A 56,514-nucleotide genomic window follows, 5' to 3' on the forward strand; every position below is an offset into this window, starting at 1 on the left:
AGCCGCACCACGCTCAGCTCGCGCGGCTCCGGACCAGGAACCGGTGCCGCGCGCCATCAGCCGCTGCTCTCGGTGAACCGCCGTTCGAAGTCCGCCCGGCCACGCTCCGTCAGCGCGCCCCACAGGCGCAACCTGGCCATACCGCCGTCCGGGTAGATGTCCAGCCGCACCACGCTCAGCTCGCGCGGCTCCGGACCAGGAACCGGTGCCGCGCGCCATCAGCCGCTGCTCTCGATGAACCGCCGCTCGAAGTCCGCCCAGCCCCGCTCCGTCAGCGCGCCCCACAGGCGCAGTCGCGCCATGCCGCCGTCCGGGTAAATGTCCAGCCGCACCACGCTCAGCTCGCGTGGCTCCGGGACAAGGAACCGGTGCCGCGCGCCATCAGCCGCTGCTCTCGGTGAACCGCCGCTCGAAGTCCGCTCGGCCACGCTCCGTCAGCGCGCCCCACAGGCGCAGTCGCGCCATGCCGCCGTCCGGGTAAATGTCCAGCCGCACCACGCTCAGCTCGCGCGGCTCCGGGACAAGGAACCGGTGCCGGGTGTCCGGCTGGAGCCGGGTCCTGGGCAGCACCTCGAACCACGAACCGTCCAAGCGTCCGCTCAACGACGCCCAGCCCGGCGCGTTGCCCTTGAAGTGCGTCGTGTCCAGCTCGGCCAGCCGCGGCACGCCCGCGCCGGCCAGCGCCACCGACACCCAGTCGTTGCCGTCGTCGCGGCGGCGGGCCGTCTCCCAGCCCTCCCCCATCACCGCGGCGAAACCGGGCGAGATCAGGTTCGACGGCGACGAGTAGAACATGTTCGAGCAGCCCGCCACCCGCGCGCCGTTCTCCAGCGCCGCCAGGTCGAGGGCCGCCGGGTCGACCAGCCGCGGGTCCGCCACCGGCGCGCCGTGCACCCGGAACCGCGCGACCCCGCCGTCCGGGTGGATCGACAGCCGCACGTGCGTCCAGCGCCGCGACGACGACACGGCGAAGAAGTTCTCCGAGTCCCCCGCGAGCGGCGACTTCGGCACCAGCGGCGTCCACTCCAGTTCGGCCAGCTCCGCCGGGCTCGGGTACCCGTCGACGGCGACCGCTTCCACCGACGCGAACGGCGGGTAGTTGCCGGTGAAGAACGCGGTGTCCACGACCACCCCGGTCACCACGCCGGGCAGCCCGAGCCGCACGATCGCCTGGTCCACGCCCGGCTCCCGGCGCCGCCGCGTCTCCCATCCGTCGTAGATCTGCCCCTTGTGCCCGAAGTTCCACGGCCGGAACTCCGCCGGCCCGGGCTTGATCAGGTTCTCCCGCTCGGCGAAGGCCTCGTCGTTGGCCCACACCACGCTGCCGCCGACCCGGCGCGACGCCAGGTCCGGCTCATAAGTCCACTCCTGACGCTCGGTCAACACTGCCCTCGATTCAGCAACTCGCCCCGCGGACTGTCCCCGGTGACTTCCTGGCCCCGCAACCACGTCTGCCGCACGACCCCGCGCAGCCGGCTGCCGTCGTAGGCGCTCACCGGGTTCCGGTGGCGCAGCTTCGCGACATCCACGACGAACTCCTCGTCCGGCGCGAACACGCAGAAATCGGCGTCGTAGCCGACGGCGATCCGGCCCTTGCGCGTCATCCCCGCCAGTTCCGCCGGCCGCGTCGCCATCCAGCGCACCACGTCCGCCAGCGTGTGCCCGCGCCGCGCCGCCCCGCTCCACACCGCGGGCAGCCCGACCTGCAGCCCGGCGATCCCGCCCCAGGCCTCGCCGAAGTCGCCGCTGTCGAACCGCTTCAGCTCCGGCGTGCACGGCGAGTGGTCGCTCACCACGCAGTCGATCACGCCGTCGGCCAGCCCCTGCCACAGCCGCTCGCGGTTGCCTGCCTCGCGGATCGGCGGGCAGCACTTGAACTGCGTCGCGCCGTCGCGGATCTCCTCCGCGGTGAAGCTCAGGTAGTGCGGGCACGTCTCGACCGTCAGCGCGACCCCTTCGGCGCGGGCCGCCGCGATCATCGGCAGGGCGTCCGAAGAGGACAGGTGCAGGATGTGCGCCCGCGCCCCGGTGCGCCGCGCGAGCTCGATGACCCGCGCGATCGCCCGGTTCTCCGCCTCGGGTGGCCGCGACGCCAGGAACCCCTGGTAGTGCGGGCCGTGCGGTCGCGGCGCCGCGTCGATGGTCGGGGCGTCCTCGGCGTGCACGATCATCAGCGCGCCGAGCCCGGCGAGGATCCGCAGGTCGGCCTCCAGTTCGGCGTCGTCGAGCGGCGGGAACTCGTCGACACCCGAGTGCAGCAGGAAGCACTTGAACCCGAACACCCCGGCCTCGTGCAAGGCGGGCAAGTGCGCGCCGTTGCCGGGGATCGCGCCGCCCCAGAACCCGACGTCGACGTGGACCCGCCCGGACGCGGTCTTCCGCTTGACCGCCAGCGCGTCCGGGTCGACCGTCGGGGGCAGGCTGTTCAGCGGCATGTCCACGATCGTGGTGACCCCGCCCGCCGCGGCCGCGCGGGTGGCCGTCTCGAAGCCCTCCCATTCGGTGCGGCCGGGGTCGTTGACGTGCACGTGGGTGTCGACGAGCCCGGGCATCAGGACGACGTCCTCCCCCAGCTCGACGACCCGGTCACCGGACAGCGCGCGGCCGGGTTCGACGGCGGTGATCCGTCCTCTGTCGACACCGACCGAGCACGGCCCGTCGCCCGCGGCCGTGATCGCGCGCCGCGCCCGGAAGACCAGTTCCACCCGGCACTCCTTTCGTCCGCTTCCAGTTCCCCCGCCCGTACGGTTACCGTGCGGACGTGGAACTGCAAGCCGAGTTCACCACCGAACCGTTCCGCGGCGAGGGCGAACCGCCCGAGCACGCCGTCCGCGCGCGCACCGCCGCCGAGGAGGCCGGGTTGTCCGTGGACTTCGGCCCGCTCGGCACCACCGCCCGCGGCGACGCGGACGCCCTGCTCGGCGCGCTCCCGGCCATCGCCAGGGCCGCGCTGGACGGCGGCGCGAACCGCCTGACCCTGCAGCTGTCCACGCCGACCGCCGCCAGCGAACCGGCCGGCGCGCCGCCCACCACGCTGGAGCGGCTGATCGCCGACGTCGAGCGGTCGCTCGGCACCCGGCTGGCCGACCTGGACCGGTCCGGCAAGCAACGCGCCGTGCGCCTGTTGGAGGAGCGCGGCGCGTTCGCCATGCGCAGGGCCGCGCCCACCGTCGCCGAAGCACTCGGCGTCACCCGGTTCACGGTCTACAACTATCTCAACCGCGAGCCATGATTTCAACAAATTGTTGACGCTCGTCGAACACGACCGTAACGTCCATTTCCCAGAATCGGCAGCACCGTGATCCGGAGGAACACTTGACTGTCACGCTCGCCGAGTTCAACACCGCGCCACCGGGCGAGGCCGGGGAACTGCTCACCGCGTGCCTGGACGTGCCACGCTGGGTGGACGCGGTGCTGGCCGGACGGCCCTACCCCGACCTCGCCGCGCTGACCGGCGCCGCCCGCCTCACCCTCACCGGGGACGAGACCCGGCGAGCCATCGCGGCGCACCCGCGGATCGGCGAAAAGCCCTCCGGCGGCTGGTCCCGTGACGAGCAGTCCGGTGTGGACGATGCCGCGGCCGCGGAGTTCCGCGCCGCCAACGCCGAGTACGAGGAGCGGTTCGGGCACGTGTTCCTGGTCTGCGCGAGCGGCCGCAGCGGGCCGGAATTGCTGGCGAACCTGCGGGAGCGCATGCACAACGACCCGGACACCGAACTGGCGGTCGCCGGACGGGAACTGGTCGAGATCGCCGTGCTGCGGCTGGGAAAGGCGGTGACAGCATGAGCCTGGTGACCACCCACGTCCTCGACACTTCCGCCGGACACCCGGCCGCGGGGGTCCCCGTGCGACTGGAAACGAGCGACGGCACGGTGATCGCGCGCGGCCGCACCGACGACGACGGCCGCGTCCGCGACCTCGGCCCCGCGGAACTCGACCCCGGCGTCTACCGGCTGGTGTTCGACACCGGCGCCCACCTCGGCCCGGACGCGTTCTTCCCCGAGGTCACCGTGGCCTTCCGGATCACCGACGGCACACAGCACCACCACGTGCCGCTGCTGCTGAGCCCGTTCTCCTACTCCACCTACCGAGGGAGCTGACGATGGCGATCAAGCTGGGGCCGAACCAGTACGGCAAGGCCGAGGTCCGCCTCGTCACGGTGACCCGGGCCGGGGACGTGCACCACCTCAAGGACCTCACGGTCTCCACCGCGCTGCGCGGCGACCTCGCGAAGACCCACCTCACCGGCGACAACTCCGACGTGGTCGCCACCGACACGCAGAAGAACACCGTCTACGCGTTCGCCAAGGAAAGCCCGGTCGGTGAGATCGAGGACTTCGGGCTGCGGCTGGCCAGGCACTTCGTCGGCCGGTTCGGCCAGATCACCGGCGCGCGCGTCACGATCGACGAGCACGCCTGGGATCGCATCGCCGTCGGCGGCCGGCCGCACGACCACGCCTTCTCCCGGTCGAGCGAGGAAAAGCGGACCACCGTGGTGACGGTCGAGAACGACCGCGCCTGGGTGGTGTCCGGCCTGCGCGACCTGGTCGTGCTGAAGTCCACCGGCTCGGAGTTCCACGGTTTCCCGCGCGACGAGTACACGACGCTGGCCGAGACCGACGACCGCATCCTGGCCACCGCCGTCACCGCGCAGTGGCGGTACCAGGGCAGCGGCATCGACTGGCGCAAGAGCTTCGCGGAGATCCGGCGGATCCTGCTGGAGACGTTCGCGACGAAACACAGCCTTTCGCTGCAGCAGACCCTGTACGCGATGGGCGAGGCGGTTCTCGAAGCACGCGGCGAGGTGGCCGAGATCCGGCTGTCGATGCCGAACAAGCACCACTTCGTGGTGGACCTCAGCCCGTTCGGGCTCACCAACGACAACGAGGTCTTCCACGCCGCGGACCGTCCGTACGGCCTCATCGAAGGAACCGTCCTGCGCGACGACGCGGAGGACCCGGGCCCCGCCTGGCGGTAGCGCCGGGCGAGTTGGGAGAACCCGCGTGACCACGACCGCCACACCGGTGACGGACATCCACCCGGTCGACCGCAAACCCCCGGCGCTGCAACTGGTCGTCGGCGGCGTGCAGCACGTCGCCGCGATGTACGCCGGGGTCGTCGCCCCGCCGTTGATCATCGGCAGCGCCGTCGGCCTGTCCGGCGGACAGCTGAGCCTGCTGATCAGCGCGAGCCTGTTCACCGCTGGGCTGGCGACCCTGCTGCAGACCCTCGGCGTGTGGCGGTTCGGCGCCCGGCTGCCGCTGGTCAACGGCGTCACGTTCGCGAACGTGGCCCCGGTGATGGCGATCGTGCAGCAGCACGGGCCGCGGAACGCGCTCGGCGTCGTCTACGGCGCCACGCTCGTCGGCGCCGCGCTGATGGTGCTCGCCGCGCCGTTCTTCTCCCGGCTGACGCGGTTCTTCCCGCCGCTGGTGACCGGCACGGTCATCACGCTCATCGGGGTCTCGCTGCTGCCGGTGGCGGTCAACTGGATCTCCGGCCAGCAGGACTCCGCCGAACCGCACGGCATCCTGCTCGCCGCGATCACGCTGCTCGCGGTGCTGGCGTTCAACCGGTTCCTGCCCGGCTTCTGGAGCCGGATCGCGTTGCTGCTGGGTCTGGTGGTGGGCACGTTGATCGCGTGGCCGCTGGGCGAGGTCGACACGTCGACCTTCCGCGAGGCGCCGGCGTTCGGCGTGGCGAGCCCGTTCCACTTCGGCAGCCCCGCGTTCGACATCGCGGCCATCATCTCCATGGCGATCGTGATGATCGTGATCATGGCCGAGAGCACCGCGGACATGCTCGCGCTCGGCGAGGTCGTCGGCCGGCCGACGGGACAACGAACGCTCGCCGACGGCCTGCGCGCGGACGGCGTCGCGACGGCGGTGTCCACGGTGTTCGGCGGGTTCGCCTGCACCGCCTTCGCGCAGAACGTCGGGCTGGTCGCGCTGACCCGCGTGTTCAGCCGGTACGTGGTGGCCGCGTGCGGCGCGATCCTCGTGCTGCTGGGCCTGTTCCCGGTCGCCGGCGGCGTGGTCGCGCTGGTGCCGCAACCGGTGCTCGGCGGCGCCGGGCTGGTGCTGTTCGGCAGCGTCGCGGTCTCCGGCATCCGCACCCTGGCCACGGCCGCGTTCGACCGCCCGGCGAACGTGACGATCGTGGCGGCCGCGCTGGGCGTCGGGATCATCCCGATCGCCGCGCCCGAGTTCTACGCGCACTTCCCGTCGGCCGTGCGGACCGTGCTGGACTCCGGGATCAGCGCAGGCTGCGTGGTCGCCGTGGTGCTCAACCTCATTTTCGGGACCCGACGGGAACGAACTCCCGCAACAGGTTCGTGAGCAGTTCCGGCTGGTCCTGCGGCACGAGCGTGTAGCTGTCCGGCACCTCGACCAGCCGCGCGTCCGGGAACAGCGCCGCCAGCCGCGGCCCGTGCTCGCGGGGCATGAGCTTGTCCTCCTTCGCCCACACCACGAGCACGGGCCCGGTGAACTCCCCCAGCCTGCCGGACCACTCCAGCAGCGTCTCCTTCGGCGGCGTGTGCAGGCCGTACTTCAGCATGTCCCGCATGATCGCCGGGTTCTCGCGGGCCGGGCCGAACCAGCTGTCCATGACCTCAGCGGGCACCGGCGTCTTGCTCATCCACCCCCAGGAACCCGGCGCGCGCTGGACGAACCGGAACTTCAGCAGGTGCAGCATGGCTTTCAGGCCGCCGGGGATCCGCGCGACGCGGACGAGCATGCGCCCGGACAGGCCGGGCGGGAAGTTGTCGAACGCCTCGCACGCCACGAGTGCCAGCCTGCCGACCCGGTCGGCCAGCCCCTCGCTGATCAGGAACTGCGCGCCGCCCCAGTCGTTGAGGACCAGCGTCACGTCTCGCAGGTCGAGCGCCTCCAGGAACTCGGCCAGCAGCCGCACGTGGCCGCGCAGCGACAGGTCGGCGTCCGGTTTCATCGGCTTCCGGTGCGAGCCCAGCGGCCAGTTCGGCAGCACGCACCGGTACTCCCCCAGGCCCGGCACGACCTCGCGCCACACGGTGTTGTCGATGGTCAGGCCGTGCAGGAAGACGATCACCGGCCCCCCACCGCCGGTGTCGTCGTACTCGATCGTCCCCGCGGACAGTTCGACCTCGGGCATCTCCGCCCCCTCGGATTTGATAGATCGCTCTAGCGGGAGGGTAGCTAGGATCGGTGACGTGGGCAACACCAAAGAACGGATCCTGGCCGCGAGCGCGGAGCTGTTCCGGCGCAACGGCTACACCGGGACGGGCCTGAAGCAGATCGTCGCCGAGGCGAGCGCGCCGTTCGGCTCGATCTACCACTTCTTCCCCGGCGGCAAGGAACAGCTGGCCGAGGAGGTGATCCGCAGCTCCGGCATGGCGTACGGGAAGCTGTTCGACCTGCTGATCGCACCGGCGCCGGACCTGGTCACCGGGCTGGAGCAGGCCTTCGCCGCCGCCGCGGTGACGTTGCGGGAGACCGACTACGCCGACGCCTGCCCGATCGCCACCGTGGCGCTGGAGGTGGCGAGCACGAACGAGACGTTGCGCCGGGCGACGGCGGAGGTGTTCGAGTCGTGGATCGCCACCGGGACGGGTGTTTTCACGCGTTTCGGCCTGAGCGAGGACGACGCCCGGCGACTGACGATCGCGGTGATCAGCGCGCTGGAAGGGGCCTTCGTGCTCAGCCGCTCCCTGCGGGACGTGGAGCCGCTGGCCATCGCCGGGGAGGCCGCCGTGGCGACCGCTCGTGAAATGCTCACCGGGCGGGCCCGCGGGTAGTGTCGGCTTCATGAGTTCTGCCATTGATCTGCACGGCCAGCCGCACGTCGACCGCTACCTGGAGACCGACGGCGAGGACGGCTACCACTGGCGCAACGGGACGACGATCCTGATCCTGTTCACGAAGGGCCGCAAGTCCGGGCAGGAGCGCCGGCACGCCCTGATCTTCCGCGAGCACGAGGGCGCGTACCTGGTGGTGGCGTCCAAGGGCGGCACCGACGCGCCGCCGGCGTGGTTCGTCAACCTGCAGGCCGACCCGAACGTCGAGGTCCAGATCAAGGGCGAGCGCTTCAAGGCGGTCGCGAGGGTCGCCACGCCCGACGAGAAGCCCGCGATGTGGGCGAAGATGGCCGAGGTGTGGCCGGACTACGACGAGTACCAGAAGAAGACCTCGCGGGAGATCCCCGTGGTGGTGCTGGAACGCGCCTGATTCCTGGCTGGGTTCCGGCGCCGCTGATGGTGTGCGCCGGAACCTGCGGTCAGCGACGCGATGTGCCCGGCGCCCACGAACGCCTCAGCTGACGATGTGCTCCGGGCGCACCGGGACCCGCGGCAGGTCCTTGCCCGTCGCGGCTCGGATGGCTGCCACGATCGCCGGCGTGGAAGAGATCGTCGGGGGTTCGCCGACTCCGCGCAGGCCGTAGGGGGCGTTCGGGTCGGCCCGTTCCAGCACGTCGATGTCCATCGGCGGCATGTCGAGCACCGTCGGGATCAGGTAGTCCGTGAACGACGGGTTGCGGATCTTCCCGTCCCGCGTCTGGATCTCCTCCATCACCGCCAGCCCGAGCCCCTGCGCCGAACCGCCCTGGATCTGGCCCAGCACGGCCTGCGGGTTGAGCGCCCGCCCGACGTCCTGCGCGCAGTCCAGCGCGACCACCTTCACCAGCCCCAGCTCGGTGTCCACGTCCACCACCGCCCGGTGCGCGGCGAACCCGTACTGCACGTGCGCGTTGCCCGCCCCGGTCTCCGGGTCGAGCACCTCGGTCGGCCGGTGCCGCCACTCCACCGTCTCGTCGTAGACGTCGTCGCCGAGCGCGTCGGCCAGGTCCGCGACCACGCCATCCCGGCCGGACACCAGCTTGCCGCCCACCAGCTCCAGGTCGGGCGAACCGATCCGCTTGGCCAGCGCCGTCCGCACCGCCACGCACGCGGCCCGCACCGCTCCCCCGGTCACGTACGTCTGCCGGGACGCCGACGTCGACCCGGCGTTGCCGATCGAGGTGTCCATCGGCAGGATCGTCACCTGCTCCACGCCCAGCTCGGTCCGCACGATCTGCTGCAGCACCGTGACCAGGCCCTGCCCGACCTCGCACGCCGCGGTCTGCACCGTCGCGGCCGCCTCGCCGCCGACCACCCGCAGCTGCACACGCGCGGTCGAGTAGTCGTCGAAGCCCTCGGAGAAGCAGATGTTCTTGATCCCGACGGCGTACCCGACGCCACGTACGACACCCTCGCCGTGGGTGGTGTTCGAGACGCCGCCGGGCAACGTCCGCAGGTCCCGCTCGCCGGACGGCGCGGGCGGCAGCGGTTTCGCGGCCACCCGCCGCAGCAGCTCGGCGACCGGGGCGGCCGAGTCCACGATCTGCCCGGTCGGCATGCGGGAGCCCTCGCTCATCGCGTTGCGGACCCGCACCTCGACCGGGTCCAGCCCGCACGCCTGCGCGAGTTTGTCCATTTGGGACTCGTAGGCGAACGCCGCCTGCACCGCGCCGAAGCCGCGCATCGCGCCGCAGGGCGGGTTGTTCGTGTACGTGCCCCAGCAGTCGACCTGCACGTTGTCCACGTTGTACGGCCCCACGCCGAGGGTCGCGGCGTTGGCGACGACCGCGCCGGTGGACGACGCGTACGCGCCGCCGTCGAGGAACAGCCGCGCCTTGACGTAGACGAGCTTCCCGTCCCGGTCGGCGCCGTGCTCGTAGTACATCTTCGCCGGGTGCCGGTGCACGTGGCCGTAGAACGATTCCTCGCGGTTGTAGACCATCTTCACCGGCTTGCCGGTGTGCAGGGCGAGCAGGCACGCGTGGATCTGGATGGACAGGTCCTCGCGCCCGCCGAACGCGCCGCCGACCCCGCCGAGCGTGAGCCGCACCTTGTCCGCGGGCAACCCGAGCGCGGCGACGATCTGGCGCTGGTCGACGTGCAGCCACTGCGTCGCGACGTACAGGTCGACGCCGCCGTCCTCGGCCGGGACCGCGAGACCGGACTCCGGGCCGAGGAACGCCTGGTCCTGCATGCCCACCTCGTACACGCCGGACACCACCACGTCGGCGGCCGCGGACGGGTCGCCGCGGCGGATCGGCACGTGCCGCACGACGTTGCCGTTCGGGTGCACCTTCGGCCCGTCGCCGCGCACCGCGCGCTCGGCGTCGGTGACCGGTTCCAGCACCTCGTAGTCGACGCGGATTCGTTTCATCGCCCGCCGCGCCGTCTCCGGGTGGTCGGCCGCGACGAGCGCGACCGGTTCGCCCTGGTAGCGCACCACGTCGACGGCCAGCACCGGCTGGTCCGGGTGCTCCAGGCCGTACCGGTTCACACCCGGCACGTCCTCGTGGGTGAGCACTGCCTCGACACCGGGCACCTTCAGCGCCTCGGTGATGTCGATGCCGGTGATGCGCGCGGACGGGTGCGGGCTGCGCAGGGTCACGCCCCACACCATGTCCTCGTGCCACAGGTCCGAGGAGTACGCGAACTCGCCGCGCACCTTCACGATCCCGTCCGGGCGGCGCGGGCTGGCCCCGATCCCACCTGCCGTGCCGGTGCGCTCGACTGACGTGGTCATCGCAACCTCCTGCTCGCGGCCGCCAGCTCGCCCGCGATCGCGGTCTCGTCGTCCGTGCGCAGTTCGCCGTCGGCGACCACCGTCCGGCCGCCGACGAGCAGCAGCTTCAGCGGCGGGGTCGCGCCGAGCACGAGCGCCGCCAGCGGGTCCTCGATCCCGGCGTAGCGCAGGCCGTTCAGGTTCCACACCGCGAGGTCGGCAAGCTTGCCGGGCTCGATCGAGCCGAGCTCGCCGTCACGGCCGAGGCAGCGCGCGCCGCCCATGGTGCCCATCCACAGCGCCTCGCGGACGGTCAGCGCGGTCGGGCCGCCACGTTGCCGCGCTTGCAGCAGCGCCTGGTGCAACTCCTCGCCGAGCCCGCCGGACTCGTTGGACGCGGCGCCGTCGACCCCGAGGCCGACCGGGACGCCGGCGTCGAGCAGGTCCCGCACGGGCGCGATCCCGGTGCCGAGACGGCCGTTCGACGTCGGGCAGTGCGCCGAACCGGTGCGGGTGGCGCCCATGCGGCGGATCGCCGGGCCCTCGAGGTGCACGGTGTGCGCGAGCCACACGTCGTCGCCGAGCCAGCCCAGCTTGTCGGCGTACTCGGCGGGCGTGCAGCCGTTCTCGGCGACGCACTGCTCTTCCTCGTCCAGCGTCTCGGCGAGGTGGGTGTGCAGCCGGACTCCCTTGCGCCGAGCCAGATCCGCCGCCTGGCGCATCAGCTCCTCGCTGACCGAGAACGGCGAGCACGGGCCCGCGGCGATGCGGATGCGGGCGTTGCGCGCCGGGTCGTGGTGGGCGTCGATCGCGGCTTCGGTGCCGAGCAAGGCGGCTTCGGTGGTCTCCACCAGGTTGTCCGGCGGCAGGCCGCCGTCGGACTCGCCGCGGTCCATCGACCCGCGCACGAGGTGCGCCCGCACGCCGATCCGGTTCGCCGCCGCGACGAGTGCCTCGACCTGGTCTCCGCTGTCATGCGGGAAGACGTAGTGGTGATCGGCGACCGTGGTGCAGCCGGTCATCGCCAGGTGCGCCAACCCGGCGGTCGCGGCGGCGTGCGTGATGCCGGCGTCCAGCCGCTTCCAGACCGGGTACAGGTGGACCAGCCACTCGAACAGCGTCGCGTCGGCCGCCAGCCCGCGGGTGGCCCACTGGTACAGGTGGTGGTGGGTGTTGACCAGGCCGGGCGTGACCAGGCAGCCGGCAGCGTCGATCCGCTCCCCCGGCACGGTCGCCGGGCCGGGGCCGACGGCGGTGATGGTGTCGCCGTCGATGACGACGTGCCCGCTGCGGTGCTCGGCGCCGTCGGCGTCGACCGTCGCGATGGCCGCGTTCTCCAGGATCAGGGTCATTTCGCCGCCGCCCGCACCGCGTCGAGGATCTTCTCGTAGCCCGTGCAGCGGCAGAGGTTCCCGGCGAGCGCCTCGCGGATCTCCTCGTCGCTCGGGTTCGGCACGCGGTTCAAAAGGTCGTGCGCGGCGACCACCAGACCGGGCGTGCAGAAGCCGCACTGCACGGCGCCCGCGTCCACAAAGGACTGCTGCACCGGATCGAGCCGGTCGCCGTCGGCCAGCCCTTCGACCGTGCGCACCTCACGTCCCTCGGCCTGCCCGGCGGCGACCAGGCACGCGCACACCGGCGTGCCGTCCAGGTAGACCGTGCAGGAACCGCATTCGCCCTGCTCACAGGCGTTCTTGGAGCCGGGCAGGCCGAGCCGCTCGCGCAGCAGGTAGAGCAGGCTCTCGCCCTCCCACACGTCGTCGGCCTGCCGGGCTTCGCCGTTGACCGTCACGTTCATGCGCATGTCCGCTCACTTCCCAGGTAGTCCTGCCAGGCCCAGCCGAGTGTCCGGCGGGCGAGCACCGCGAGCGCGTGCTTGCGGTACTCCGCGGTGCCACGCACGTCGTCGATCGGCGCGGCGGCCGACGCGACCAGCTCGCCGAAGCGCCGCTTGACCGAGTCGCGCAGCGGCGCGGGCGCGTCCCACGGCAACTCGGCGGCCAGGAACTCCTCGGCCGCGGCAGCACGGCGGGGAGTCGGCGCCGCGGAGCCGATCGCCGCACCCGCGCGCCGGTGCTCCGGGTCGAGCGCGACGGCGAACGAGCACACCGCGATGACCATGGCGTTGCGCGTGCCGACCTTCGCGAACTGCTGGGGGGCGGTCGCGACCGGCAGGTGCACCGCCACGATCAGCTCGTCGGGGGCGAGGCTGTGCTTCTTGACGCCGACGTAGAAGTCGTCCGCCTCGATCATCCGAGTGCCGCGGACGGACGCGACCTCGACCCGCGCGCCGGTCGCCAGCAGCACCGGGTGCGTGTCCCCCGCTGGCGAGGCAGCGCCGAGGTTGCCGCCGACCGTGCCGCGGTTGCGGATCTGCGGCGAGCCGACCGTGCGCGAAGCCATCGCCAGCGCGGGCAGCTTTTCACCCAGGTCAGTGATGAGCCGCGTGTAGGAAACGCCCGCGCCGAGCCGGACCACACCGTTCTCGACGGTCCACTCGGCCAGTTCCGCGACGCGGGTCAGGTCGAGCAGCGCGTCCGGACGGCGGTGGTCGAAGTTGAGCTCGACCATGACATCCGTGCCGCCCGCCAGTGGCACGGAGGCCGGGCGCTCGGCCTTCGCGGCGAGCGCCTCGGCCAGGTTCGCCGGTCGCAGGAAATCCATGGCAAGAAGTAGACGCCCGTGGCAGGGGGACCGGCAACGGCGGCTCAGTACGAACCGACAGCAGCGTGCGGGCCCCCGTTTGTGCTTTCCTACAACCCTGATGACGACCGTGAAAACTCTGCTGGAGATCCCGGAACTGCGCCTGCGGTTGCGCACCGGCGCCGGGCAGCTCGGCCGCGCGGTCAGCCGGATCTACGTCACCGAGCTGCCCGACCCGAGCCGGTACGTCTCGGCGGGCGAGGTCGTCCTCAGCGGGCTGCTGTGGTGGCGCGAGCCGGGCGACGCCGCGCCGTTCGTCGAAGCGCTGGCCCGGGCCGGGGTCGCCGCGCTGGCCGCGTCCGGCGCGGACACCGGCGGAATCCCGCCGGACGTCGTGCAGGCGTGCGCGCGGCACCGCATCCCGCTGCTGGAGGTGCCCGCGGACCTGTCGTTCGCGGTGATCACCGAGCGCGTGGTGCTGGAGCTGGCCGCGGCGCGGGGACGGGAGCCGAGCGGCGCCCGCAAGCGCTTGCTGGCCGCGGCGACGGAGGACATCTCGCTGCCCGCGTTGCTGCGCCAGGGCGCGATCGAGCTGGGCGCGCCGTGCTGGGTGCTGTCCGGAACCGGGCGGGTCGTCGCTGGCACGGCCGAGCCGCCCGAGGACCTCGTGGAGCATTTCGTGCCCGGCCGGGAGGTGACCCTCCACGACGGGTACGCGCTGATGCCGGTCGGCGGGAGCTTCGCGGTGCCGTGGCTGCTGGCGGTCGCGCAGCCGGAGCCGGGCGACCTGGCCGCGGAGCTGGCCGAGCTCGTGCGGCTGGCACGGGCGCGGGCCGACCAGGTGCGGCGGATGTCGGGCCAGGCGGCCGAGCCGTTGCTCCAAGCCCTGGCCGACGGCGGGCCGGTCGGGGACGCCTTCGCCGCGTCCGGACTGCCGGCGGAGACGGAGATCCGCGTGCTGCTCGCGCGGGCGCCGGACGACAGCCCGGCCCTGGCGGCGGAGGTGCTGGCCGAGCTGCTCGCCGACGCGCGGCCGCTGGTCGGAGTCGTCGGCGAGGACGCCTACGCGCTGGTCGCAGGTCCGGGGAACTGGATGCGCGCGGCGGCCGAGGCGCTGACGCGGCTGGACCGGCTGATGTCGTTGTCGCGGTTCCACCTGGGTTCGGGCGGCCCGGTGTCGGTGGACGGCTTGCACGGCGCGACGCAGGAGGCGCGGCACGCGGTCGAACTCGCCGCCCGCCGCGGCGGCCGGATCGAGCTGGTCGCGGGCGAGGACATCGCCGTGCACCAGCTGCTGGCCGCCGGCGCGCCGGACGAGCTGCGCCGGTCGGTGCGGGCGCGGGTGCTCGGGCCGTTGCTCGCCTACGACGCGGCGCAGGGCACGGATCTGGTGCACACCGTGCGGGTGTACCTGGAGTGCTCCAGCTCCCCGACCGCGGCGGCGCGGGCGCTGCACGTCCACGTCAACACGCTGCGGTACCGCATCGCGCGGGCGTCCGAGCTGCTCGGCGTGGACCTCAACGACTTCGTCACCCAGGTGGACGTCTACCTCGCACTTCTGGTTACCGTCTAAGCCGCTTAACTGGTAACGTCCGGCGCATGGAGAAATTCGAGACACCGGGCGGGACCGTGCGCTGGGCTTCGTCGGGTTCGGGCCCGCCGGTCGTGTTGCTGCACGGCACACCGTTTTCGTCGTACGTGTGGCGGGACATCGCACCGGCGCTGAGCGAGCGGCACGAGGTGTTCGTCTGGGACATGCTGGGTTACGGGCGGTCCGAGAAGCGGGACGGCCAGGACGTGTCGCTGGGGACGCAGGCGGAGATCTTCGCGTCGCTGCTGGAGCATTGGGGGCTGGAGTCGCCGTCGGTCGTGGCGCACGACTTCGGGGGCGTCGTCTCGCTGCGGGCGCACCTGCTGCACGGCGCGCGGTTCGACCGGCTCGCCCTGGTGGACGTCGTGGCGATCGCGCCGTGGGGGACGTCGTTCTTCCACCTGGTGCGGGACAACCCGCGGGTCTTCGAGCAGCTGCCGTCGCACCTGCACGAAGCGATCGTGCGCACGCAGACCGCGACCGCGTCCGCGGCAGGCCTGCGTGGCGGCGTGCTGGACGAGCTTGTCGCGCCGTGGCTCGGCGCCGAGGGGCAGGCCGCGTACTACCGGCAGATCGCGCAGGCGGACCAGCGGTTCACCGACGAGATCGAGCCGCTGCTGGGCTCGCTGGACCTGCCGGTGCTGGTCGGCTGGGGCGAGGCCGACGAGTGGATCCCGGTCGAGCAGGGCAAGGAACTGGCGTCCCGCATCCCGGGCGCGGGGCTGCGCCTGTTCCCCGGCGCCGGGCACCTGGTGCAGGAGGACGCGCCGGCCGCGCTCACCGCCACGCTGCTGGAGTTCCTCGGTCAGCCGCGGAAGGTCGCGTAGCTCTCCAACCGCGCGCGGGTGAGGCCGGTCAGGTTCTCGGCCTCCGCGGCATCGGTGGCGCCGCAATCCAAGCCGCGCAACAGAAAACCCGACAACGCACGTGCCGTGGCCGGTTCGTCGAGCACGCCGCTGTCCACCTGCGTGGCGTAGTCCCGCAACCTCGCCGCCGCCGCGGGCAGGCCCTCGCGGAAGAAGGCGTACGTCGCGGCGAAGCGGGTGGGCAACTGGTGCGGGTGCAGGTCCCAGCCCTGGTAGAAGCCGCGCTCCAGCGAGCGTCGCACGAGCCGCAGGTGCTCGCGCCAGGCCGGCAGCAGCGCGTCGCCCACCGGGAGCTTGTTCGTCGATCCGTCGGACAGGCGCACGCCCGTTCCCGCCGCGCTGACCTGCATGAACGCCTTCGCGAAGTCCGCCGCCGGGTGGTCCATGCTCTGGTGCTCCGCGGCGATGCCGAGCCCGGCGCTGTAGTCGTAGGTGCCGTAGTGCAGCCCGCTGCACCGGCCCTCGGCGGCCTGGACGATCCGGGCCACCGCGACGCGGCCTTCACCGTCCACGATGGACTGCGCGGTTTCGACCTGCACCTCGAACCGCAGCGCGCCGTCCGGCAGACCGTAGGCCGCCTCCAGGTGCCCGAGCACCTCGGCGGCGGCGCCGACCTGCTCGACCGCCGTCACCTTCGGCAGCGTCACCACGAACCCGGCGGGCAGCTCGCCGTTCTCCAGCAGCCCGGACAGGAACGCATCGAGCGTCCGGATGCCGCGACGACGGGTCGCCCGTTCGAAGCTCTTGAACCGGATGCCGCAGAACGGCGTGGCCGGGTTCGCCGCCAGCACGCGGCCCGCCGTGACCGCGGCCTCGTCCTCGGCGTCGTCGCCGGGGCGGCCGTAGCCGTCCTCGAAGTCGATGCGCAGGTCCTCGATCGGCTCGGTGACCAGCTTGCGCCGCACCCGCTCGGCCACGGCCGGGTCGAGCCCGAGCGCGTCGCCGCACGCGTCGAACACCGCGCGGGCCTGCTCGCCCCAGCTCGCGACCAGGTCGGCGGAGTACCGGTGCGCGGGCACGTAGACCGTGTGCACCGGTTGCCGCCCGGACGGCTCACCGGGGTACCGAGCCTCGACCCGCGCGTCCACTTCGGACAGCCGGGCGTCGATGCCCGCGTACACGTCCCCGGTGAGCCGTCCGGTCACGGTTACTTGATCCGCTCGTAGGCGGGCAGGGTCAGGAAGTCGACGAACTCGTCGGCGAGCGCGACCTCCTCGAAGATCTCGACCGCCGGGGCGAGCAGGTCCGCCGGGACCTGGCCGTCGAGCTCCTTGCGCACGTCGTCCAGCACCGACTTGACCAGGTCGCGGGTGACCTTCTGGCCGTTGTCGAGCTGGGTGCCGTTCTGCACCCACTGCCAGATCTGCGAGCGCGAGATCTCCGCGGTCGCGGCGTCCTCCATCAGGTTGTGGATGCCCGCCGCGCCGTTGCCGCCCAGCCAGGACGCGATGTAGCGGACGCCGACGTCGACCGCGCCCCGCAGGCCGGCCTCGGTGGCGCCGCCCTCGGTGCTCGCGACGTCGAGCAGCTGGTCGGCGGTCACCGACACGTCCTCACGCAGCCGGTCGAGCTGGTTCGGCTTGTCGCCGAGGACCTTGTCGAACTCCTCCTTGCACAGCCCGACCATGCCCGGGTGCGCGACCCACGACCCGTCGAAGCCGTCGCCCGCCTCGCGCGCCTTGTCGGCGTGGACCTTCTTCGAGGCGTTCTCGTTGACCTCGGGGTCCTTGCTCGGAATGAACGCCGCCATGCCGCCGATCGCGAACGCGCCGCGCTTGTGGCAGGTGCGCACCAGCAGCTCGGTGTAGGCGCGCATGAACGGCGCGGTCATGGTGACGCTGTTGCGGTCCGGCAGCACGAACTTCTCGCCCGCGTCGCGGAAGTACTTGATGACGCTGAACAGGTAGTCCCAGCGGCCGGCGTTGAGGCCGGAGGCGTGCTCGCGCAGCTCGTAGAGGATCTCCTCCATCTCGAACGCGGCCGGGATGGTCTCGATCAGGACGGTGGCGCGGACGGTGCCGTGCTCGATGCCCAGCGTCTTCTCGGCGTGGGTGAACACGTCGTTCCACAGCCGGGCCTCGAGGTGGCTCTCCATCTTCGGCAGGTAGAAGTACGGGCCCTTGCCGCGCTCGAGCAGCTCCTTCGCGTTGTGGAAGAAGTACAGCCCGAAGTCGACCAGCGCGCCGACGCCCTTGCGGCCGCCGAAGGTCAGGTTGTGCTCGTCGAGGTGCCAGCCGCGCGGGCGGACCACGATCGTCGCCAGCTCGATGTCCTTGCGCAGCTCGTAGTGCTTGCCGTTGGAGTCGAGCTCGATGGTGCCGCGGATCGCGTCGTACAGGTTGACCTGGCCGCCGACGACGTTGTGCCAGTGCGGGGTGTTGGCGTCCTCGAAGTCGGCCAGCCACACCTTCGCGCCCGAGTTCAGGGCGTTGATCGTCATCTTGCGGTCGGTCGGGCCGGTGATCTCCACGCGGCGGTCGCGCAGGGCGGGCGGCGCCTCGGCCACGCGCCAGTCGCCCTCGCGGATCTCCTTGGTCTCGGGGAGGAAGTCCAGGCGCCCGGTGCGCTTGGCCTCCTCGCGCCGCTTCGCGCGGGCGGCGAGCAGCTCGTCACGGCGAGCCGCGAAGTTTTCGTGCAGCCCGGCCAGGAAGTCCAGCGCTTCCCGGGTCAGGATCTCGTCGCCTCGCTCGACGGAGCCACCGAGCACCTGGACGTCAGCCATGCGGAACACTCCCAAGAAGACTTGCGGTTCGGTTTTTTACATCCCGGACTATAGTTTCTACATAGCGGAAGCTCAATGTGAGGAGTCGCGGTGGCCGAGGAGAAGGCAGGACGAGACGGCGGGGTCCAGTCGCTGCGTCGCGCGTTCGAGCTGCTCGAGCGGCTGGCGGACACCGGCGGCGAGGCCAGCCTGTCCGAGCTGGCGGCCACGTCCGGCCTGCCGATGCCGACGATCCACCGCCTGATCCGCACGCTCGTGCAGCTCGGCTACGTGAGGCAGAACACCAACCGGAAGTACGCGCTGGGGGCGCGGCTGATCCGGCTCGGCGAGAACGCGAGCATGCAGTTCGGCACGTGGGCGCGGCCGTTGCTGGCGGAGCTGGTGGAGGCGACCGGGGAGACGGCGAACCTGGCGGTGCTGGAGCGCGACGAGGTGGTGTACGTGTCGCAGGTGCCGTCGAAGCACTCGATGCGGATGTTCACCGAGGTCGGCCGTCGGGTGCTGCCCCACGGGACGGGCGTCGGGAAGGCGATCCTGTCGCAGCTGCCCGCCGAGGACGTCCGGGCGCTGCTGGACCGCACGGGCATGCCCGCGTACACCGACCACACGTTCACGGACCCCGACGAGCTGCTGGCGCACCTCGCCCAGGTGGCGGCGCAGGGTTACGCCGTCGACGAGAGCGAGCAGGAGCTGGGGGTGCGGTGCATCGCGGTCCCGCTCACCGGAACACCGGCCCCCGCGGCGGTCTCGGTGTCCGGCCCGTCCGGACGCCTGACCCGCGAGGCGGTCTCGCGGATCGCGCCACTGGTCCAAGCGACGGCGGCGACGTTGTCGACGCACCTCGCGGAGAGCGCCTGATCAGCCGAACCGATCGCGCGTGAGCGCGGGCCATTCAACGGGGACGGCGAGGAGCGCTGCCGGTTTCGCAACGCAGAGCTGCAAGCCGGACAGCCGCTGAGGCTGTCAGCGCGGCCGCGCGCCACGCCGCGAGCCCCACTGCGGCAGACCGAGTCTCGACGGCGACGCGCGCACCGTGCAACACCTTGGAAGCCCCCGGGTAGTGAAAGAGCGCGCCGCCTCCCCAGCGGCGCGCCCTCACATCCTGGACTGCTCTGACCTCGCTTGTACAGCGTTCCCGATCTTCTCACCCGACCGGATGAAGCAAGATCATCCGAGCAGGGCGTCCACGAAGGCGGCCGGCTCGAAGGGCGCCAGGTCGTCCGGCCCTTCGCCCAGTCCGACGAGCTTCACGGGCACCCCGAGCTCCCGCTGGACCTGGAACACGATGCCGCCCTTGGCGGTGCCATCGAGCTTGGTCAGCACGATCCCGGTGACGTTCACGACCTCCCGGAACACCCGGGCCTGCATCAGCCCGTTCTGCCCGGTCGTGGCGTCCAGGACCAGCAGCACCTCGTCGACCTTGGCCTGCTTCTCGACGACCCGCTTGACCTTGCCCAGCTCGTCCATCAGGCCGGTCTTGGTGTGCAGGCGGCCCGCCGTGTCGATCAGCACCGCGTCGACGCCGGCGTCCACGCCCCGCTTGACCGCGTCGAACGCCACGGACGCCGGGTCGGCGCCCTCCTTGCCGCGCACGACCTCGGCCCCGACGCGCTCCGACCAGGTCTGCAGCTGCTCGGCCGCCGCCGCGCGGAAGGTGTCCGCGGCGCCCAGCAGTACCTCGCTGCCCTGCGCGACCAGCACCCGCGCGAGTTTGCCCGTCGTCGTGGTCTTGCCGGTGCCGTTGACGCCCGCGACCAGCACGACGGCCGGCTGCTTCGCCCCGTCCACGGTGTGCGCGAGTGCCCGCACCGAGCGGTCCCAGTCCGGGTGCAGCGCATTGGTCAGCACGGTCTTGAGCACCGTGCGCGCCTCCGCCGACGTCCGCACCGCCCGCGCCGTCAGCTCGGTCCGCAGCGTCTCCACGATCTCCGTCGTGGTGGCCGCGCCGAGGTCCGCCATCAGCAGGGTGTCCTCGACGTCCTGCCACGAGTCCTCGTCCAGGTCACCGGCACCGAGCAGGCCGAGCAGGCTCTGCCCGAACATCGACCGGGACTTCGACAGCCGCCCGCGCAGCCGCTCGATCCGCCCGGAGACCGGCTCCGGCTCCTCGACCGCGACCGCCGCCTTCTCCGGCTCACGCGCGGCAGGCACCTCGGGGGTCGCCGGGACCTCGAGCGTCGCCGGGACCTGCGTCGGCGGCGCGGGCGCCTCGGCCTCCGGGAGGCCCACGTCGACGATGCCCCGGCGCGGCGAGTCGCGGGGCACGGAGGCGTCGTCGCCGACGCCCGGCTGCCCGTCCACCTCGGTGCGCTCACCGGCGGGGTGCTCGGGCGGTTCGGCCGTCTCCGTCTTCTGACCACCAGGCGCCAGGGCGATGCCGCCGCCGGCCTGGTAGTTCCCGCCTCTCGGGGGCTTGGTCTCCCGCTCCGGCTCCGCCTCGGTCAGGCTGATCCGCCGCCTGCGGGCGAAGACCAGACCGGTGATGAGGAGGATCGCCAGCAGGACGACGACCACCAGGATGATCCAGAACCAGAGGTTTTCCGCCACGTGGCCATCCTCGCATCTGCCGGTTGACCGGGCAGGACACCCCTCGCGGACAAAAACTCACCGGATGCCTTGCGCTCCGGTCAAAAAAGGACTAGACCACTCGGTCATGCGCGTCGTCGGGATCATCTCCGGCACGTCGGTCGACGGGATCGACGTGGCACTGGCCGAGTTGACCGCGTCCGGCGACGAGGTCGTGCTCGTCCCGCTCGGGCACTCCTCGGTCCCCTACCCCGGCGACCTGCGGCGGGAGCTGCTCGCGGCGCTCCCGCCGTCCGACACCACCGTCGAGCAGGTCACGCGCCTGGACACCAGGGTCGGGCAGGCCTTCGCCGAAGCAGCGAGCACCCTGTCCGGCACAGCGGACCTGGTCGCCTCCCTCGGCCAGACCGTCTTCCACTGGGTCGACGGCGGCCGCGCCCGCGGCTCCCTGCAGCTGGGGCAGCCGGCCTGGATCGCGGAACGGACCGGGCTGCCGGTGGTCGCCGACCTGCGCGTCCGGGACATCGCCGCCGGCGGGCACGGCGCTCCGCTGGCCAGCACGCTCGACGCGTTGTGGCTGCGGGACCTGGCCCCGGCCGTCGCGCTGAACATCGGTGGCATCGCGAACGTCACCGTCGTGCGAGCGGACGGCGTGCAAGCCTTCGACACCGGCCCGGGCAACGCCCTGCTCGACCTCGCCGCGCACCAGGTGACCGGCGGCGCCCAGAGCAGCGACCTGGACGGCGCCATCGCCGCCCGCGGGCGGGTTCACGAGGAACTGCTCGGCCGTCTCCTCGCCGAGCCCTTCTACGCGGCCCCGCCACCGAAGTCGACCGGCAAGGAGCTGTTCCACGCCGGCTACCTGCGGGCCGCGACCGACGGGCTCGACGTCCGCGACGAGGATCTGCTCGCCACCCTCACCGAGCTGACCGCCGTCACGATCGCCCGCGCCTGCGCGGACGCGACCACCGTGATCGTCTCCGGTGGCGGCGCCGACAACCCGTCGCTGATGCGGGCGCTCGCGCGGCACCTGCCCCGCGCCCGGCTGGCGACGAGCGACGAGTTCGGCCTGCCTCGCGAGGCGAAGGAGGCGTACCTGACCGCGTTGCTCGGCTGGCTCACCTGGCACGGCGTCCCGGCGAACCTGCCGGACGCGACGGGCGCGCGCGGACCCCGGCTGCTCGGCAGCATCACCCCGGGCGCGCACCCGCTGTCGATGCCCGCTCCACATCCGGTGACCGTCACCCGTCTGCGGGTAGCGGCTCACCCGGACCAACCGATAGGAGTGCCTGATGCACCCAGTTGACCTGGCGATCATCGTGGTCTACCTGGCCGCGATGCCCGCGATCGGCGTGCTCGTGGGGCGGCGCCAGCGCTCGGCGGCGGACTACTTCATCGGCGAACGCAGCCTGCCGTGGTGGGCGGTGTGCTTCTCGATCGTCGCCACCGAGACTTCCACGCTCACCGTGATCAGCACGCCGGGCCTGATCTGGGCGGCGTCCGGCAACTACAACGGGCTGACCTACCTGCAGCTCCCGTTCGGTTACATCATCGGGCGCACCCTGGTGTCGTTCGTGCTGCTGCCGCGCTACTTCAAGGGACAGCAGACCACCGCGTACGCGTTCCTCGGCGAGCGGTTCGGCTCGGCCATGCAGGGAGTGTCGTCGGTGGCGTTCATCGTGACGCGGCTGCTGGCCGAGGGCGTGCGGTTGTTCGCGGGCGCGATCCCGATCCAGGTCATCCTCAAGCACTTCGGGCTGCACACGTCGTACTGGCAGATCGTGGTGGTGCTGACCGCGCTCACCGTGATCTACGCGCTGGTCGGCGGCATCAAGGCCGTCGTGTGGGTGGACGTGATCCAGCTGTCGGTCTACATCGGCGGCGCGATCATCGCGATGATCGTGCTGGCCGGGAAGCTGCCCGACGGGTGGACCTCGCGCGCCGCGGACGCCGGGATCTTCCGGCTGTTCGACTTCAACTTCGACTTCCTGCACCTGCTGACCAGCCAGTACGCGTTCGTCACGGCCGTGGTCGGCGGCGCGATCTTCACCATGGCCTCGCACGGCACCGACCAGCTGATCGTGCAGCGGTTCCTGGCCTGCCGCAGCGTCGCCGACGGCCGCAAGGCGCTGATCGGCAGCGGTGTCGCGGTGACGATCCAGTTCGCGTTGTTCCTGTTCGTCGGCGCGATGCTGTGGGCGCACAACGGGTTCCGCACCCTGCCCGAGCTGGGCGTGAAGGGCGACGACGTGTTCACGAACTTCATCACCAGCGAGCTGCCGGTCGGCGTCGCCGGACTGCTGATCGCCGCGATCCTCGCGTCCACGATGGGCGCGCTGGCCTCGGCGCTCAACGCGTTGTCCAACTCCACGGTCGCCGACCTCTACCAGCGGTTCACCAAGCGCCAGCCGGAGGATTCGAAGCTGCTGCGGCACGGCCGGATCTGGACGCTGGTGTGGGCGGTGGTGTTCGCGGTGTTCGGTTCGCTGTTCAGCAACCGGAACAACCCGGTGATCGAGCAGGGCCTGTCGATCACCGGCTACACCTACGGCGCGATGCTGGGCGCGTTCTTCCTCGGCATGTGGGTCAAGCGGGCGCGGCAGCTGGACGCGATCATCGCGTTCGTGGTGACGGTCGCGGTGATGGCGGTCGTGGTGCTCGCGGTGAAGATCCCGCCCGCGCCCGGAGCGAAGCCGGTCGTGCTGGCGTTCCCGTGGTATACGCTGCTCGGCGTACTGATCACGCTCGTCGTGGGCGGCGCGCTGTCCCTGCGGCACCGCACTCCGGACACCACGGCCGCGAAGGAACCGGAGCCGGTCTAGATGGATGCGAACGCCCTGCTGTCCACCGCGCAGGAGTGCGCGGAGTTCCTGTCGGGGCAACTGCACCGCGACTGGTCTGCGGCGGTCCCGGAGATGGACATGACGGTCGCGCAGGTCGTCGCCCACATCGCCGACTGCGTGCACTGGTACTCCTACGACCTCGCGGCCGGGCCGGTCGAGTTGTCGACCATGGAATCGAAGGTGCGGCCGGAGTCCGAGCCGGCCGAGCTGGTGGTCACGCTGGGCACGACGGCGAAGGTGCTGGCCGCGGTGGTCGCGACCAGCTCGCCCGACGCCCGCGGCTGGCACCCGTGGGGCATCGCCGACGCGTCCGGTTTCGCGGCCATGGCGTGCGACGAGCTGCTGGTGCACACCGCCGACGCGGCGCGGGGACTGGGCGTGGAGTTCTCGCCGACGCCCCGCCTGGCGGCCGCCGCGCTGTACCGGTTGTTCCCGTGGACGCCGATGGACACCGACCCGTGGCCCACCTTGTTGTGGGCCAACGGGCGGGCGTCCCTGCCGGGCCACCCGAGGCTGACGAAGTGGCGCTGGCACTGCGCACCACTGTCCGAATGGGACGGTTCAGCGCCGATCAGCTAGCGCCGATCCAGCGGTCGGTGCGGCTGATCCAGCTGTTGACGCGGTACCCGCGCACGATCGCGTGCACCCAGACCAGCGCGGCGAGCACCACGCCGGCGAGGAGGAAGACCCTGCCCGCGCCCGCGGACGCCGGGTAGCGCTGCACCACGAAGACGACGCACAGCAGCGGCGGCGGCAGGAGGAAGGCGAGCAAGGCGGCGAAGAAGCCGATCCGCGAGTCGGTCGAGGGCAAGCGCGGCAGGTGGTCCCGCTTGCCCGCGCGCTCCGCCCGCAGGAAGGCCTCCCAGCCGAGAACCCCGTCGCCGAGCCGCGCGACCAGCCGCGGCCGCAACTCCCGGTCCACGTACGCGGCGATGCGGAACACCGCCATGAGGTGGTCGCAATAGCGCGACCACAGCACGCACGAGAACACGGCCAGGACGGCGAGCGCCCCGTCGATGCGGGTGGAGGCGGTGATCCCGATCCCCATCCCGACGAGGTTGAGCCCGAAGATCGCGCTGGCGTTGGTCTGATGGAAGAGGCTCTCGGCACGCAGGCTGTCGTACTCGGCCTTGTCGATGTCGGTGGCGTCGCTCATCCGCCCACCCCCTCGCCGGGGAGCCTACGGCGGTTGAACGGCGATCAGGTCACACGTGATCACCCAGCACGGTCACGGGTTCAGTCCTGCGCGGGCTGGGTCGGCGCGCCCTGCGAGAAGACCGTGTAGCGCGACGCCGACCAGGCCGGCGCGCCGGCGACCGGTTCCAGCCGCACCTGCACCGACGTCTGGCCCGCCGTGGCCGAGGCCGGGATGTCGAAACTGTCCTCCAGCCACCGCGAATGCGTGTTGCCCAGCGGCTGGTACCACTCGCCGACGAGCCGGTCGTTCACGAACACCCGCGCGTGCTGGAACGCCTGGGCCTGGTCGGAAACCCGGTGCAACCGCAAGCCGCCATTGGCCTGGTCCACCCGGGCGGTGAACGTCACCGGTTGCGTGGTGGCCGTCGTCGTCCCAGTGACCGGCGTGCGGTCCCGCTTGCCCTCGAACGTCGACGTCAGCGACTCGCGCGTCTCGCCCGGCGCGGAATACCCGTGCTGCGACCGGCTCGCGTCGTCGCCGACCTCGACCACGTCGCTCTGGCTCATCGACGGCGTGCTCTGCCCGTACCAGTACGCGGTCGAGCTGTAATCAGCAGGCATCGACGACCGGTCGCCGTGCTCGATGTCGAACTCGATGCCGTTGCCGAAGGGCACCCCGTCGCCGATCATCAGCCGGTAGGCGTTGAGGCACACGTACTGGCAGCCGTCGCTCGCGTCCTCCCGGCTGACCAGCCCCGCCTGCGGCATCGCGTACGGCACGCCCTCGACCCCGCCGTCGCGACCGTCCTGGAAGTACCAGCCGGACTCGTAGAAGTCCTCGGACCCGGTGCCGTGGATCGCCGGGCTGGCCGAGCCGTTCGGGTACATCCGCTCGTCGCCTTCGAGGTAGTTCAGCTGGTTCTGCCCCGGCGGGATGCCGCCGCGCATGCTGGAGGTGACCCCGTAGAACACGCCCCGCCCCTGCGCGGTGAGGAAGTTCCAGTCCTTACCGGACACCGTTTCGGCCCGGTGGTGCGTCGCGTGGAAGTAGCCGAGGGTGCCGTCCCGCAGGCCCGCGGTCACGCCCGAGTCCGGCGCGGAAGTCACCTCCAGGCTGCCCCCGGTGACCGGCACGCCCGAGCTGTTCACCAGCTCCGCCACCGCGCTGCGGGCGTAGGGCATCGGCCACCACGCCGTGAACGCGCCGTTCTCCGTGGTGTCGATGGCGTGCAGCAGCGTCCGCGACGCGTACTTGCCGAGCCCGGAGCCGAAGAACTCGCCGACCGGGGCGTCGACCGTGGTCTGCCCGTCGAAGGTCAGCCGCAGCCGCAGGCCCTCCAGCACCGCCTCGGACGCCGTCGCCTGCCCGGGGTCGGCCGGGTAGCGGAAGCGCCGCAGGCCGGCCCACCGCTCACCGTCCACCCGGTACCCGTGCACGGCCTCCTCGTTGGGGTGGTTGTGGCCGAGGTCGAGCACGTCGGTGCGCACCCACTGCCCGCCGACCTTGCTGTGCACCTCGTAGCGGAACTCGTTGACGTCCTCGGCGGAGGAGACGAACCTGGTCGCGACCTGCACCTGCGACCGGCCGCGGGTCAGGTCCGCCGGCACCTCGACGACCTGGTCCAGCCAGCCGCCGCCGGCGCGGGCCGGACCACTGTAGAACTGGCCGGCCGGACGCCCGCCTACCAGCAGGTCCGCACGCTGCTCGCCGATGCCCGCGTCGACGCGGCGGGTGATCCGCACGCCGTCGTTGTCCGGCGCCACGGTCGCGGTGAACGAGCTGCCGCCCTGGCCGTACGCGCGGCCGTCGTCGGACATCCCGGGGGCCGCGATGACCTGCGGCAACCGGAGGTTGAGCTGCGTGATGCGCCGCGCGCCGGACGGGAGCGGGATCGAGAGGGCGGACCCGGCCGGGACGTCGACCGCGGCCGACTGCACCCGCGCACCGGGCGCCGCCGGTTTCGGGTCGCGCACGCCGAACCCGCGCAGCCGCTGGATGACGTCCGTGGCCTTGTCCGCCGGGTTGAACGTGCGCACCCCCGCCGCGTCGGCGAACTGGCGGTAGGTGACGTGGTAGAAGTGCGGGTTGTTCTCGGTGGTGATCCGCATGGAGGTCGTGTACGGCATGGGCACCTTGATCGCCGCGCCGCCCATGGTGTCGGCCGAGTTCCCCACCAGCGGCCACACGAACGGCGCGCCCTTCGCGCCGTTCACGATGTCCTGCAACGAACCCTGCAGCACGACCTTGCCGTCCAGCTCGATCTTGATCCGCCCGATCGCGGCGACCGACGTCGACTCGTAGGTGAACCAGATCGAGGACACCTCGCCGGGCCCGCGCGCGTCGGCGAGCAGGCAGTCCCCGTTGGCCTCCTCGCGCAGGCACGAGTAGGTGCCCACGAAGCCGTCGTCGTTGTTGCCCGCGCGGTCGAAACTGGAGAACTGCTTGACCTGCTCGCCGGGCCGCATCCGGGCGAGCCCGTCGATCGATCGGTAGACGTCCCAGCCCACGGGTCCCTTGTCGCTCACTCCGGGAGCCGGCGCCGCACCGGCGGGAACACCGACCACGAGCGCGAGAACCAGCCCGAGCACGACGATCACGGAGCGGTTTTTGGGCGCGACAAAGGAACTTTCGGGCACAGTGGGGACCCCCAGCCTGGACGACCGCCGCGCCGCAGCGCGAGTAAACGATTTCTGAACTTAGCGCCTGGTGGCGTCAGTGTGTCTAGCGCCACATGGGTGGTTACGGATCAGACACTGAGGGTTATTGCCGGGCAGGAGTGATCGAAACGGACACTTTCGAGGGATCCGGTGGTCAGAGCCGATCGTTGATCAATTCTCTTGTGGATTCGCTCATAGATCTGCACGGGCACCGCTTCCGCCGCCGTCGACCCGCCGGCCAACGGCTGGGAGCCGGCGGGAACGGCACCTGCGTGGCGCACCGGGCGTCCGAGGGCGGCAAGTACAACCTTCCCGAAGGAACGAAGATCACGGTCTTCTTCCTGGGTGGCCCGCAGGAGATCTTCACGTCCCGCAACTTCGTGAACGACCACTGAGCGGCGCCCGTCTCCCGCCCGCCGGGCGGGAGACACTTCACGCAGCCGGGAGGTCTTACGCCTCCTGGCGCAGGCGCTGGCTGATCACCTTCGTGATGCCGTCGCCCTGCATGCTGACGCCGTAGAGGGCGTCGGCGATCTCCATGGTCGGCTTCTGGTGCGTGATGATGATCAGCTGCGAGGACTCGCGCAGCTGCTCGAGCAGGCCGATCAGGCGCCGCATGTTCGTGTCGTCCAGCGCGGCCTCGACCTCGTCCATCACGTAGAACGGCGAGGGGCGCGCGCGGAAGATCGCGACCAGCATCGCGACCGCGACCAGCGACTTCTCGCCACCGGACAGCAGCGACAGGCGCTTGACCTTCTTACCCGGCGGCCGGGCCTCGACGTCCACACCGGTGGCGAGCATGTCGTCCGGCTCGGTCAGCACCATCCGGCCGTCGCCGCCGGGGAAGAGCACCGAGAACACCGTCTCGAACTCGCGGGCGACGTCGTGGTAGGCGGACGTGAAGACCTCGAGGATCTTGTCGTCCACCTCCTTGATGACCGTGAGCAGGTCCTTGCGCGTCGCCTTCAGGTCTTCCAGCTGGGTGGACAGGAACTTGTACCGCTCCTCCAGCGCGGCGAACTCCTCCAGCGCCAGTGGGTTGACCTTGCCCAGCGTCGCGAGGTCCCGTTCGGCCCGCTTCGCGCGCCGCTCCTGGGTGCTGCGGTCGTACGGGATCGACGGCGGGGCGCTGACCTGCTCGCCGTTCGCCTTGGCCTCCTCGTACTCGGCCATCTCCTGCGCGCTCGGGGGCACCGGCACGTCCGGGCCGTACTCGGCGACAAGGTCCTCCAGGCCGATGCCGAAGTCCTCGGCGATCTTCGTTTCCAGCTGCTCCAGGCGCAGGCGCTGCTCGGCGCGCAGCACCTCGTCCCGGTGCACCGCGTCGGTCAGCTTCTCCAGCTCGTGGGTCAGCTCGCGAACCTTGTTGCGCACCTGGGTGAGCGCGGCCTCGCGCTGCTGGCGCACGGCCTGCGCCTCGTCGCGCTCGGCGGCGGCCCGCTGCACCGACAGCTCGATCCGCTCCAGTGCCAGCTCACCCGCGTCGACCACGGCCGCGGCGATCTCCGCGCCACGCGCCCGCGCCGCCCGCGCCTTCTCGGCCCGTTCCCGCGCCGCGCGCTCCGCGTGCGCCGCCCGGCGCAGCGAGTCCGCCCGGCCGGCGATGCTGCGGGCCCGCTCCTCGGAGGTCCGCAGCGCCAGCCGCGACTCGACCTCCTCCTGGCGCACCGCCGCCAGCCGCTCCGCGGCCTCGTCGCGGGCACTGGTGTCCGGGTCCTCGTCCACCGGCTGCTCGGCCACCGCGGCGAGCCGCTCCTCCAGCTCCGCCAGGCTGGCCAGCGCCTGCTCGCGGCTGGCCTCGACCTTCGCGCGCTGGTCCCGCAGCCGCGTCACCTCGGCTTCGGCGGACCGCGCGGCCTGCTGCAGCCGGTTCAGCCGCTCCGACGACCGGGCCTTGCGGACCTTCGCCTCGGACAGCGCTTCCTTCGCCTGGGCCACCTCTTCGCGCCGGGCCTGCTGCTCGGCGCGGGCGCCCTCCAGCTCGGCGGCCGTCTGCTCCAGGCGGCGTTCCGCGGCCATCAGCCGGTCGCGCGCCTCGTCGACCGCCGCCTGCACCTCGATGACGCTCTCGCTGCGGCCGGAGCCGCCGACGGCCCAGTGCGAACCGAACACGTCGCCCTCGGCGGTCACGGCGCTGACCTCCGGGTGCGCCGCGACCAGCTGCCGCGCCGCCTCCAGCGTGTCCACCACGGCGATCCGGTCCAGCGCGCGCTCCACCGCGGGACGCAGCGGCTCCGGCGCGGTGACCACCTCACGGGCCCACCGCGCGCCGGCCGGCAGCGACGGCCAAGCCGAGGTGTCCACTGTGTACGGAGCACCGCCGAGCAGAACCCCGGCGCGGCCGGATTCGTTGTCCTTCAAGAACTTCAGCGCCGCGATCGCCTCGTCGCCACCCTGCACCGCGACCGCGTCCGCGACCGGGCCGAGCGCCGCGGCGAGCGCGACCTCGAAACCGGTCTCGACCGACAGCAGCGCGGCGACCGACCCGAGCAGCCCGGGCAGCTGGTCGCTCGCGCCGAGCAGCTCACCCGCGCCGTCCTTGCGCCGGAGCCCCATCGACAGCGCGTCCACCCGCGCCTTCTCCGACGCGATCTCGCGCTCGGCCTGCCGCTCGGCCTTGACCAGCTCCTCGACGCGAGCCTTCGCGGCCTGGTTGGCCTGGACCGCGCGGTCGTGCCGGTCCTGCAGGTCGGCGTCGTCGGACTCCTCGACCCCGCCCTCGGCGCGGGCCTCCTCCAGCTCCTCGACCGCCAGCTCGGCACGCGCCGCGGCCTCGTCGATCGCCGCGGTGAGGCGGTCGATCTCGTCGGAGGTCGCGCTGTTCTTGCTGCGCAGCGCCTCGACCTGGCCGGTGAGCTTCGCCAGGCCCTCGCGGCGGTCGGCGATCGCGCGCACCGCGGCCATGTGGGCCTTCTCCGCGGCCTGGACCTCGTGCTCCAGCTCCTCGCGGCGCAGCACGGCCTCGGCGAGCGTCTCGCGCGCGATCATGACCGCTTCGTTCAGCTCGGCCTCGCGCTCGGCGACCTGCTCGGCCTCGGCCAGCAGCTCCTCCGGGTCGCGGCCGCCCGTCGAGGTCTCGACGTCGGCGGACAGGTGCCGCTGCCGCTCCACCGCCAGCCGCACGGTGCCGCGCAGCCGCTCGCCGAGGGCGGACAGCTTGAACCAGGTGTCCTGCGCGGCGTTGAGGCGCGGCGCGTCCTCCGCGACCATCGCTTCCAGCTGGGCCTCTTCGGCTCCGGCGAGTTCGAGCGCCTGCTCCACCTCGGCGCGGCGGGCGCGGGCGGCGTTCTCATCCGCCTCCTCGCGCGCGATCGCCTCGCGCTGCGTGACCAGGTCGTCGGCCAGCAGGCGCAGCCGCGAGTCGCGCAGCTCGGCCTGCACGGCCTGCGCCTTGCGGGCGATCTCGGCCTGCTTGCCCAGCGGCTTGAGCTGGCGGCGCAGCTCGGCGGTCAGGTCGTTGAGGCGGTCCAGGTTCGCCTGCATCGCGGTGAGCTTGCGCAGCGCCTTTTCCTTGCGCTTGCGGTGCTTGAGCACACCCGCGGCCTCCTCGATGAAGGCGCGGCGCTCCTCCGGCTTCGACTCCAGGATCTGCGCCAGCTGCCCCTGGCCGACGATGACGTGCATCTCGCGGCCGATGCCGGAGTCCGAAAGCAGCTCCTGGATGTCCAGCAGGCGGCACGAGCTGCCGTTGATCTCGTACTCGCTGGCGCCGTCGCGGAACATCCGGCGCGTGATCGAGACCTCGCTGTACTCGATCGGCAGTGCGCCGTCGGCGTTGTCGATGGTCAGCGTGACCTCGGCGCGGCCGAGCGGGGCGCGGCCCGAGGTGCCGGCGAAGATGACGTCCTCCATCTTGCCGCCGCGCAGGTCCTTCGCGCCCTGCGTGCCCATCACCCAGCGCAGCGCGTCGAGCACGTTCGACTTCCCCGACCCGTTCGGGCCGACGACGCAGGTGATGCCCGGTTCGAACCGCAAGGTGGTAGCCGAGGCGAAGGACTTGAAGCCCTTCAGCGTCAAGCTCTTGAGATGCACGTGGCGGGACCCTTCAACGCCTGGGTGATCCACGGAGTCTATCGGGGGCCGGTGAACGTCCCGGTCATGCCCGTGGGCGTGTTGTCCCCGCGAGCCCCACTGTGCTCAGGCGCCCCAGGCGTCACTCCTCGACGAAACCGTCCAGCCCGCCCTGCACAGGCGACCAGTGCTCGACGACTTGATCCACACGACCGGGTGATGATGTTGAGCGAAGGGTGTCAAGTAGCTGCTGACAGTTGTCCCGACTACCCTCCGCCAATACCCGAACACGCCCGTCGTCGAGGTTGCGCGCACTGCCGACCAGGCCGAGCTCCAGCGCCCTGCACCTGGTCCACCAGCGGAAACCCACTCCCTGAACCCGTCCGCCGACCCACGCCGTGAGCCGGACGGCGTCCTTTTCACCCGTCACGTCCCCTATCCTGCCGGAAGCTTTCCGACTGCGGAGGGTGATCATGCCGGTGCTCCTGGACAGATCGGTACTCACTCCCAGTGCTAATCTCCCCGGCAGGCGCCACCATTCGGGCTCACCCGTCCGGATGTGCTCAAGCCGGTTTCCCCGCCAGTCAAGGAGCGTCACATGGCCCACGTGGGTCGTCGGACCGAGGTGTCCCCGCCACGCGACTCCGCCTCGCGCAGCCAGCGCAGCGGCTACGTGCTGCTCGCGGTCAGCGGCGTCGTGCTCGCCACCGCGTTCGGCGGACTGGCCACGATCATCGCGCCGGGCGACTCGCCCAAGGTCGCGGTGCCCGGCGGCACCAACTCGACCTCGGGGGCGCAGCTCATCCCCGGCGACGCGGCGCCCGGCCAGACGCCGGTGACCGTCGACGGCGTGGCGATCCCCGCGGGCACCCGCACGGCCGTGGTGACCACCAACCCGGACGGGACGCAGGTCGTGACGCTGGTGCCGGCCGAGGGCTCCGGCGAGGCGCCGATCGTGCTGCCGCCCGGCACGCCGCTGCCGCCCGGCACGGTCATCCCGCCCGGCACCACGCTCCCGCCGGGCACCACGACCACTCCCCCGCGCAGCGACACCACCGCGACGCGCACCACGCCGAAGCCGCCGTCGAGCACCCCGTCGACCAGCAGCAGCACCCCGACCACCGAGCCGACCACCTCGACCGGCGAGAGCACCACGCCGCCGAGCAGCACGACCGACGAGAGCTCGACGTCAAGCGGCAGTGGTAGCCCGAGCCCGAGCGGGCAGGACTGATCGCCGCCGGCTGACCAGCCGCGTCACCAGCGCGATCACCGACAGCAGCGGCATCGGAAAGCCCAGCACCAGACCGATCGCGGCGTCGGCGAGCGGCGCGCACACCGCGGCGACGAACACCCACACCGGCCCGGTCTGCGGTTTCGCGGCGCCGGCCCAGGGCGTGCGCTTCCACGGTTTCGCCACGGACAGCCAGGCCTGGAAGGCGATCGCGCTCACCATGAGCACCGTGCCCGCGATGAGCCCCCACGGCGCGGGCGACGGATCCCCCGCCAGTGCCGCCTGTTCGGCGTCGGCCAGTGCCGGGGACAGCACGATGATGGCGACGTTGAACTGCACCACGGTGATCGTGAACTTGCCGAACACCCACCAGTGCCGGAAGAAGCCCCACGGCGTCGCGGCCGCGAGCAGGAACCCGGTGAACGCGGACGCGTTGGCCAGCGGGGCGAGCAGGTGCAGGTCGATGGCGTGAGCCATGGACATCGCGCTCGCCCGGCGGCCGGGATCCCCGCCCGAGCCGATCAGCATGAGCGTGAACAACGTGAGGGCCTCGGCCATCCAGGCGACGGACGTGATGATGTGCAACCAGACGGCCGCGTGCCGCCAACTCTTGAGCATGCCTCCGAGGCTGCCGCCCGGGGAGGCCGCGCACATCGGGCGCCGCCCGGATCTCTGCCCTGGTACGGAAGTCGCCGGATGTTGACAGGGCGGATCACCCGGAGGCGACCGCTCCCCGCGGCGGGGTAGCCGCTCCCGCCGGAGCCGGGGGCTCAGGCTTCGAAGCGGTACCCCATTCCGGGCTCCGTGATCAGGTGCCTCGGCCGCGACGGCTCCCGCTCCAGCTTTCGCCGCAGCTGCGCCAGGTAGACCCGCAGGTAGTGCGACTCGTTCTCATAGCCGGGGCCCCAAACCTCCCGCAGCAGCTGCTTCTGCGCCACCAACCGGCCCCGGTTGCGCACCAGCAGCTCCAGCACCCCCCACTCGGTCTTGGTCAGGTGCACCTCGACCCCGTCGCGGTGCACCTTCTTCGCCAGCAGGTCCAGCGTGAACGACTCGGTCTCGATCAGCGCCTCGCCCTCGGCCGACGGCACCGCCGAGCGCCGCATGGCCGCGCGCAGCCGGGCGAGCAGTTCGTCCATTCCGAACGGCTTCGTCACGTAATCATCCGCGCCCAGGTCCAGCGCCTTGACCTTGTCGGGCGACTCACCCCGCGCGGACAACACGATGATCGGCACCGTGGTCCACCCGCGCAGCCCGGTGATCACATCCGTGCCGTCGATGTCCGGCAACCCCAGGTCCAGCACCACGACGTCCGGCTTCGTCTCGGCCACCGCCCGCAGCGCCGCCGCCCCGTCGTGCGCGGTCACCACCTTGTACCCGCGCGCGGTCAGGTTGATCCGCAGCGCGCGCACGATCTGCGGCTCGTCGTCGACCACCAGTACCGTGCCGGTCTGCTCGGTCACGGAGCCACCTCCTTCAGCACCACCGGCACCACGTCGGGAGCCTGGCACGCCTTGAGCGCCACCACCACCGTGAGCCCGCCACCAGGCGTGTCCTCCGCCCGGATCACGCCACCCATCGCCTCGGTGAATCCTTTCGCGACGGACAACCCGAGCCCGACCCCGGGCGTCGCGTCCCGGTCCCCGAGCCTTTGGAACGGGGCGAACGCGGCCTCCGCCGTCCCCTTCTTCAACCCGCGCCCGTGGTCCACGATCCGCAGCTCGACCCACTCCGCGTATGCCGAACCCCGCACCGCCACCGGACCGCCGCCGTGCCGCAACGCGTTGTCCAGCACGTTCGCGATCACCCGCTCCAGCAGCCCCGGATCGGCCATCACCGCGGGCAGCCGCTCATCCACCTCGACCGCGACCGACTCCGAACCGTCCACATTCGACAACGCGTGCGCCACCACCTCGTCGTAGCCCACCGGCCGCAGGTGCGTCCGCACCGCCCCGGCCGCCAGCCGCGACGAGTCGAGCAGGTTGTTCACCAGCCGGGCGAGCCGGTCGGTCGACTCCTCCGCCGCCTCCAGCAGCTCCTCGGTGTCCTCCGGCGACAGGTCGATGTCCTGCGCCCGCAGGCTGCCGATCGCGGCCTTGATCGAGGTCAACGGCGTGCGCAGGTCGTGGCCGAGCGCGGACAGCAACGCCGTGCGCAGCTGGGTCGCCTCGGCCTGGCGCTCGGCTTCCGCCTGCGCCGCCGCCATCCGCTGCTGCCGCAACGCGAGCAGCGCCTGCCCGGCCGCCGCCTCCAGCGCCCGCCGGTCCGCCGCGGGCAACGCCCGGCCCCGCAACGTCAGGTGCACGTCCGCGGTGACCGGGATGTCCACATCGGCCTCGTCCGGCTTGCCGCACGGGTTGACGCCGGCGTGCTCGACCGCCTGCCACTTCCCGCCGCGCTTTTCCAGCAGCACCACGCATTCCATGCCGAAGTTCTCGCGCACCTTCTCCAGCAGCCGCGGCAACGGCTCGGCGTTCGTCAGCACGGTGCGCGCGTAGGACGCCAGCAAGGCCGCCTCCGTGCGCGCCTGCGCGGCCTGGGTCGCCCGCCGCGCCGCCCGGTCCACGACCAGCGCGACCAGCACCCCGACCAGGACCATCGCGACCAGGGTGATCACGTTGCTCTGCGCGTGCACGGTCAGCGTGTAGAGCGGTTCGGTGAAGAAGAAGTTCAGCAGCCCGGCCGACAGCAGCGCCGCCACCAGCGCCGGACCCAGCCCGCCGACCAGCGCGACCACCACCGTGGCGAGGAAGTAGTCGACCACGTCGGTGGAGAAGTCCAGCTCCCGGCGCAGCAGCACCCCGGTCAGCGTGGCCAGGGCGGGCGCGAGGAACGCCAGCACCCAGCCGGCCAGCAGCCGCGACGGCGCCAGCGGGCTGCGCCTGCCCAGCCACGACCGCAGCCGCCCGCCCGCCTCGTCGTGGGTGACCATGTGCACGTCGATCTGCCCGGACCGCTGCACCACCGTCGCACCGATGCCCTCGTCGAACAGCCGCGCGATGCGCGACCGCCGGGAGGTGCCCAGCACGAGCTGCGTCGCGTTGACGCCACGCGCGAAGTCCAGCAACGCGGTCGGCACGTCGTCGCCGACGACGGTGTGGAACGTCCCGCCCAGCTGGTCGGTGAGCTTGCGGTACCGGCCGGTCTCGACGTGCCCGAGCGCGGACAGCCCGTCGCCGCGCAGGACGTGCAGCACCAGCAGCTCTGCCCCGGCCCTGGTGGCGATGCGGCTGCCGCGCCGGATCAGCGTCTCGCTCTCCCGGCCGCCGGTGATCGCGACGACCACCCGCTCCCGCGTCTCCCACGTGTCGGTGATCCGCTGCTCGGCGCGGTAGCGCTGCAACGCCACGTCCACCTGGTCGGCCACCCACAGCAGCGCCAGCTCGCGCAGTGCGGTGAGGTTGCCGGTGCGGAAGTAGTTGCCCAGCGCGGCGTCGATCCGCTCCGCCGGGTAGACGTTGCCGTGCGCGAGCCGCCGCCGCAGCGCCTCTGGCGTGATGTCGACCAGCTCCACCTGCTCGGCCCGGCGCACGACGTCGTCGGGCACGGTCTCCTGCTGCGCGACGCCGGTGATGCGCTCGACGACGTCGCTCAGGCTCTCCAGGTGCTGCACGTTCACCGTCGACAGCACGTCGATCCCGGCGGCGAGCAGCTCCTCGATGTCCTGCCAGCGCTTCTCGTTGCGCGAGCCGGGCACGTTGGTGTGCGCGAGCTCGTCCACAATGGCCACCTCGGGGGCGCGGGCGAGCACCGCGTCCACGTCCAGCTCCTCGAAGTCGCGGCCGCGGTAGGTCATCCGCCGCCGCGGCACCGTCTCGATGCCTTCCAGCAGCGCCGCGGTCTTCGCCCGGCCGTGGGTCTCCACCAGCCCGGCGACGACGTCCGTGCCGCGGTCGAGGCGGCGCCGCGCCTCGCCCAGCATGGCGTAGGTCTTGCCGACGCCGGGCGCCGCGCCGAGGTAGATGCGCAGCTCTCCCCGGCGCGGCGGTTCCTTCTCCACGTCCACGCTTTCAGTGTGCTCCTGCCAGCTGGACGGCGAGGTTGAGTTCGAGCACGTTCACCCCGGGGATGCCGATGCCGTGACCGGTCGTGTTCGCCTCGACCAGCTGCCGGACCCGGTCCTCGGTCAGCCCCGTGTTGCGCGCCACCCGCGGCACCTGCAGGTCGGCGTAGGCGACGCTGATGGCCGGGTCGAGGCCCGACGCCGAGGCCGTGACCGCGTCGGCGGGCACCGCGTCCGGCGAGACGCCCTCGCGCTGCGCGATGGCCGCCTTGCGCTCCTCGACGGCCGCGACCAGGTCGGAGTTGAACCCGCCCTTGTTCGAGCCGCCGGACACCGACGGGTCGCCGGTCGCCGAGGGCCGGGTGTGGAAGTACGGGTCGTGCGCCGGGTCGGCCGGGACCGGGTCGATCCCGATCAGCGACGAGCCCACGACCTGCCCGTTCGCCGTCACCAGCGACCCCTCGGCGTTGTCGTGCAGCCCCGGGATCCGGGACACCGCCCACACGCCGAGCGGGTAGACCACCCCGAGCAGCACCGTGAACACCAGCAGCACCCGCAGGCCGGCGCCGGTCTGCTTCACCAGATTCTTGATCATGACTACCCGATTCCAGGGATGAAGCGGACGACGAGGTCGATGAGCCAGATGCCGAGGAACGGCGTCGCGATGCCGCCGGCCCCGTAGACCAGCAGGTTGCGCCGCAGCAGTGCGGACGCGCTGGACGGCTTGTACCGCACGCCCCGCAGCGCGAGCGGGATCAGCACCACGATGATCAGCGCGTTGAAGATCACCGCGGACAGGATCGCCGACCGCGGGGTCGCCAGGTGCAGGATGTTCAGCGCGGCCAGCTGCGGGAAGATCGCCACGAACATGGCGGGCAGGATCGCGAAGTACTTCGCGAGGTCGTTGGCGATGCTGAACGTCGTGAGAGCGCCGCGCGTGATCAGCAGCTGCTTGCCGATCTCCACGATCTCGATCAGCTTCGTCGGGTCGGAGTCGAGGTCGACCATGTTGCCGGCCTCCTTCGCGGCCGACGTGCCGGTGTTCATCGCGACCCCGACGTCCGAGGCGGCCAGCGCGGGCGCGTCGTTGGTGCCGTCGCCGGTCATCGCGACCAGCCGGCCGCCCTCCTGTTCGCGCTGGATGAGCGCCATCTTGTCCTCGGGCTTGGCCTCGGCGAGGTAGTCGTCGACGCCGGCGTCCTCGGCGATGGCCTTCGCGGTGCGCGGGTTGTCCCCGGTGATCATCACCGTCCGGATGCCCATCCGGCGCAGCTCGGTGAACCGTTCCCGCATGCCCGGCTTGACCACGTCGGACAGCCGGATCACGCCACGCACGAACGCGTGCCCGCCGGTCAGCTCGGCGACCACCAGCGGGGTGCCGCCCTGCTCGCTGATCTCGTCGACGATCCGCTCGGTCTCGTCCGGGAAGTCGCCGCCGTGCTCCCGCACCCACTCGCGGACCGCGCTCGCCGCGCCCTTGCGAACCTGGCGGCCGGGCAGGTCGACGCCGCTCATCCGGGTCTGCGCGGTGAACGGGACGAACTCGCCGCCGCCGGGAACCGTGGTGCCCTCGGTCAGCTCGACGACGCTGCGGCCCTCCGGGGTGCCGTCGGCGAGGCTGGACAGCCGGGCGGCCTCGGCCAGCTGGTGCGGGTCCGTCGAGCCGACCGGGATCAGCTCGGTCGCCCGCCGGTTGCCGAAGGTGATCGTGCCGGTCTTGTCCAGCAGCAGCGTCGACACGTCACCGGCGGCCTCGACCGCGCGGCCGGACGTGGCGAGCACGTTGCGCTGCACCAGCCGGTCCATCCCGGCGATGCCGATCGCGGACAGCAGCGCCCCGATCGTCGTCGGGATCAGGCACACCAGCAGCGCGGTCAGCACGATCACCGACTGCTCGCTGCCGGAGTAGGCGGCCATCGGCTGCAGCGCCACGACGGCGAGCAGGAAGATGATCGTCAGCGTGGACAGCAGGATCGTCAGCGCGACCTCGTTCGGCGTCTTCTGCCGTGAGGCGCCCTCCACCAGCGCGATCATCCGGTCCACGAAGGACTCGCCGGGCTTGGTGGTGATCCGGACGACGATCCGGTCGCTCAGCACCGTCGTGCCGCCCGTGACGGCGCTGCGGTCACCGCCGGACTCGCGGATCACCGGCGCGGACTCACCGGTGATGGCCGATTCGTCGACCGTCGCGATGCCCTCGACCACGTCACCGTCGCCGGGGATGATCTCCCCCGCCTCGACGACAACCAGGTCGCCCACCCGCAGTTCGACACCCGGCACGCGTTCCTCGCCGTCCGGGGTGATCCGCCGCGCGACGGTCTCCTTCTTGGTGCGGCGCAACGACTCCGCCTGCGCCTTGCCACGCCCCTCGGCGACGGCCTCGGCCAGGTTCGCGAACACGACCGTGAACCACAGCCACACCGCGATCAGGATCGTGAACACGCTCGGGTCGGTGACCGCGAAGACCGTGGTGAGCACCGAGCCTGCCCACACCACGAACATGACCGGGTTGCGGACCTGGTGTCGCGGGTGGAGCTTGCGCAGCGCGTCGGGCAGCGAGGTCAGCAGCTGCCGTCCGTTGAACACGCCCGCGCCGACGCGAGCCGGTGTTTCGACGGGCCGGTCCTGAGTGATGGTCATGCCATGGCCTCCGCGATGGGACCGAGCGCGAGCGCCGGGACGAACGTCAGCGCCGCGACGAGCAGGATGGTTCCGGCGAGCACGGAGCCGAACAGCGGCCCGGTCGTCGGCAGGGTGCCCGCGGTCTCCGGCACCTTCTTCTGCGCGGCCAGCGAACCGGCCAGGCACAGGACCGCGATGATCGGCACGAACCGGCCGATCAGCATCGCCACCGACAGCGAGGACTGGAACCAGCCGTCCGTCACCGTGATGCCGGCGAAGGCGCTGCCGTTGTTGTTGCCGGTGGAGGCGTACGCGTAGAGCACTTCGGACAGTCCGTGCGCCCCGCTGTTGCCCAGCGCGCCCGCGGTGCCCGGCATGAGCAGGGCCGCGCCGGCGCCGAGCAGGACGACCGCGGGCATCGCCAGCATCGCGATCGCGGCGGCCGTGACCTCGCGCTTGCCGAGCTTCTTGCCCAGGTACTCCGGCGTGCGGCCGACCATCAGGCCGGCCAGGAACATCGCGATGATCGCCATCACCAGGACGCCGTACAGGCCGGTGCCGACACCGCCCGGCGAGACCTCGCCGAACAGCATGTGCAGCAGGGTCATGCCGCCACCGAGACCGCTGTAGCTGTCGTGCAGCGAGTTCACCGCGCCCGTCGAGGTGCCGGTGGTGCTGGTGGCGAACAGCGACGACGCGCCGATGCCGAACCGCTGCTCCTTGCCCTCCAGGTTCGCGCCTGCCAGCAGGGCGGCGGGGCCGTTCGGGTGCGACTCGGCCCACCAGGTCACCGCGAGCACGAACGTCCACAGCAGACCCATCACGGACAGCAGGACGTTCCCCTGCTTCGGGTTGCCGACGAGCCTGCCGAATGTCCGGGTCAGCGACACCGGGATCACCAGGATCAGGAAGATCTCGATCAGGTCGGTCCAGACGTTCGGGTTCTCGAACGGGTGCGCGGAGTTGGCGTTGAAGATGCCGCCGCCGTTGGTGCCGAGCTCCTTGATGACCTCCTGGCTCGCCGTCGGCGCCATCGAGATGGTGCTCTGCGTGCCGTCCAGGCCGGTGACCGTGACGCCGGCGCGGAGGCTCTGCGTGACGCCGAGCGCGATCAGCACGATCGCGAACACGACCGACAGCGGCAGCAGGATCCGCACGGTGCCGCGGGTCAGGTCGACCCAGAAGTTGCCGAGCCGGTCGGTCCTGGACCGGGTGAACCCGCGGACCAGCGCCATCGCGACGGACAGGCCGACCGCGGCGGACAGGAAGTTCTGCACCGTCAGCCCGGCCATCTGGACGAGGTGGCCCATGGTCGTCTCGGGCACATAGGACTGCCAGTTCGTGTTGGTCACGAAGCTGACCGCCGTGTTGAACGCGACGCCGGGGTCGACCGGACCGCGGCCGAGGCTCAGCGGCAGGACGGACTGCAGGCGCTGCAGCAGGTACAGGAAGACGATGGACACCACCGAGAACCCGAGCACGCCCAGCGCGTAGGTGGGCCAGCGCTGCTCGGAGGACGGGTCCACCCGGAACGCGCGGTACAGGCCGCGCTCCAGCTTGAGGTGCTTCTCGCTGGTGAACACGCGCGCCATGTAGTCCCCGAGCGGCTTGTGGACCAGGGCGAGCGCGGCGACGAGGATGCCGACCGTGACCAGGCCGGACGCGAGGTCCGACATCAGAACCTCTCCGGCTTGGTGAGTGCGATGAACAGGTAGACGATCAGGCCCAGCGCCAGCACCCCGCCGACGACGTTGGCCACCACCCCCGCGCCGCTCACAGCTTCTCCAGCCCGCGCAACGTCAGCGCCAGCACCGCGAACACCGCGATCAGCAGCACGGCGTACAGCAGATCCGCCACTTCACACCTTCCAGCACGGGTCACCCGATCGGTGACCGCTCCGGTGACAGCGTGCGCTCGGATGTCCCGTGTCCTCGTCCGGATGACGGCGCCTTGACGCCGCTTCGGCGCGGATTTACGCGTTCTTGAGGCGCGTGTGCGACCGGCCACACTGCGTGAAATCCATCCCGTCAGAGCGGACGAATCGAGCAGACAGTTACCGGTGAGTTGTGTTACCACGGTGTTACGCATAGTTGTACTTGCTAAGCATCGGGAGGGTAGTACGCATGTGCGGCATCACCGGCTGGGTCTCCTTCGAGACCGACCTCACCCAACGGCGCGAAGTGCTCGACGCCATGACCGGGACCATGGCCTGCCGTGGTCCGGACGACTCCGGGACGTGGATCGCCCCGCACGCCGCACTCGGCCACCGTCGCCTCGCGATCATCGACCTGCCCGGCGGACGGCAGCCGATGTCCGTGACCACGCCGGCCGGCGAGGTGGCCATGGTCTACAGCGGTGAGGCCTACAACTTCACCGAGCTACGCCGCGAACTGGAGGGCAAGGGCCACACCTTCCGCACCGACAGCGACACCGAAGTCGTGCTGCACGGGTACCTGGAGTGGGGCGAGTCCGTCGCCGACCACCTCAACGGCATGTACGCCTTCGCCATCTGGGACGCCCGCGACGAGAAGCTCGTCATGATCCGCGACCGGATGGGCATCAAGCCGTTCTACTACTACCCGACGCGCGACGGCGTGCTGTTCGGGTCCGAGCCGAAGGCGATCCTGGCCAACCCCGCGGCGAAGCGGATCGTGGACGCGGACGGGTTGCGGGAGCTGTTCTCCTTCACCAAGCAGCCCGGCTGGTCGCTGTGGCACGGGATGTCCGAAGTGGAGCCCGGCACGATCGTCCGGGTGGATCGGGACGGCGTGCACACCCGCACGTACTGGAAGCTGGAGGCGCGCGAGCACACCGACGACCAGGAGACCACGGTCGCGCGGGTGCGCGAGCTGATGACCGACATCGTGCACCGGCAGCTGGTCGCCGACGTGCCGCGCTGCGTGCTGCTGTCCGGTGGCCTGGACTCCAGCGCGATCACCGGCCTGGCGGCCGCGCGGCTACGTGAGGAGGGCGAGCAGCTGCGCACCTTCTCGGTCGACTTCGTGGGGCAGGAGGAGAACTTCAAGCCCGACGAGATGCGCGACACCCCGGACTCGCCGTTCATCCGGGACGTGGCGAAGCTGGTCGACTCGGCGCACCAGGACGTCGTGCTGGACCCGGCCGCGCTGACCGACCCGGCGGTGCGGCGGGCGGTGCTGACCGCGCGGGACATCCCGGCCGGCATGGGCGACATGGACACCTCGCTGTACCTGCTGTTCAAGGCCATCCGGGCGGAATCGACGGTGGCGCTGTCCGGCGAGTCGGCCGACGAGGTGTTCGGCGGGTACCGGTGGTTCCACGACGAGACCGCCCGCAACGCCGACACGTTCCCGTGGCTGGCGTTCAACACGGGCGCTCTCGAACGCGGCGGGCTGCTGCGGGCGGAGGTGCGGTCCACGCTGGATCTCGAGGGCTACATCGCGGACCAGTACCGCACGGCGCTGGCGCGGGTCGAGCACCTGGACGGGGTTTCCGCGGAGGAGCGCCGGATGCGCGAGGTGTGCCACCTGCACCTGACGCGGATGGTGCGGGCGCTGCTGGATCGCAAGGACCGCGCGTCGATGGCGGTGGGCCTGGAGGTGCGGGTGCCGTTCTGCGACCACCGGCTCGTCGAGTACGTCTACAACACGCCGTGGTCGCTGAAGACGTTCGACGGCAGGGAGAAGAGCCTGCTGCGGCACGCGACCAAGCACGTGCTGCCGCAGTCCGTTGTGGACCGGGTGAAGAGCCCGTACCCGTCCACGCAGGACCCCGGGTACGCGGCGGCGTTGCAGCAGCAGGCGAAGGAGGTGCTGGCGACGCCCGGCGACCCGGTGTTCGAACTGGCCTCCCGCGAGTGGGTGACGGACGCGGTGGGCCAGGACCCGGCCACGATGACGTCCCTCACGCGCCACGGCCTGGACCGGCTGCTCGACCTGCACCACTGGTTCGACATCTACCGGCCGGAGCTGCGAGTCTGAGGATTCCCTGTGAGGTTCGGACATGGGGCACAAGTGGGTATGCGGGAGCGTTGAACAGGTCAGGAGAGGTGAGGAAGATGACCCAAGCATTCACGCAGACCGCTTTCACCAACGCCCGGACGAGCCCGCAGCTCCCGACCCTGCCCACCGGCTGGCCGATCGGGTCCTACGACTCCTACGAAGAGGCCCAGCGGGCGGTCGACCACCTCGCCGACAACGACTTCCCCGTGGCGGACGTCACGATCGTCGGGGTCGAGCCGATGCTGGTCGAGCGGGTCGCCGGCAAGCTCAGCTGGGGCCGCGTGCTCGGCGGCGCCGCGATGTCGGGCGCCTGGTTCGGTGTGTTCGTCGGCCTGTTGCTGACGCTGTTCACGCCGGGCGCCGGGCTGCTGCCGATCCTGTTCGGCCTGGTCGCCGGTATCGCGTTCAGCATGGTGTTCGCGGCCATCAGCTACGGCGCCACCCGCGGCAAGCGTGACTTCGTCTCGCAGACGCAGCTGGTCGCGCGCCGCTACGACGTGCTGAGCCAGCCGCGCAACGCCGAGAAGGGCCGCGAGCTGCTGGCGAACCTCGCCGCGCGGACGCACGTGTTCAACTGACGTAGCCGAGGAGAGCTCCGGGCCGGTCGCCGGCCCGGGGCTCTTTCAGTTGCGGGGGCGCGACAGGATGTCGCCGCACACGCTTTCCCGGCGCAGCTGCGTCCAGTCCGGGCCGGACCAGACCGTGGCCGGCTGCGCCGCGGCGGGACAGGCGAACAAGTCGAGCAGGCACCAGCCGTCGTCCCTGCCGAGTTCACCGATGACGAAGCTGGCGGTCCCGTCGGCCACGAACACGGCGACGGCGACGTCGTCCGCGCTCTGGCGCACGTCGAAGACGGAGATGTCGCCGATGGTGAACGCCGAGACGGTGCCCTGGCCGGGCAGGCTGACCTCGTCCACCGGTGGCAGGTCCGTGCAGTGGAGGTCCCGGTAGGCCGCGTGGTCCTCGCCGGTGAGCGCCGTGGCGATGTCGTCCGCGGTGTCCGCGGGATCGTCGTCGAACACGTGCACCACGAGCAGCACGACAGCCGCGACCAACACGACGGCCACGCCGCCCAGCTTCCACCACCGCGCCCGTTTCACCGCACCTCCCGAGATCATCCTGGAGGTAACCGCATGCAGGCGGTGGTCGTCGAGGCCGGTGTCCTGATGCGGTCAGCTCCCGCTGGAGATGCCCAGCGACGTGGAGCCGCCGGAACGCGCGTTGCGGCCCGAGCGCAGCAGCTCCCGCCACCGGCGCACATCGTGCTGGGCCGGCCTCGTCGTGGCGAGGAAATCACGCAGAGACCGCTGTGGCGCGGTGTGGTGCGGGAAGTGCCCGGCGCCCTCGAAGAATGTCCGATCGAGCATGTTCACCGCTGTCCTGATGCGGTCAGCTCCCGCTCGAGATGCCCAGCGGCGTGGAGCCGCCGGAGCGCGGGCTGCGGCCCGTGCGCAGCAGCTCCCGCCACCGGCGCACATCATGCTGGGCCAGCCTCGTCGTGGCGAGGAAATCCTCAGCTCCCGGTCGTGGTGAGGAAATCCCGCAGGACAGCCAGAAACCGCTGCGGCGCGGTGTGATGCGGGAAGTGCCCGGCACACTCGACGAAGCTGCGATCGAGCATGTTCACCGCTGTCCTGATGCGGTCAGCTCCCACTGGAGATGCCCAACGGCGTGGAGCCGCCGGAACGCGCGTTGCGACCCGAGCGCAGCAGCTCCCGCCACCGGCGCACATCATGCTGGGCCAGCCTCGTCGTAGCGAGAAAATCCTCAACTCCCACTGGAGATGCCCAACGGCGTGGCGCCACCGGAACGCGGGCTGTGACCCGAGCGCAGCAGCTCCCGCCACCGGCGCACATCATGCTGGGCCAGCCTCGTCGTAGCGAGAAAATCCTCAACTCCCACTCGAGATGCCCAACGGCGTGGCGCCACCGGAACGCGCGTTGTGACCCGAGCGCAGCAGCTCCCGCCACCGGCGCACATCATGCTGGGCGGGTCTCGTCGTGGCGAGGAAATCGCGCAGGACAGCCAGAAACCGCTGCGGCGCGGTGTGGTGCGGGAAGTGCCCGGCGCCCTCGAAGATCTCCAGCCTGCTGCCCGGCATCGCGGCGTGGGCGACCAGCGCGTGCTCGCTCGGCACGACGTGGTCCCGCGTCCCCCACACCAGCATCGTCGGGATGCCCTCCGTCAGGTAGCTGCGGTCGAGCATGTTCACCACCTGCCCGCGCCAGTCCACCACCGCGCGCAGCGTGCGCAGGAACGCCTGCCTGCTGGTCGACTCCGCGAGCCGCACGTACTTGCCGATCACGTAGTCCAGGTCCGCCCCCAGCCCGAACCCGCCGCCCGCCCGCAGCAGGCTCCGGAAGCGCCGCAAGCCTTCCCGCACCGGCGGGGTGCCGAGCAGCGGCAGCACCAGGTCGGCGCCCGGCGCGGCCGCGAGCCGCAGCAGCGGGTGCACGCCCGCGCCGATGCCGCCGGAACTGACCAGCACCAGCCGCTCGCAGCGTTCCGGGAACTGGTAGGCGAACTGCATCGCCACGCCACCGCCGAGCGAGTGCCCGATCACGCTGACCCGGTCGATGTCGAGCGTCGCCAGCAGGTCCCGCATCCCGCACGCGTAGGCGGCCACCGAGTAGTCGGCGCGCGGCTTGTCCGAACCGCCGTGGCCGAGCAGGTCCGGCGCGATCACCGTGTAGTCCCTGGTCAGCGACGCGAGCACGTCCAGCCAGGTGGACGAGTCGTCGCCGATGCCGTGGACGAACAGCAACGCGGGACCGCTGCCCGCCATGCGGTAGGCGCGCCGGTAGCCGTGGATCCTGCGGTGGCGCAGGTCGAAGGTGTCCGGGCCGATCCCGGTGAGCGCGGTGTCCGGGGAACGCACCCGGCAAGCCCACCAGCCGGCTGTTACCGCTGTGTTGCCCCCGCCGAAAGAGTTTCCGCGAGCCGCGGGACCTGCAACTGCGACCACGGGCTGAACACGAACGGCGTGCGGCTCATGCTCTCCACCAGGTCGGTCCAGGCCGACCAGCGCCACTCGCACACCTCGTCCGGCTCGGGCAGCGGGTCCGCGTCGGCCTCGGCCACCCACACGGGGCAGAACTCGTTCTCCACCACGCCACCCGCGTCCGTCGCCGTGTAGCGGAAGTCCGGCAGCACCTTCCGCAGCCCGGTGACCTCCAGGCCCAGCTCCTGCTTCGCGCGCCGCGCGATGGCCTCGGCCATGTCCTCGCCAGGGCCGGGGTGGCCGCAGAACGAGTTGGTCCACACGCCCGGCCACGTCTTCTTGCCGATCGCGCGCCGGGTCAGCAGGACGCGGCCGGCGCGGTCGAAGACGTAGCAGGAGAACGCCAGGTGCAGCGGGGTGTGCGCGTCGTGCACCGTGCGCTTCGGCGCTGTGCCGACGGGGTCGAAGCGCTCGTCGAGCAGCACCACGAGTTCTTCCTGGGCCACGTGACCTGCCTTCCGGTGTCAGGAGGAGCGGCGCGGCCGGGGCTGGCAGCGCGGGCAGAAGTAGGACGACCGGTTCATGAACGGCTCGCGGCGGATGGGCGTGCCGCAGCGGCGGCAGGGGCGGTCGCCCTGGCCGTAGACGTTCAGCGAGCGGTCGAAGTAGCCGGACTGGCCGTTGACGTTGACGTACAGCGCGTCGAACGACGTGCCGCCGGCCTGGAGCGCCTCGTTCATCACCTCGGTAGCCGCTTCGAGGACGGCCGCGCCCTGGGCGCGGGTGAGCTTCTCGGTGGGGCGGGCCCAGTGCAGCCGGGCGCGCCAGAGGGACTCGTCGGCGTAGATGTTGCCGACCCCGGACACGAGCGTCTGGTCGAGCAGGGCGCGCTTGATCTCGGTGCGGCGGGAGCGCAGGGCCTTGACCGCCTGGGCCGGGTCGAACGCCGGGTCCATCGGGTCGCGGGCGATGTGCGCGATCGGCGCGGGCAGGAGCGTGCCGTCGGAGGTGACGAGATCGGCCAGCGCGAGCCCGCCGAACGTCCGCTGGTCGACGAACCGCAGCTCGGGGCCGCCGTCGTCGAACCGGATGCGGACGCGCAGGTGCTTCTCGTCGGGGGCGCCCTCGGGCTGCACGAGCATCTGGCCGCTCATGCCCAGGTGCGCGAGGATCGCTTCCTTGTCCGACAGCTCCAGCCACAGGTACTTGCCACGCCGCCGCGCCGCCTCGACGCGCGCCCCGGCGAGCCTTCCGGTGAAATCCTCGGGGCCCAGCTCGTGGCGGCGGATCGCGCGGGGGTGCAGCACCTCGACACGAGCGATCCCGCGGCCCGCCACGTGGGCCTGCAGCCCGCGGCGCACCACTTCTACTTCGGGAAGCTCCGGCACCACACCACCCTATCCACGACCCCCGACAATTCCCGACGTCCGACCGGGTCGCATGACGACGACACACTGTGACGACAGGCCTTCCCATGGAACGCCGAACCCGCACGAGATATGCCGGGAACGACGAAGCCGGGCCGCTGCACCAACGGCAGCGACCCGGCTTCGCACGAGATCTACTCCGAGCCCTCCGGCTTCAGCTCCTCGGAAAGAGCCCGCCAAGCGGTCTCGGCGGCCTTCTGCTCGGCTTCCTTCTTCGTGGTGCCGTTGCCGTTGCCGAAGTCGCGGCCGGCGACCAGCACCGTGGCGCTGAACTCCTTGCGGTGGTCCGGCCCGGTGTCCTCCACCTTGTACTCCGGCACACCCAGCCCAGCCGACGCGGTCAGCTCCTGCAGGCTCGTCTTCCAGTCCAGCCCGGCACCGCGCAGCGGCGCCTCCGCCAGCAGCGCGTCGAACAGCCGGTGCACCAGCTCGCGAGCCGCGTCGATGCCGTGCGCGAGGTACGCCGCACCGATCACGGCCTCCAGACCGTCGGCGAGGATGCTCGCCTTGTCACGGCCACCGGTGAGCTCCTCGCCCTTGCCGAGGAGCAGGTGCGCGCCGAGCCCACCGGGACCCAGCCCCCGCGCGACCCCGGCCAGGGCGTGCATGTTTACCACACTGGCCCGCAGCTTCGCGAGCTGCCCCTCCGGCAGCTCGGGGTGCGTGCGGTACAGGTGGTCGGTGACGACCAGACCGAGCACGGCGTCACCGAGGAACTCGAGCCGCTCGTTCGGCGGCAACCCACCGTTCTCGTAGGCATACGAGCGGTGGGTGAGCGCCAGCGTGAGCAGCTCGGCGTCGAGTTCGACGCCGAGCGCTTCGAGCAACGGTTTCGGGTCGGCGGCCGGCCCTCCCGATCTCGACCTGCCCCCCATACTGGTCAGCGACCTCAGGCGGGCTCGACGACCTGACGACCGTCGTACTGGCCGCAGGTCGGGCAGGCCACGTGCTGCGGCTTCGGCTGCCGGCAGGCCCGGTTCTGGCAGGGCACCAGCTGCACGGGCGTCGCCTTCCACTGCGCACGACGGTGGCGCGTGTTGGAGCGCGACATCTTCCGCTTCGGGACGGCCACGACTGAATCTCCTCATCCACGGTTCGCTCACGCGGGCGCGAGCGTGCTTACTCAGGTGCTTACGAGCTGATGCTCGTCAGGCTTGCCGGCCGGGCCCGCCGGAGGACGAGTCGTCGAAACGCTCGACCAGCGCGGCCCACCGAGGGTCTATCGTCTCATGCCCGTGTCCGGGCTCGAGATCGGCCCACTTCCCGCCGCAATCGGGGCACAGCCCCGGGCAGTCCTCGCGGCACAGCGGGACCTGCGGCAGCGCCAGCACGACGGCGTCGCGGACCAGCGGTTCGAGGTCGATCCGGTCGTCGACGAGGCGCATGACCTCGTCCTCGTCGGTCGTCTCGTCCGTGGTCGAGTCGGGGTAGGCGAACAGCTCGGTGAGCTCGACCTCGACCTCGTCGTCGATCGGGTCGAGGCAGCGGGAGCAGGCGCCGGTGGTCCGCACCGCGGCGGAGCCGGTGACCAGCACGCCCTCGACCACCGACTCGAGCAGCAGGTCCAGCTCGACCTCGGCGCCCTTCGGCACCACGATCACATCGGGCACGCCCCACTCGACGGCGGTGGGCGCCGTGCGCTGGATGGTCCGGCTCAGGCCGGCGCGCCGGCCCAGCTCACGGGTGTCGACGACCCACGGGTTGCGGGCGTCGGAAGAGTCATTGTGCTGAGACATGGGTCCGTTGAGTAGGGGGCGGAAGGCAACCCCACCACTCTACGCCGCGATCAGGGCTGGAAGTCGTACAGGGGCGTGGGGCGCTGGCCGAGGCTCGACGGGCCGCGCAGGTGGTTGCGGCCGGAGTCGACCGTCCGGAGCGTGGTGGACAGCAGCTCGGAGAACTCGGCGAGCTTGCCGTCGACGTAGGCGTCGCAGTCGGCGCGCTGCCGGTCGGCCTCGGCGTGGGCCTCGTCCACGATGCGCGCGGACTCGGCGTGCGCGGCCTGCACGACCTCGGTCTGGGACACCAGCCGGGACTGCTCGTGGCGGCCGTCCTCGACGGCGCGCTCGTAGGCGTCGCGACCGGCCTGCATCATGCGCTCGGCTTCGGCGCGGGCCCGCTCGGTCAGGTTGTGGTACTCGGCCTGGCCCGCGGCGATCATCCGCTCGGCCTCCGCGCGCGCGTCGGCCATGACCTGCTCGGCGCGCGCCTGCGCGTCGGCGATCATGCGCTCGGCCTCGGCGGCGGCCTCGGAGGTGACCCGCTCGGCCTCGGCGTTGGCGTCGCCCACGGTCGTCTCGGCCTGGTGGCGCGCCTTGTTGATCAGCTCGTCGCGCTGGTCGAGCACGTCCTGCGCGTCGTCGACCTCGCGGGGCAGCGCGTCGCGCACGTCGTCGAGCAGTTCGAGGACGTCCCCGCGGGGAACCACGCAGCTGGACGTCATCGGCACCCCGCGTGCCTCTTCCACGATCGTGACGAGCTCGTCCAGCGCCTCGAACACCCGGTACACAGCGACTCCCTAGGTGGCCTTTCCCCATCCGGCTTGACCACAAGTCTGCCCGTTTCTCCGGGGAAAGGGGGGAACGCTGCGTCACCGGGCGTGTCAAGGGGAACCGTCAGGAATTCACGTCCACCAGGTCGAAGCTCGCGTAGTGGTCGCCGGTGTAGAAGTACTCCCCCGCCGAGCCGGTGACGATGCGGCGCGCGCCGCGGTCGTCGCTGCCGGGCGTCTCCACGGTGTACTCGTGGTAGTAGCCGCTCGCGCAGGCGGGCAGCAGCCCCTCGCGGTTCTGGAAGACCGTCCCGTCCTGCTCGTACGGGTACGGGCCGCCCTGCTGGATCAGCTCGTAGGTGTCGGTGGCCTCGGCGGGCAGCGAGGACAGCGCGACCACCGTGAAGCCGGAGGTGTCGCCACACTCGGCCTGAGCGGTGGACAGCGGCGCGGCCGAGGCGGGAGCGGTCGGCCCGAACCCGGTGAACAACGTGAGGACGACCGCGAGCAGCGCACCGGCCACCCGGGACTTCGTGATGTTGGTCATTTTCGGACCGTAGCCCGAACGCGTTACCCGTAGGGGGCCGTCAGGTGAACGAGCCCGAAGTCCCGACGAAAGTCGTCGCCCGATCAGGCGCGTTCGGCGAGTTTCGCGGTGAGCCGCTCGAAGACCACGTCCGGCACCAGGTTCTTCACGTCGCCGCCGTAGGTGGCGACCTCCTTGACCAGCGAGCTGGACACGAAGCCGTAGGCCGGGTTGTTCGACATCAGCAGGGTCTCGACGCCGGAGAGCTCCCGGTTCATCTGCGCCATCTGCAGCTCGTAGTCGAAGTCGCTGACCGAGCGCAGACCCTTGGCGATCGCCGCGATGTCGTGCTGCCTGCAGTAGTCCACGAGCAGCCCGTGCCACGAATCGACGCGGACGTTGGGCAGGTGCGCGGTGATCTCGCGCAGCATGTCCAGCCGCTCCTCGATGGTGAACATGCCCTTCTTGGACTTGTTGATCATGACCGCGACCACGACCTCGTCGAACAGCTTCGCCGCCCGCTCGATGATGTCGAGGTGGCCGTTGGTCACCGGGTCGTAGGAGCCTGGACACACCGCACGCCGCATGTGGCGGACGCTATCAAGCTCTACCCGCCGTGGCGCGGTGAAGTGACGTACTCCGCCCAGTACAAGGCCGTGTCGCCGTAGCGCGAGGTGCGCAGCGGCGCGAACCCGGCGGGCCAGTCCGGTTCGCCGTCGCGCAGCGCCCGCTCGACGATCACCAGCCCGTCCTCGGCGATCCACCCGCCAGCGCCCAGCGCGGCCAGCACCGCGCCGATCTTCTCCGCGCCCACCGAGTAGGGCGGATCGGCCAGCACGAGGTGGAACGGCTCGTCGGCGGGCTGCGCCAGCACCGTCTCGACCGGGCCGGAGCGCACCGAACCGCCCAGCCCGAGCGCGCTCACGTTGGCTTTGAGGACCTGCACCGCACGCCGGTCGGACTCGACGAACACCGCGTCCGCCGCGCCCCGCGAGAGCGCCTCCAGCCCCAGCGCGCCGGAACCGGCGTAGAGGTCGAGCACCCGCGCGTCGGTCAGCTCGCCCGCCGCCTCCAGCGCGTTGAACAACGCCTCCCGCACGCGCTCGGACGTCGGCCGCGTGCCCTGCGCCGGCACCTTGAGCCGCCGCCCGCTCGCCGCCCCGGCCACGATCCTCGTCACAGCCCCATCATCGCGCTGTGTTCTGCGCGGTGTTTTGCCCAGGACCCGGTGAACGGCCCGCGGGGCACGCGTAGAGTCAATCTTCCTGTTGCCGGCGAGTGAGCTGTAGGAGCGCTGCGTGTCGGAACCTCGGGTCAGACGGGCCGAGATCGCCATCGAACAACACCACGTGGACCGCGTCTACACCCGGCTCGCCGAACTCCGGGCGCAGGCGGAGGCGATGCGTGCCAAGGGCTACGAGATCGGCCACGGCGCCCAGCGCGAAGCCGTTTTCGAGCAGGCCTCGATGCTGTTCGAGCGCGACATGATGGTCCACCACGCGACCCAGACGCTGCAGACCCTGGACGCCGAGTACGAGGGCCTGGTCTTCGGACGGCTCGACCACACCACCGGCGAGAAGATCTACGTCGGCCGCCTCGGCATCCGCGACGCCGAGTTCGACAACCTCGTGACCGACTGGCGCGCCCCGGCCGCCGCCGCGTTCTACCAGGCCACCGCCGAGGAGCCGATGGACGTGGTGCGCCGCCGCGTCATCCGCTGCTCCGGGCAGACCGTGCTCGACGTGGACGACGACGTGCTGATCCCGGACGCGGTCGGCGACGACATGCAGGTGGTCGGCGAGGGCGCGCTGATGGCGGCGCTGGGCCGGTCGCGCGGCGACAAGATGCGCGACATCGTCGCGACCATCCAGAAGGAACAGGACGAGGTCATCCGGGCGCCGTGGCGCGGTGTCACGGAAATCACCGGCGGCCCCGGCACCGGCAAGACCGCCGTGGCGCTGCACCGCGCGGCCTACCTGCTGTACCGGTACCGCCGCCAGCTCGGCGGGGCCGGGGTGCTGGTGGTCGGGCCGTCCGGGGTCTTCACGAACTACATCTCGCGCGTGCTGCCGTCGATGGGCGAGACGAACGTCGAGCTGCGCGCGCTGGGCGCGGTGCTCGACGGCATCAGCACCGACCGGCAGGACCCGGCGCCGCTCGCCGCGATCAAGGGCTCGCTGCGGATGCGCAAGGTGCTGGCGAAGGCGCTGCGGGACACGCCGCCGGACGTGCCCGACGAGATGCGGATCGTCTACAAGGGCGACGTCCTCAAGCTCAACCGCAAGGAGCTGGAGAAGGTCCGCCGCAAGGTGCACGGCCACGGCGGGCCGCCGAACCGCTCGCGCGTGCGGGCGGCCGAGGCGCTGCTGGAGGCGCTGGCCGACCGGGCCGAGGAGAACGCGCGCGCCGACGGCCGCTCGATCGAGCGCGCCGAGGTGATCCACGACCTCGGCGAGCGGATCGACTTCCACCGCTTCCTGGTCGTGTGGTGGCCGGTGCTGTACCCGGGCGAGATCCTGCGGTGGCTGGGCGATCCGCGGCGCCTGACCAAGGCGGCGCGCGGTGTGCTGACCCCGGCCGAGGTCGACCTGCTGGCCGCCTCGTTCGCCGACCCCGAGCGGGAGTGGACGGTCGCCGACGTGGCGTTGCTGGACGAGCTGCGCGTGCTGGTCGGCCCGCCGCCCAAGCGCCGTCGCCGGGCGCAGCAGATCGAGCTGGACGCGGCGCCGCCGGAGCGCGGGTCGCAGGGCAAGCCGCACCGGCCGGAGCACTACGACGAGTACTCGCACATCGTGGTCGACGAGTCGCAGGACCTCTCGCCGATGCAGTGGCGGATGGTCGGCAGGCGCGGCAAGTACGCCAGCTGGACGGTGGTCGGCGACCCGGTGCAGAGCTCGTGGCCGGATCCGGAGGAGGCCGCGCAGGCCCGGACGCAGGTGTTCGGCGCGCGCACCCCGGTCCGCCGCTACACGCTGCGCACCAACTACCGGAACTCGGCGGAGATCTTCGACCTGGCCGCCCGCGTGGTCGCCGGGCACGCGGCCGAGGGCGAGCTGCCACGCGCGGTCCGGACCACCGGGATCGAGCCGGACGTGCGGCTGGTCGAGCGCGGCAGCGTGGAGAGCGCGGTGCCGGCGGCGGCGAAGGAGCTGCTGGACGCGGTCGAGGGCACGGTCGGCGTGGTGTGCGCCATGGACCGCGTCGCCGAGGTCGGCGCGTGGGTGCGGGGGCAGGCGGACGAACGGCTCAAGGTCGTCGGCAGCCTGGACGCCAAGGGCCTGGAGTACGACGCCGTCGTGCTGGTCGAGCCGACCGAGCTGATCACCGAGTCGCTCACCGGGCGGCGCGTGCTCTACGTCGCGCTGACCCGCGCGACGCAGCAGCTGACGGTCGTGGCCTCCGACGACGAGTGGCTGCCTGCGGAATAAATCACGAAAAACGCAACGCCTTCGTTAGCCCCCGCCATTTCCCGGGCAATTACCATGCACGGCGAGACCGATCGTCTCTTCGTGGTGTCACGGGACTGTGGATGGAGCACCTCATGGCAGGTTGGGTGCGTGCTGCGCGCCGTACGGCGGCCTCGATCGGCCTCGCCGCGGCGTTGCTCACGACGGGCGTCGCCTGTACGGGCGGCGACGACGCGAGCACGGGCGGCGAGATTTCGGCTGGTCAGGGCGTCATCGGCGAAGCGCCGGTAGCGAGCGACGCGGATCTGGCGGCCAGTCCGACGGCGCAGGCCATCAAGGCCCGCGGCACGCTGGTCATCGGCGGCGACGAGAACCTGCCCCTGCTGTCGCAGCGGAATCCGATCACCGGAAGCACCGACGGATTCGACGCGACACTTGGAAAAATGCTCGCGAAATACATCATCGGCAGGCCGAACGTCAACATCGTGACGACCACACCGGAAACCCGGGAAGCGATGCTGAAAACGGGCACGGTGGACGCGGTGATCAGGATCTACACGATCACCGCGGAGCGGGCGCAACGGGTCGCGTTCGCCGGGCCGTACCTGCTGTCCGGGCAGGCGATCGCCACCCTCAAGGGCACCACCGGCATCGACGACCCCGGCGACCTCAACGGCAAGACCGTCCTCGCGGTCGCCGGGACCACCAGCGTCGCGGCGATCCAGCAGCGCGCGCCGGGCGCGAAGATCACCACGTTCGGCACCGCCGAGGAGTGCGTGCAGGCGCTGGAGCAGGGCAAGGGCGACGCGTACGTGCACGACCTGACCGTGCTGGCCGGCGAGGCGCAACTGGACTCGAAGCTGCAGATCAGCGGGCAGCCGTTCACCAGCGAGCCGTACGGCATCGGCCTCAAGCTCGACGACGACTCCTTCAAGCGGTTCGTCAACGAGTGGCTGCGCAAGATCGAAGCCGCCGGGCTGTGGCAGCGGGCCTGGCAGGAGACGCTGGGCACGGTCGTGACCGGCGGCGTACCGTCCCCGCCCGCGATCGGCTCGGTCCCCGGCTCGTAGCACGCACCCACGCATCGGGACGACCCCGACGGTGTTCAACCGCGCCGCCGTCCGGCGGGGCGATTGAACACCATCGGGCGCAGCCCCTCCTGGTGCTCGATCCGCACCGTCCGCCCCGCGAACGGCCGCAGCGCGTCGAGCAGGTAGCGCGCCTGGTGGATGGCGCTCAGCCGGCCGCCGGAGACGCTCGCCTTGCCCACCTGCTCCGATCCCCCCGCTGTGCGGGTCACTTGTCGGCTCCACATGCGCGCGCCGGTGAAGATCGGCAACGCGTCCTCCCGCGACGCCGCGCTCGCCACCGCCCTGCGCAGAGTGAGGCCCGCCATTGAACCCGCGGCAGGCGTGGGGAAGCGACCCCGGGGTGCCCAGGACAGCGCGTGCGAGCCGGAGCGTGCGATCCGATGTCACCGCGGGGATGCGAAGCCCGGCCGTGGTAAGCGCGCGGCCCTGGGATCTTCTGTTCCCTGCCACGCCCGGCGGTGTCTGCTGACCATCGCCGAGGGGTGGGACAAAACCGGGAAGAGCCGCGGCCAGGGCCGCGTTGGACGTTGCCGTGAAGCCTCTGTCCGATGTCGCGTTGTCCGTGCTGGACCTGTCCCCCATCCCGAGCGGCGCAGACGCGCGCACCGCGCTCCGCGGGTCCGTCGAGCTGGCCCGGCACGCCGAGCGGCTCGGCTACCGCCGGTTCTGGGTGGCCGAGCACCACAACATGCCCGGCGTGGCGAGCTCGGCGACGACCGTCCTGATGAGCCACGTCGCGGCGGCCACCGAGACCATCCGCGTCGGTTCCGGCGGCATCATGCTGCCCAACCACGCGCCGCTCGTGGTGGCCGAGCAGTTCGGGATGCTGGAGGCCTTCCACCCCGGCCGCATCGACCTCGGCATCGGCCGCGCCCCCGGCACCGACCAGCGCACGGCGCTCGCGCTGCGCCGGTCCCCGCAGGCGCTCGGCGCGGACGACTTCCCGGAGCAGCTGACCGAGCTGATGGGCTACTTCGACGGCGCGGGCGCGGTGCGCGCGGTGCCGAGGTACAAGCCGCCGGTGTGGCTGCTCGGGTCGAGCGGGTTCAGCGCGCGGCTGGCCGGCTCGCTCGGGTTGCCGTTCGCGTTCGCCCACCACTTCAGCGCGCGCAACACGATCCCGGCGGTCGAGCTGTACCGCGAGTCGTTCCGGCCGTCGGAGGCGCTGTCCGAGCCCTACGTGATGCTCGGCGCGGCGGTGATCTGCGCGGACACCGACGAGCAGGCGCGGTGGCTGGCCGGGCCGAGCGGCCTGCAGTTCCT

55 protein-coding genes and 1 pseudogene (1 of these 56 only partly in view) are annotated in these 56,514 nt (G+C 71.6%); 20 read left to right on the plus strand and 36 right to left on the minus strand.

Annotated features, from left to right (window positions below; translation table 11 throughout):
- Positions 1-56: 56 nt before the first annotated feature.
- The 4 genes and pseudogenes from ABZ215_RS16555 to allB form a co-directional block, all read right to left on the minus strand.
- Positions 57-170 (minus strand): annotated as a pseudogene (locus ABZ215_RS16555) (allantoicase); the annotation flags it as partial.
- A gap of 48 nt (positions 171-218) precedes the next feature.
- On the minus strand, positions 219-428 hold the full coding sequence (locus tag ABZ215_RS16560; protein WP_354950175.1) for a hypothetical protein: 210 nt from the start codon (positions 426-428) through the stop codon (positions 219-221).
- A complete protein-coding gene (gene alc / locus ABZ215_RS16565; protein WP_354950176.1) occupies positions 382-1,386 on the minus strand; it encodes an allantoicase in 1,005 nt (334 codons plus the stop codon). Before alc ends, ABZ215_RS16560 begins: the two co-directional genes overlap by 47 nt.
- Positions 1,380-2,705 (minus strand): allantoinase AllB, encoded by a 1,326-nt coding sequence (gene allB / locus ABZ215_RS16570; protein WP_354950177.1) that lies wholly within the window; start codon positions 2,703-2,705, stop codon positions 1,380-1,382. The genes alc and allB overlap by 7 nt, the downstream gene beginning before the upstream one ends.
- A 56-nt stretch (positions 2,706-2,761) precedes the next feature.
- Between allB and ABZ215_RS16575 the strand changes: the two genes are divergently transcribed.
- The 5 genes from ABZ215_RS16575 to ABZ215_RS16595 all read left to right on the plus strand — a co-directional run bounded on the left by ABZ215_RS16575 (position 2,762) and on the right by ABZ215_RS16595 (position 6,338).
- Positions 2,762-3,232: a helix-turn-helix domain-containing protein gene (locus ABZ215_RS16575; RefSeq protein WP_354950178.1), complete on the plus strand. Its 471-nt coding sequence runs from the start codon at positions 2,762-2,764 to the stop codon at positions 3,230-3,232.
- 83 nt (positions 3,233-3,315) lie between these two features.
- Positions 3,316-3,786: a 2-oxo-4-hydroxy-4-carboxy-5-ureidoimidazoline decarboxylase gene (uraD, locus tag ABZ215_RS16580; RefSeq protein WP_354950179.1), complete on the plus strand. Its 471-nt coding sequence runs from the start codon at positions 3,316-3,318 to the stop codon at positions 3,784-3,786.
- Complete coding sequence (gene uraH, locus ABZ215_RS16585; RefSeq protein ID WP_354950180.1) at positions 3,783-4,100, plus strand: hydroxyisourate hydrolase; 318 nt, start codon at positions 3,783-3,785, stop codon at positions 4,098-4,100. Before uraD ends, uraH begins: the two co-directional genes overlap by 4 nt.
- 2 nt (positions 4,101-4,102) lie before the next feature.
- The gene (pucL, locus tag ABZ215_RS16590) at positions 4,103-4,978 is read left to right on the plus strand and encodes a factor-independent urate hydroxylase (RefSeq protein WP_020418130.1); all 876 of its coding nucleotides are present in this window, start codon (positions 4,103-4,105) and stop codon (positions 4,976-4,978) included.
- A 25-nt stretch (positions 4,979-5,003) separates the two neighbouring features.
- Positions 5,004-6,338, plus strand: a complete 1,335-nt coding sequence (locus ABZ215_RS16595) for a nucleobase:cation symporter-2 family protein (protein WP_020418129.1) — start codon at positions 5,004-5,006, stop codon at positions 6,336-6,338.
- Here ABZ215_RS16595 and ABZ215_RS16600 read toward each other — a convergent pair.
- Entirely contained in the window at positions 6,292-7,134 is an 843-nt protein-coding gene (locus tag ABZ215_RS16600; RefSeq protein WP_354950181.1) for an alpha/beta hydrolase, read from the minus strand. The genes ABZ215_RS16595 and ABZ215_RS16600 overlap by 47 nt on opposite strands.
- Positions 7,135-7,192: 58 nt before the next feature.
- Here ABZ215_RS16600 and ABZ215_RS16605 point away from each other — a divergent pair, with 58 nt between their 5' ends.
- A complete protein-coding gene (locus ABZ215_RS16605) occupies positions 7,193-7,777 on the plus strand; it encodes a TetR/AcrR family transcriptional regulator (protein WP_354950182.1) in 585 nt (194 codons plus the stop codon).
- Positions 7,778-7,787: 10 nt separating this feature from the next.
- Positions 7,788-8,207: a nitroreductase family deazaflavin-dependent oxidoreductase gene (locus tag ABZ215_RS16610; protein ID WP_027931826.1), complete on the plus strand. Its 420-nt coding sequence runs from the start codon at positions 7,788-7,790 to the stop codon at positions 8,205-8,207.
- Between the two features lie 84 nt (positions 8,208-8,291).
- Here the strand turns inward: ABZ215_RS16610 and pucD are convergent, their stop codons facing one another.
- The 4 genes from pucD to ABZ215_RS16630 are packed head-to-tail and all read right to left on the minus strand — an operon-like array spanning position 8,292 to position 13,199.
- Positions 8,292-10,556, minus strand: a complete 2,265-nt coding sequence (pucD, locus tag ABZ215_RS16615) for a xanthine dehydrogenase subunit D (protein ID WP_354950183.1) — start codon at positions 10,554-10,556, stop codon at positions 8,292-8,294.
- A complete protein-coding gene (locus ABZ215_RS16620; protein WP_354950184.1) occupies positions 10,553-11,887 on the minus strand; it encodes an 8-oxoguanine deaminase in 1,335 nt (444 codons plus the stop codon). Before ABZ215_RS16620 ends, pucD begins: the two co-directional genes overlap by 4 nt.
- A complete protein-coding gene (locus ABZ215_RS16625) occupies positions 11,884-12,339 on the minus strand; it encodes a (2Fe-2S)-binding protein (protein WP_354950185.1) in 456 nt (151 codons plus the stop codon). Before ABZ215_RS16625 ends, ABZ215_RS16620 begins: the two co-directional genes overlap by 4 nt.
- Positions 12,330-13,199 (minus strand): FAD binding domain-containing protein, encoded by an 870-nt coding sequence (locus tag ABZ215_RS16630; RefSeq protein WP_354950186.1) that lies wholly within the window; start codon positions 13,197-13,199, stop codon positions 12,330-12,332. Before ABZ215_RS16630 ends, ABZ215_RS16625 begins: the two co-directional genes overlap by 10 nt.
- 100 nt (positions 13,200-13,299) lie before the next feature.
- Between ABZ215_RS16630 and ABZ215_RS16635 the strand changes: the two genes are divergently transcribed.
- On the plus strand, positions 13,300-14,751 hold the full coding sequence (locus ABZ215_RS16635; protein WP_354950187.1) for a PucR family transcriptional regulator ligand-binding domain-containing protein: 1,452 nt from the start codon (positions 13,300-13,302) through the stop codon (positions 14,749-14,751).
- Positions 14,752-14,777: 26 nt separating this feature from the next.
- Positions 14,778-15,596, plus strand: coding sequence for an alpha/beta hydrolase (locus tag ABZ215_RS16640; protein WP_237336347.1), 819 nt, complete (start codon positions 14,778-14,780; stop codon positions 15,594-15,596).
- On the opposite strand, the gene ABZ215_RS16645 is transcribed toward ABZ215_RS16640, so the two are convergent.
- Both ABZ215_RS16645 and aceB read right to left on the minus strand, forming a co-directional pair.
- Positions 15,575-16,780 carry an aldolase gene (locus tag ABZ215_RS16645; protein ID WP_354950188.1) on the minus strand — a complete coding sequence of 402 codons (1,206 nt, stop codon included), beginning with the start codon at positions 16,778-16,780 and terminating at the stop codon, positions 15,575-15,577. The two genes, ABZ215_RS16640 and ABZ215_RS16645, sit on opposite strands and share 22 nt — an antisense overlap.
- Before the next feature lie 2 nt (positions 16,781-16,782).
- Positions 16,783-18,357 (minus strand): malate synthase A, encoded by a 1,575-nt coding sequence (aceB, locus tag ABZ215_RS16650; protein WP_354950189.1) that lies wholly within the window; start codon positions 18,355-18,357, stop codon positions 16,783-16,785.
- Between the two features lie 90 nt (positions 18,358-18,447).
- On the opposite strand from aceB, the gene ABZ215_RS16655 reads away from it, so the two are divergent.
- Positions 18,448-19,215, plus strand: a complete 768-nt coding sequence (locus tag ABZ215_RS16655; RefSeq protein WP_017987544.1) for an IclR family transcriptional regulator — start codon at positions 18,448-18,450, stop codon at positions 19,213-19,215.
- Positions 19,216-19,524: 309 nt separating this feature from the next.
- On the opposite strand, the gene ftsY is transcribed toward ABZ215_RS16655, so the two are convergent.
- Complete coding sequence (gene ftsY, locus ABZ215_RS16660) at positions 19,525-20,904, minus strand: signal recognition particle-docking protein FtsY (RefSeq protein ID WP_354950190.1); 1,380 nt, start codon at positions 20,902-20,904, stop codon at positions 19,525-19,527.
- 106 nt (positions 20,905-21,010) lie between these two features.
- On the opposite strand from ftsY, the gene ABZ215_RS16665 reads away from it, so the two are divergent.
- Genes ABZ215_RS16665 through ABZ215_RS16675 form a run of 3 tightly spaced genes read left to right on the plus strand, consistent with a single transcriptional unit; the run spans position 21,011 to position 24,305 of the window.
- The gene (locus tag ABZ215_RS16665; protein ID WP_354950191.1) at positions 21,011-22,189 is read left to right on the plus strand and encodes an anhydro-N-acetylmuramic acid kinase; all 1,179 of its coding nucleotides are present in this window, start codon (positions 21,011-21,013) and stop codon (positions 22,187-22,189) included.
- Positions 22,176-23,705: a sodium:solute symporter gene (locus tag ABZ215_RS16670; protein ID WP_020418114.1), complete on the plus strand. Its 1,530-nt coding sequence runs from the start codon at positions 22,176-22,178 to the stop codon at positions 23,703-23,705. Before ABZ215_RS16665 ends, ABZ215_RS16670 begins: the two co-directional genes overlap by 14 nt.
- Complete coding sequence (locus ABZ215_RS16675; RefSeq protein ID WP_237336353.1) at positions 23,706-24,305, plus strand: maleylpyruvate isomerase N-terminal domain-containing protein; 600 nt, start codon at positions 23,706-23,708, stop codon at positions 24,303-24,305.
- Here ABZ215_RS16675 and ABZ215_RS16680 read toward each other — a convergent pair.
- Positions 24,298-24,882, minus strand: a complete 585-nt coding sequence (locus ABZ215_RS16680; protein ID WP_237336354.1) for a hypothetical protein — start codon at positions 24,880-24,882, stop codon at positions 24,298-24,300. The genes ABZ215_RS16675 and ABZ215_RS16680 overlap by 8 nt on opposite strands.
- A gap of 80 nt (positions 24,883-24,962) precedes the next feature.
- The gene (locus tag ABZ215_RS16685) at positions 24,963-27,461 is read right to left on the minus strand and encodes a glycoside hydrolase family 172 protein (protein WP_237336355.1); all 2,499 of its coding nucleotides are present in this window, start codon (positions 27,459-27,461) and stop codon (positions 24,963-24,965) included.
- Between the two features lie 179 nt (positions 27,462-27,640).
- Here ABZ215_RS16685 and ABZ215_RS16690 point away from each other — a divergent pair, with 179 nt between their 5' ends.
- Positions 27,641-27,916: a hypothetical protein gene (locus tag ABZ215_RS16690; RefSeq protein WP_354950192.1), complete on the plus strand. Its 276-nt coding sequence runs from the start codon at positions 27,641-27,643 to the stop codon at positions 27,914-27,916.
- A 55-nt stretch (positions 27,917-27,971) separates the two neighbouring features.
- On the opposite strand, the gene smc is transcribed toward ABZ215_RS16690, so the two are convergent.
- Positions 27,972-31,553, minus strand: coding sequence for a chromosome segregation protein SMC (gene smc, locus ABZ215_RS16695; RefSeq protein WP_354950193.1), 3,582 nt, complete (start codon positions 31,551-31,553; stop codon positions 27,972-27,974).
- Between the two features lie 121 nt (positions 31,554-31,674).
- A complete protein-coding gene (locus tag ABZ215_RS16700) occupies positions 31,675-32,007 on the minus strand; it encodes an acylphosphatase (protein WP_354950194.1) in 333 nt (110 codons plus the stop codon).
- Positions 32,008-32,130: 123 nt separating this feature from the next.
- On the opposite strand from ABZ215_RS16700, the gene ABZ215_RS16705 reads away from it, so the two are divergent.
- On the plus strand, positions 32,131-32,763 hold the full coding sequence (locus ABZ215_RS16705) for a hypothetical protein (protein WP_157358542.1): 633 nt from the start codon (positions 32,131-32,133) through the stop codon (positions 32,761-32,763).
- Here the strand turns inward: ABZ215_RS16705 and ABZ215_RS16710 are convergent.
- From ABZ215_RS16710 to kdpF, 7 genes are all read right to left on the minus strand, one after another.
- Positions 32,722-33,381 (minus strand): hypothetical protein, encoded by a 660-nt coding sequence (locus ABZ215_RS16710; protein ID WP_020418107.1) that lies wholly within the window; start codon positions 33,379-33,381, stop codon positions 32,722-32,724. The genes ABZ215_RS16705 and ABZ215_RS16710 overlap by 42 nt on opposite strands.
- A 152-nt stretch (positions 33,382-33,533) precedes the next feature.
- Positions 33,534-34,226: a response regulator gene (locus ABZ215_RS16715; RefSeq protein WP_020418106.1), complete on the minus strand. Its 693-nt coding sequence runs from the start codon at positions 34,224-34,226 to the stop codon at positions 33,534-33,536.
- Positions 34,223-36,769, minus strand: coding sequence for a DUF4118 domain-containing protein (locus ABZ215_RS16720; protein ID WP_354950195.1), 2,547 nt, complete (start codon positions 36,767-36,769; stop codon positions 34,223-34,225). The genes ABZ215_RS16715 and ABZ215_RS16720 overlap by 4 nt, the downstream gene beginning before the upstream one ends.
- Before the next feature lie 4 nt (positions 36,770-36,773).
- The gene (locus ABZ215_RS16725) at positions 36,774-37,361 is read right to left on the minus strand and encodes a potassium-transporting ATPase subunit C (RefSeq protein WP_354950196.1); all 588 of its coding nucleotides are present in this window, start codon (positions 37,359-37,361) and stop codon (positions 36,774-36,776) included.
- Between the two features lie 2 nt (positions 37,362-37,363).
- Positions 37,364-39,406, minus strand: coding sequence for a potassium-transporting ATPase subunit KdpB (gene kdpB / locus ABZ215_RS16730; RefSeq protein ID WP_354709620.1), 2,043 nt, complete (start codon positions 39,404-39,406; stop codon positions 37,364-37,366).
- On the minus strand, positions 39,403-41,064 hold the full coding sequence (gene kdpA, locus ABZ215_RS16735) for a potassium-transporting ATPase subunit KdpA (protein WP_354950197.1): 1,662 nt from the start codon (positions 41,062-41,064) through the stop codon (positions 39,403-39,405). The genes kdpB and kdpA overlap by 4 nt, the downstream gene beginning before the upstream one ends.
- The gene (gene kdpF / locus ABZ215_RS16740) at positions 41,064-41,165 is read right to left on the minus strand and encodes a K(+)-transporting ATPase subunit F (protein ID WP_017987524.1); all 102 of its coding nucleotides are present in this window, start codon (positions 41,163-41,165) and stop codon (positions 41,064-41,066) included. The genes kdpA and kdpF overlap by 1 nt, the downstream gene beginning before the upstream one ends.
- A 346-nt stretch (positions 41,166-41,511) precedes the next feature.
- On the opposite strand from kdpF, the gene asnB reads away from it, so the two are divergent.
- A complete protein-coding gene (gene asnB, locus ABZ215_RS16745; protein WP_020418101.1) occupies positions 41,512-43,347 on the plus strand; it encodes an asparagine synthase (glutamine-hydrolyzing) in 1,836 nt (611 codons plus the stop codon).
- Between the two features lie 77 nt (positions 43,348-43,424).
- Complete coding sequence (locus tag ABZ215_RS16750; RefSeq protein WP_354950198.1) at positions 43,425-43,946, plus strand: general stress protein; 522 nt, start codon at positions 43,425-43,427, stop codon at positions 43,944-43,946.
- Between the two features lie 45 nt (positions 43,947-43,991).
- On the opposite strand, the gene ABZ215_RS16755 is transcribed toward ABZ215_RS16750, so the two are convergent.
- The 12 genes from ABZ215_RS16755 to rsmD all read right to left on the minus strand — a co-directional run bounded on the left by ABZ215_RS16755 (position 43,992) and on the right by rsmD (position 51,933).
- Entirely contained in the window at positions 43,992-44,435 is a 444-nt protein-coding gene (locus ABZ215_RS16755; protein WP_354950199.1) for a hypothetical protein, read from the minus strand.
- Between the two features lie 105 nt (positions 44,436-44,540).
- The gene (locus ABZ215_RS16760) at positions 44,541-44,735 is read right to left on the minus strand and encodes a hypothetical protein (RefSeq protein ID WP_354950200.1); all 195 of its coding nucleotides are present in this window, start codon (positions 44,733-44,735) and stop codon (positions 44,541-44,543) included.
- 524 nt (positions 44,736-45,259) lie between these two features.
- On the minus strand, positions 45,260-46,246 hold the full coding sequence (locus ABZ215_RS16765; RefSeq protein ID WP_354950201.1) for an alpha/beta fold hydrolase: 987 nt from the start codon (positions 46,244-46,246) through the stop codon (positions 45,260-45,262).
- A gap of 23 nt (positions 46,247-46,269) precedes the next feature.
- The gene (idi, locus tag ABZ215_RS16770) at positions 46,270-46,815 is read right to left on the minus strand and encodes an isopentenyl-diphosphate Delta-isomerase (RefSeq protein WP_020418096.1); all 546 of its coding nucleotides are present in this window, start codon (positions 46,813-46,815) and stop codon (positions 46,270-46,272) included.
- An 18-nt stretch (positions 46,816-46,833) separates the two neighbouring features.
- Positions 46,834-47,697, minus strand: coding sequence for a bifunctional DNA-formamidopyrimidine glycosylase/DNA-(apurinic or apyrimidinic site) lyase (mutM, locus tag ABZ215_RS16775; RefSeq protein WP_237336369.1), 864 nt, complete (start codon positions 47,695-47,697; stop codon positions 46,834-46,836).
- Between the two features lie 173 nt (positions 47,698-47,870).
- On the minus strand, positions 47,871-48,611 hold the full coding sequence (rnc, locus tag ABZ215_RS16780) for a ribonuclease III (RefSeq protein WP_084506093.1): 741 nt from the start codon (positions 48,609-48,611) through the stop codon (positions 47,871-47,873).
- Between the two features lie 14 nt (positions 48,612-48,625).
- On the minus strand, positions 48,626-48,808 hold the full coding sequence (gene rpmF, locus ABZ215_RS16785) for a 50S ribosomal protein L32 (protein WP_017987516.1): 183 nt from the start codon (positions 48,806-48,808) through the stop codon (positions 48,626-48,628).
- A gap of 76 nt (positions 48,809-48,884) precedes the next feature.
- Entirely contained in the window at positions 48,885-49,472 is a 588-nt protein-coding gene (locus tag ABZ215_RS16790; RefSeq protein WP_020418093.1) for a YceD family protein, read from the minus strand.
- A 50-nt stretch (positions 49,473-49,522) separates the two neighbouring features.
- Positions 49,523-50,245: a DivIVA domain-containing protein gene (locus ABZ215_RS16795; protein WP_020418092.1), complete on the minus strand. Its 723-nt coding sequence runs from the start codon at positions 50,243-50,245 to the stop codon at positions 49,523-49,525.
- A 106-nt stretch (positions 50,246-50,351) separates the two neighbouring features.
- Complete coding sequence (locus tag ABZ215_RS16800) at positions 50,352-50,774, minus strand: ribonuclease (RefSeq protein WP_354950202.1); 423 nt, start codon at positions 50,772-50,774, stop codon at positions 50,352-50,354.
- A gap of 83 nt (positions 50,775-50,857) precedes the next feature.
- Positions 50,858-51,340 (minus strand): pantetheine-phosphate adenylyltransferase, encoded by a 483-nt coding sequence (gene coaD, locus ABZ215_RS16805; RefSeq protein ID WP_020418090.1) that lies wholly within the window; start codon positions 51,338-51,340, stop codon positions 50,858-50,860.
- Between the two features lie 20 nt (positions 51,341-51,360).
- Complete coding sequence (gene rsmD / locus ABZ215_RS16810) at positions 51,361-51,933, minus strand: 16S rRNA (guanine(966)-N(2))-methyltransferase RsmD (protein WP_354950203.1); 573 nt, start codon at positions 51,931-51,933, stop codon at positions 51,361-51,363.
- A gap of 118 nt (positions 51,934-52,051) precedes the next feature.
- On the opposite strand from rsmD, the gene ABZ215_RS16815 reads away from it, so the two are divergent.
- Both ABZ215_RS16815 and ABZ215_RS16820 read left to right on the plus strand, forming a co-directional pair.
- Complete coding sequence (locus ABZ215_RS16815; RefSeq protein WP_354950204.1) at positions 52,052-54,181, plus strand: ATP-binding domain-containing protein; 2,130 nt, start codon at positions 52,052-52,054, stop codon at positions 54,179-54,181.
- A gap of 113 nt (positions 54,182-54,294) precedes the next feature.
- A complete protein-coding gene (locus ABZ215_RS16820; protein WP_354950205.1) occupies positions 54,295-55,230 on the plus strand; it encodes a glutamate ABC transporter substrate-binding protein in 936 nt (311 codons plus the stop codon).
- A gap of 35 nt (positions 55,231-55,265) precedes the next feature.
- Here ABZ215_RS16820 and ABZ215_RS16825 read toward each other — a convergent pair whose 3' ends face one another.
- Entirely contained in the window at positions 55,266-55,460 is a 195-nt protein-coding gene (locus ABZ215_RS16825; RefSeq protein ID WP_354950206.1) for a hypothetical protein, read from the minus strand.
- A gap of 323 nt (positions 55,461-55,783) precedes the next feature.
- On the opposite strand from ABZ215_RS16825, the gene ABZ215_RS16830 reads away from it, so the two are divergent.
- Positions 55,784-56,514: the 5' portion of an LLM class flavin-dependent oxidoreductase gene (locus ABZ215_RS16830; protein WP_020418085.1), read on the plus strand. 259 nt of this gene lie beyond the right edge of the window; 731 of the gene's 990 nt are visible here — the first part of the coding sequence; its start codon is at positions 55,784-55,786; its stop codon lies off the right edge, out of view.

The sequence above is a fragment of the Amycolatopsis sp. NPDC006131 genome, assembly GCF_040614175.1.
Taxonomy (GTDB): domain Bacteria; phylum Actinomycetota; class Actinomycetes; order Mycobacteriales; family Pseudonocardiaceae; genus Amycolatopsis_E; species Amycolatopsis_E tucumanensis.

Bases quoted from the DNA above. Each gene is read 5' to 3' on its own strand.
- uraH (WP_354950180.1), top strand. From the start codon at position 3,783: ATGAGCCTGGTGACCACCCACGTCCTCGACACTTCCGCCGGACACCCG.
- ABZ215_RS16630 (WP_354950186.1), bottom strand. From the start codon at position 13,199: ATGGATTTCCTGCGACCGGCGAACCTGGCCGAGGCGCTCGCCGCGAAG.
- ABZ215_RS16680 (WP_237336354.1), bottom strand. From the start codon at position 24,882: ATGAGCGACGCCACCGACATCGACAAGGCCGAGTACGACAGCCTGCGT.
- ABZ215_RS16800 (WP_354950202.1), bottom strand. From the start codon at position 50,774: ATGACCAACATCACGAAGTCCCGGGTGGCCGGTGCGCTGCTCGCGGTC.
- ABZ215_RS16760 (WP_354950200.1), bottom strand. From the start codon at position 44,735: ATGCTCGATCGGACATTCTTCGAGGGCGCCGGGCACTTCCCGCACCAC.
- ABZ215_RS16640 (WP_237336347.1), top strand. From the start codon at position 14,778: ATGGAGAAATTCGAGACACCGGGCGGGACCGTGCGCTGGGCTTCGTCG.
- ABZ215_RS16820 (WP_354950205.1), top strand. From the start codon at position 54,295: ATGGCAGGTTGGGTGCGTGCTGCGCGCCGTACGGCGGCCTCGATCGGC.
- ABZ215_RS16665 (WP_354950191.1), top strand. From the start codon at position 21,011: ATGCGCGTCGTCGGGATCATCTCCGGCACGTCGGTCGACGGGATCGAC.
- rnc (WP_084506093.1), bottom strand. From the start codon at position 48,611: ATGGGGGGCAGGTCGAGATCGGGAGGGCCGGCCGCCGACCCGAAACCG.
- pucD (WP_354950183.1), bottom strand. From the start codon at position 10,556: ATGACCACGTCAGTCGAGCGCACCGGCACGGCAGGTGGGATCGGGGCC.
- pucL (WP_020418130.1), top strand. From the start codon at position 4,103: ATGGCGATCAAGCTGGGGCCGAACCAGTACGGCAAGGCCGAGGTCCGC.
- ABZ215_RS16675 (WP_237336353.1), top strand. From the start codon at position 23,706: ATGGATGCGAACGCCCTGCTGTCCACCGCGCAGGAGTGCGCGGAGTTC.
- coaD (WP_020418090.1), bottom strand. From the start codon at position 51,340: ATGCGGCGTGCGGTGTGTCCAGGCTCCTACGACCCGGTGACCAACGGC.
- ABZ215_RS16710 (WP_020418107.1), bottom strand. From the start codon at position 33,381: ATGCTCAAGAGTTGGCGGCACGCGGCCGTCTGGTTGCACATCATCACG.
- aceB (WP_354950189.1), bottom strand. From the start codon at position 18,357: ATGGCTGACGTCCAGGTGCTCGGTGGCTCCGTCGAGCGAGGCGACGAG.
- ABZ215_RS16705 (WP_157358542.1), top strand. From the start codon at position 32,131: ATGGCCCACGTGGGTCGTCGGACCGAGGTGTCCCCGCCACGCGACTCC.
- kdpA (WP_354950197.1), bottom strand. From the start codon at position 41,064: ATGTCGGACCTCGCGTCCGGCCTGGTCACGGTCGGCATCCTCGTCGCC.
- asnB (WP_020418101.1), top strand. From the start codon at position 41,512: ATGTGCGGCATCACCGGCTGGGTCTCCTTCGAGACCGACCTCACCCAA.
- ABZ215_RS16625 (WP_354950185.1), bottom strand. From the start codon at position 12,339: ATGCGCATGAACGTGACGGTCAACGGCGAAGCCCGGCAGGCCGACGAC.
- ABZ215_RS16620 (WP_354950184.1), bottom strand. From the start codon at position 11,887: ATGACCCTGATCCTGGAGAACGCGGCCATCGCGACGGTCGACGCCGAC.
- ABZ215_RS16700 (WP_354950194.1), bottom strand. From the start codon at position 32,007: ATGATCACCCTCCGCAGTCGGAAAGCTTCCGGCAGGATAGGGGACGTG.
- ABZ215_RS16600 (WP_354950181.1), bottom strand. From the start codon at position 7,134: ATGCCCGAGGTCGAACTGTCCGCGGGGACGATCGAGTACGACGACACC.
- ABZ215_RS16635 (WP_354950187.1), top strand. From the start codon at position 13,300: ATGACGACCGTGAAAACTCTGCTGGAGATCCCGGAACTGCGCCTGCGG.
- ABZ215_RS16670 (WP_020418114.1), top strand. From the start codon at position 22,176: ATGCACCCAGTTGACCTGGCGATCATCGTGGTCTACCTGGCCGCGATG.
- ABZ215_RS16725 (WP_354950196.1), bottom strand. From the start codon at position 37,361: ATGATCAAGAATCTGGTGAAGCAGACCGGCGCCGGCCTGCGGGTGCTG.
- ABZ215_RS16610 (WP_027931826.1), top strand. From the start codon at position 7,788: ATGAGTTCTGCCATTGATCTGCACGGCCAGCCGCACGTCGACCGCTAC.
- ABZ215_RS16790 (WP_020418093.1), bottom strand. From the start codon at position 49,472: ATGTCTCAGCACAATGACTCTTCCGACGCCCGCAACCCGTGGGTCGTC.
- kdpB (WP_354709620.1), bottom strand. From the start codon at position 39,406: ATGACCATCACTCAGGACCGGCCCGTCGAAACACCGGCTCGCGTCGGC.
- ABZ215_RS16750 (WP_354950198.1), top strand. From the start codon at position 43,425: ATGACCCAAGCATTCACGCAGACCGCTTTCACCAACGCCCGGACGAGC.